This window comes from Pseudomonas sp. NPDC087626 (assembly GCF_044743405.1).
In the GTDB taxonomy this organism is placed as follows: Bacteria; Pseudomonadota; Gammaproteobacteria; order Pseudomonadales; family Pseudomonadaceae; genus Aquipseudomonas.
On the sequence record NZ_JBIUWJ010000007.1, the window covers coordinates 1 to 55252 of the forward strand.

Consider the following 55252-nt stretch of genomic DNA (forward strand, 5'->3'; position numbering starts at 1 on the left):
TCCTATATGAATATTCATATAGGAATGACGTAATCATTTATGGAGGGGGGGAAATTAAGCTTTTGGCTTAATGAGGCCGCGCCGCAGAGAAGGCGACAGGATCGCGTACTTATTCGAAAAGGAGTGCGTCGGCGACGGCTAGCAGGGGGCAATGGAGAAACCAGTGCGGGGCCGAATGTACCACCTGAGTTTCGGAGCGTCTAGCCCTCAATAACGAAAAGCCCCGCAATTTGCGGGGCTTTTCGGGTACCACCTGCAACGACGCTTAGATGTTGGCGTCGAGGAAGGCAGCCAGTTGCGACTTCGACAGCGCACCGACCTTGGTGGCTTCGACGTTGCCGTTCTTGAACAGCATCAGCGTCGGAATACCACGCACGCCGTGCTTGGCCGGGGTTTCCTGGTTTTCGTCGATGTTCAGCTTGGCAACGGTCAGCTTGCCTTTGTAGGTCTCAGCGATTTCGTCCAGGACCGGAGCGATCATCTTGCATGGACCGCACCACTCAGCCCAGTAGTCGACCAGTACAGCACCTTCGGCCTTGAGTACGTCAGCTTCGAAGCTAGCGTCGCTAACGTGTTTGATAAGATCGCTGCTCATGGAAGTCTCCAGGTTGTAAGCAAAAAAACGTGGCCCATCATAGCCGCCCTTCCCTCGTTCAGGAAGCCGCAGTTGATTGAGTCTCGCTATGGTGTTGCGTGAGTTTGGGTATAGCTCAACTCCGGCGGCGGCGGGAGCCAGGGACGCAATTTGGCGACGCCCAGCAGGATTTGGCGGTTCGCCGACCGCCCGTCGCGTGCATTGCCTGAGTCCATGTGAAAGCGAGCCTGCTCGCGATTGCCCCCACAGCGCTCACCCACACAACTGAGTTGGATCAATGCTTTAAACACTGCGCGTTGGCGGCAGCGATTGATCGTGGCACGATGGTCGGGTTATCGACCGAGACCTCTAGACCATGCCCCAATCCCAAGCCAAGAATCTGTCCCTGATCGCCGCTATCGACCTGGGCTCGAACAGCTTCCATATGGTCGTGGCCAAGGCTCACCACAATGAGATCCGCATTCTCGAGCGGCTCGGCGAAAAGGTGCAACTGGCGGCCGGGATCGACGAGGCGCGCCAACTCAACGAAGAATCCATGCAGCGCGGGCTCGATTGCCTCAAGCGTTTTGCCCAACTGATCAACGGCATGCCCCTGGGTGCGGTGCGGATCGTCGGCACCAACGCCCTGCGTGAAGCGCGCAACCGTGGCGAATTCATCCGCCGCGCCGAAGAAATCCTCGGCCACCCGGTCGAAGTCATCTCCGGGCGAGAAGAAGCGCGCCTGATTTACCTGGGCGTTTCCCACACCCTCGCCGACACTCCGGGCAAGCGCCTGGTCGCCGACATCGGTGGCGGCAGTACCGAATTCATTATTGGCCAGCGCTTTGAGCCGCTGCTGCGCGAAAGCCTGCAAATGGGCTGCGTGAGCTTCACCCAGCGCTACTTCAAGGACGGCAAGATCACCCCGGCACGCTACGCCCAGGCGTACACCGCAGCGCGCCTGGAGATCATGAGCATCGAACACGCCCTGCACCGCCTGACCTGGGATGAGGCCATCGGCTCCTCGGGCACCATTCGCGCCATCGGCCTGGCCCTCAAGGCCGGCGGCCACGGCGCGGGCGAGGTCAATGCCGAAGGCCTGGCCTGGCTCAAGCGCAAGCTGTTCAAGCTGGGCGACGCCGAGAAGATCGACTTCGAAGGCATCAAGCCTGACCGTCGGGCGATCTTCCCGGCCGGCCTGGCGATTCTCGAAGCCATCTTCGACGCCCTTGAACTGCAGCGCATGGACCATTGCGACGGCGCCCTGCGCGAAGGCGTGCTGTACGACCTGCTGGGCCGCCATCACCACGAAGACGTCCGTGAGCGCACCCTGAGCTCGCTGATGGACCGTTACCACGTCGACCTGGAGCAAGCCGCTCGGGTTGAACGCAAGGCCCTGCACGCGTTCGACCAGGTGGCGGTGGACTGGGAGCTGGATGACGGTGTGTGGCGCGAGCTACTGGGCTGGGCCGCCAAGGTCCATGAAGTCGGCCTGGATATCGCTCACTACCATTACCACAAGCACGGCGCCTACCTGATCGAGCACTCCGACCTCGCCGGCTTCTCCCGCGAAGACCAACTGATGCTGGCGCTGCTGGTACGTGGTCACCGACGCAACATTCCCAAGGACAAGTTTGCCGAGTTCGGCGACGAAGGCATCAAGCTGATCCGCCTGTGCGTGCTGCTGCGCTTCGCGATCCTGTTCCATCACATCCGCGGCACCCAGACGATGCCCCAGGTCACCCTGCACGCCAACCGCGACAGCCTGGAAGTGCAGTTCCCGGAACAGTGGCTGGACGACAATCAGCTGACCCAGGCCGACTTCGCCCTGGAGGCCGAGTGGCTGGCGCGGATCGGGTTCACCCTCAACGTGCGCTGAGGCATGGCCTGACCGGTGCAGAAACAAAAATGGCGATCCCCAGGGATCGCCATTTTTTTGCCTGCTACCTGTCGATCAACTGCTGACCGGCAAGATCGGGCTGCCCAGACGCTCGAGCAACGTCGCCTGCGCACTGCGCGGGTTCTGGTTGCCGGTCGGGGTGTTGCGGATGTACCGACCGTCCGACTGCAGGCTCCAGCTGTGGGTGTTGTCGCTGAGGTACAGCTCCAGCTCTTTCTTGACCCGGGTCAGCAGTTTCTTGCCTTCTACCGGGAAGCAGGTCTCAACCCGTTTATCCAGGTTGCGCTCCATCCAGTCGGCACTGGACAGGAACATCTGCTCCTCGCCGCCATTGAGGAAGTAGAACACCCGCGTGTGCTCGAGGAAGCGACCGATGATCGAGCGCACGTGAATGTTGTGCGAGACCCCGGCGATGCCTGGCCGCAGGCAGCACATGCCACGCACCACCAGGTCGATGCGCACCCCTGATTGGCTGGCCTTGTACAGCGCGCGGATGATCTTCGGATCGGTCAGCGAGTTGAACTTGGCAATGATGTGTGCCGGCTTGCCGTCGAGTGCAAACTGGGTTTCGCGGGCAATCATGTCGAGCATGCCCTTCTTCAGGGTAAACGGCGCGTGCAGCAGCTTCTTCATGCGCAGCGTCTTGCCCATGCCGATCAACTGGCTGAACAGTTTGCCGACGTCTTCACACAAGGCATCGTCGGACGTCAGCAAGCTGTAGTCGGTATACAGGCGGGCGTTGGCGGCGTGGTAGTTACCGGTACCCAGGTGCGCGTAGCGGACGATTTCGCCAGCCTCGCGACGCAGGATCAGCATCATCTTGGCGTGAGTCTTGAAGCCGACCACACCGTAGATCACCACCGCACCGGCAGCCTGCAAGCGGCTGGCCAGTTGCAGGTTGGACTCTTCATCAAAGCGCGCACGCAGCTCGATCACCGCCGTGACTTCCTTGCCGTTACGCGCGGCGTCGACCAGGGCATCGACGATTTCCGAGTTGGCGCCGGAACGGTACAGGGTCTGGCGGACCGCCAGCACATGCGGGTCCTTGGCAGCCTGGCGCAGCAGGTCGACCACCGGGGTGAACGACTCGAACGGGTGCAGCAGCAGAATGTCCTGCTTGCTGATCACGCTGAAAATGTTCTCGCTGTTCTGCAGCAGTTTCGGAATCTGCGGGGTGAACGGCGTGTATTGCAGCTCGGGGTGACTGTCCAGGCCGGTGATGCTGAACAGGCGCGTCAGGTTGACCGGGCCGTTGACCTGATACAACTCGGTCTCGTGCAGGTTGAACTGCTTGAGCAGGTAGTCGGACAGGTGTTTCGGGCAAGTGTCGGCCACCTCCAGGCGCACCGCATCGCCGTAGCGCCGCGAGAACAGCTCGCCGCGCAGGGCGCGGGCCAGGTCTTCGACATCTTCGGTGTCGACCGACAGGTCGGCGTTGCGGGTCAGGCGGAACTGGTAGCAGCCCTTGACCTTCATGCCCTGGAACAGGTCGTCGGCGTGCGCATGGATCATCGACGACAGGAACACATAGTTATCGCCGGTGCCGCCGACTTCTTCCGGCAGCTTGATGACCCGTGGCAGCAAACGTGGTGCCGGGATGATCGCCAGGCCGGAGTCACGACCGAAGGCGTCGATGCCCTCGAGCTCGACGATGAAGTTCAGGCTCTTGTTCACCAGCAACGGGAACGGGTGCGTCGGATCGAGGCCGATCGGGGTGATGATCGGTGCGATCTCATCGCGGAAATAGCGGCGTACCCAGGTCTTGATCTTGGTGTTCCAGTGACGCCGACGGATGAAGCGGACCTGATGTTTCTCCAGCTCCGGCAATAGGATGTCGTTGAGGATGGCGTACTGGCGATCGACATGGCCGTGCACCAGTTCGCTGATGCGGGCCAGCGCCTGATGCGGCTGCAGGCCGTCGGCACCGGCTTGTTCGCGGGCGAAGGTGATTTGTTTCTTCAGCCCGGCGACACGAATCTCGAAGAACTCGTCCAGGTTGCTGGAGAAGATCAGCAGGAACTTCAGCCGCTCCAGCAAGGGATAGGACTCATCCAGCGCCTGTTCCAGCACGCGGATGTTGAACTGCAGTTGCGACAGCTCGCGATGGATATACAGGCTGCTGTCATCCAGGCCCGGGATCGCGATGGCCGGCGCCGCCGGGGCGGCGTCGGCGACCACCACCGGCGGCGCTGCGACCGGTTCACGTTCCGGCAGCGCTTCGGGGGTGGATTCAACGACGGGCTCGACCACGGGCTGAGCTTCGTTTACAGCAACTTCAGTGAGTCCTTCGGTATTCATCGCGTGTTCCTGGGAGGGCTATTTTTGCTCTCGTAACAATTGAGCGGCACGTACGGCAAAGTAGGTGAGGATGCCATCAGCACCGGCGCGTTTGAAAGCGGTCAGGGATTCAAGAATCACCCCTTCGCTCAACCAGCCATTCTGGATTGCCGCCATGTGCATGGCGTATTCACCGCTGACCTGATAGACAAAGGTCGGCACTTTAAATTCTTCTTTGACTCGATAAAGAATATCCAGGTACGGCATGCCTGGCTTGACCATGACCATATCCGCACCTTCTGACAAGTCGCTAGCCACTTCATGCAAGGCTTCGTTGCCGTTGGCCGGATCCATCTGGTAGGACGCCTTGTTTGCCTTGCCCAGGTTCAGGGCCGAGCCGACTGCGTCGCGGAACGGACCGTAGTAGGCACTGGCGTACTTGGCCGAGTAAGCCATGATCCGCACGTTGACATGACCGGCCAGCTCCAGCGCTTCGCGGATCGCCTGGATCCGTCCATCCATCATGTCCGAGGGGGCCACCACCTGGGCACCTGCCGCAGCATGGGACAAAGCCTGGCGGACCAATGCATCGACGGTGATGTCGTTCTGCACGTAGCCTTCTTCATCAAGGATACCGTCCTGGCCGTGGGTGGTGAACGGGTCCAGTGCGACATCGGTGATCACCCCCAGCTCCGGGAACCGTGCACGCAGCGCGCGGGTAGCGCGCTGGGCAATGCCGTCCGGATTCCAGGCCTCGGCGGCGTCCAGGGACTTGAGCTCGCTCGGGGTCACCGGGAACAGCGCGATGGCCGGGATGCCAAGTTCTACCCACTGGGCCGCTTCCTCGAGCAACAAGTCGATAGTCAGGCGCTCTACGCCTGGCATCGAGGCCACCGCTTCGCGACGGTTCTCACCGTCCAGCACAAACACCGGCAGAATCAGGTCGTTGCTGGTCAGGACATTTTCCCGCACCAGACGGCGCGAAAAGTCATCACGACGGTTGCGACGCAGGCGGGTTGCAGGAAACAAACGGTTGGCGGGGGTAAAGCTCACGGCAGACTCCTGAGCCCGCGCTGGCGGGCGAGCGTGACAGTTATAAGCGCTCATTATGACCGTCGTATGACAGTTGTGTGCACCCCTGTGACCAGTAGCCGCATTCATTGTCCTTGTAGGAAATGTTCACGTCGAGACACATTTGGATACTTTCCTCCCTGAGCCCGAAGGGTTAGGCTGCGCGTTCATTTCGCCAGCACCCAGACAATGCTCCAACAATTCCTGCATGATTTTGGCTACTTTGCCCTCTTTCTAGGCACGTTCTTCGAAGGCGAAACCATCCTGGTTCTTGCGGGATTCCTCGCGTTCCGCGGATACATGGACATCAATGTGGTGGTGGTCGTGGCGTTCCTCGGCAGCTATGCCGGTGACCAGCTGTGGTACTTCCTGGGACGCAAGCACGGGCGCAAGCTGCTGGCGCGCAAACCACGCTGGCAAATGATGGGCGACCGGGCGCTGGAGCATATCCGCAAGCACCCGGACATCTGGGTCCTGAGCTTTCGTTTCGTCTACGGCCTGCGCACGGTGATGCCGGTGGCCATCGGCCTGTCGGGATACCCGCCGGGACGCTACCTGATCCTCAACGGCATCGGCGCGGCGATCTGGGCTACCGCGCTGGCGGCTGCCGCCTATCATTTTGGCGCAGTGCTCGAAGGCATGCTGGGCAGCGTCAAGAAGTACGAGCTATGGGTGCTTGGTGCCCTGCTGGTGCTGGGCGTCGTCCTGTGGCTGCGTCGCCGTTTCAAGAACGCTCGCCTGGCCCGTCAGGTCTATGCCGACGAGCAGGCCTTGATCGCCGAAAAGGCCAAGAACGAGCCTACGACGCCAGCCGAGTGAACGACTTTTGGCAAGCGTACAGCGCAATCCCACTCAGCACACTGTAAGCGCTCAGGCCGACCCAGATCAGATTGCTGGCCGGCCATAGCCCCGCCAGCGGTGCCAGCCATACCAGCGGTAGGTTCGATAGCAGCCGCAGCAGTTCCAGCCTGAGCGCCTGCGGGCGATTCTCCAGGGCCATGCCCAGCACAAACAGACCGAACGCCAGCGCGACCCAACCCAGCAGCAACGCGCTGCCGGGCAGGTGTTGCTCACGACCCAGCAGGTAACTGCCCAAGGCAACGTACAGGCAGAACTGCAGGGCTACGTACAGTTGCTGGCGCCCGGCTAATGGCACCTCGAACTTGCGGAACTGGCTCAACTGCGGCTTGTGCAACGGGTACTTGGCGGCAACGTCCGCTGGCCGCCAGCCGGTACGCATGAACCAGATCCGCAGCTTGTCCCATCGCCGCTCGGCGCGCCGCGCATCGGTCCACAACTGCGCGTAGAACTGCACGTTCGCCCACAACGGATTCCAGCTGGCCAGCGGTGTGGTCACGCCAAAAATCACCGGCTCGTTGTCGTCCTCTTCCTGGTAAGAGCCAAACAGCCGGTCCCAAATAATGAACACCCCGCCGTAGTTGCGATCCATGTAGAGAGCGTTCTGTGCATGGTGAGCACGATGATTGGATGGGGTCACGAAGAACCACTCGAACCAGCCCAGCTTGGGAATGTGCCGGGTGTGGACCCAGAACTGGTACAGCAGGTTCAGCGCCGCGACACTGACAAACACCAGCAGGGGCACGCCGAGCACTGCCAGCGGCAGATAGAAGATCCAGCCCAGCAGGAACCCGGTGCTGGTCTGGCGCAGCGCCGTGGACAGGTTGTAGTCCTCGCTTTGATGGTGCACCGAATGCGCCGCCCAGAGGATGTTGCGCTCATGGCCACAGCGGTGCAGCCAGTAGTAGCACAAGTCATAGAGGACAAAGGCCGACACCCAGGTCCACGGGTTGTCCGCCGACAGTTCGAACAGCGCCAGGTGCTCGAGGGCAAAGGCGTAGGTCAGCAGGCCCACGCCCTTGGTCAGCAGCCCGGTGGTGGTCGACAACACGCCCGTGCTGAGGCTGTTGATCGCGTCCGCCAGGCGGTAATGACTGACTCCCCGCCAACGGTCGGCCAGCAGCTCGATGGCAATCAGCACGAAGAAAAACGGCACCGCATACAAAATGAAATTCATGACGCGACCCGTGGGCAGTGGTTGTCCAGAGATTAGGCCCAGACACGCAGCAACCCTATGGCAACGAGCGACAAATTAGTGGACATTTAGCGCCATGAACCTGGAGAAGAACCCATGAGCAAAAAAGTTGCAGTGATACTTTCCGGCTGTGGCGTCTATGACGGCGCCGAGATCCACGAAAGCGTGATTACCCTGCTGCGCCTCGACCAGCGTGGCGCACAGGTGCAGTGCTTTGCCCCGAACATCACCCAGTTGCATGTGATCAACCACCTGAGCGGCGAAGAAATGCCCGAGTCGCGCAATGTGCTGGTGGAGTCGGCCCGCATCGCCCGTGGCCAGGTCAAGGACCTGCGTGACGCCAACGCCGAGGACTTCGATGCGCTGATCGTTCCCGGAGGGTTTGGCGCCGCCAAAAACCTTTCCAACTTTGCCATCGAAGGCGCGGGCTGCAGCCTGCAACCGGAAGTCCTGGCCCTGGCCGAGGCCTTTGCCGAAGCCGGCAAGCCGGTGGGCCTGATCTGTATTTCCCCGGCCCTGGCGGCGAAGATCTACGGTCCCGGCGTCACTTGCACCATCGGCAACGACGCCGATACCGCTGCGGCGCTGACCAAGATGGGCGCCACCCACACCGACTGCGCCGTCACCGACATCGTCGAAGACAAGGCGCGCAAACTGGTGAGCACCCCGGCCTACATGCTGGCGCAGTCGATCAGCGAAGTGGCTTCAGGCATCAACAAGCTGGTGGACCGGGTGCTCGAACTGACCCACGAAAACGACGCCTGACCTACCCCGCAGCAGGCGCTGGCGTGCCAGCGCAAAGGGCCTGGGTGGCAACGTTCAGGCCTGGCGGCTGAGCCGGGTCAGGATCCGGTCCAGCGCATTGGCGAACGCCTGTTTTTCCCGTTCGCCGAACGGCGCCGGACCGCCACTCATCTGCCCCTGTTCACGCAGGTCGGTGAACAGATTGCGCACCGCCAGGCGGTCGCCCATGTTCTGTGCATCGAACTCCTTGCCGCGCGGGTCCAGCGCGGCAACGCCCTTCTTCACCAGGCGGTCGGCCAGCGGCACATCGCTGCAGATCACCAACTCGCCGGGTACGGCATGCTCCACCAGGTAGTCGTCCGCCGCATCCGGGCCGCTGGGCACCACGATCAACTTGACCAGCGCCAGACCCGGCTTGGTCTGCGGCTGCCCCGCCACCAGCAGCACCTCGAACTGACGCTTGAGGGCAAACTTCACTACCAGATCCTTCGCCGCCCTGGGGCAGGCATCGGCATCGATCCAGACTCGCATTGTGTTTTCCTCTGTTGAAAGCATCGCGGGCAAGTCGAATGCTGGTTACGAAACCGGCATGCGCCGCTTCTCGGCCATACGACTGCGGCTGTACAACACGACAATCGCCAGGATCGCCACTGCCTGCGCACCAAGCGAATAGGCATCAGCGTGAATCCCCAGCCAGTCGAAGTCAAAGAATGGCACCGGACGCGTGCCAAAGACCCCGGCTTCCTGCAAGGCTTTCACACCATGCCCGGCAAACACCACCGACAAGGCGCAGAGCAGCCCGGCATTGATGCCGAAGAACAGGGCCAGGGGCAATTTCGCCGAGCCGCGCAAAATCACCCAGGCCAGGCCGATCAGCAGCACCAGCGCGGTTGCACCACCCGCCAGCACCGCGTTATGCCCGGCCGGGCCGGCTTGCAGCCACAGGGTTTCGTAGAACAGGATCACTTCGAACAGCTCGCGGTACACCGAGAAAAACGCCAGGATCGCAAAACCGAAACGCCCACCTCCGCCCACCAGGCTGCTCTTGATGTAATCCTGCCAGGCCGCCGCATGGCGACGGTCGTGCATCCAGACACCCAGCCATAGCACCATGACGCTGGCGAACAGGGCGGTCGCCCCTTCGAGCAGTTCGCGCTGGGCGCCACTGACATCGATCACATAGGCGGCCAACGCCCAGGTGGCAAGACCGGCCAGCAAGGCCAGGCCCCAGCCGACATTGACACTGCGCACCGCCGATTGCTGGCCAGTGTTACGCAGGAACGCGAGGATCGCCGCCAGTACGAGGATCGCCTCCAGGCCTTCGCGCAACAGGATCAACAGGCCAGAGATGTAGCTCAGCGACCAGCTCAAGCCATCGCTGCCCAGAAGGCTGGCGGACTCCTTGAGCTTGGCTTTGGCGGTATCCAGGCGCTGCTGGGCCTGCTCCACCGGCAAACCGTCCTGCAGCGACTGACGGTAGGCCATCAGCGACTTTTCGGTGTCTTTGCGCACTGTGGCGTCGACGTTATCCAGCGAGCTCTCGACCAGCTCGAACCCCTCCAGATACGCCGCCACCGACAGGTCGTAGGCCTGGTCGTGGTCGCCGGCACGATAGGCGGCGATGCTCTTGTCCAGGGTCGCGGCGGTGTAGTCGAGCAACTGCCCCGGGCCACGCTTGACTTGCGGAGGCTGGGCCCGTTGCGCACGGAAGGTGGCCGCCGCTTCAGGTCCGTCGGCCGCCAGCACTTCGGCCGGCGTCTGGCGCGCCAGATCGGCCAGGTTGTAGGTCTGCTGGTTTTTCACCGCCGCCGGGTCGACGCTGAAACTAGCGATGTAAGTGGCCAGGTCCCAGCGCTGACGCTCGTCCAGCTGATCGGCGAACGCCGGCATGTCGGTGCCTTCGATGCCCTGCCCAAGGGTGCTGTAGATCGCGTAGAGACTCAGGCGGTCCTGGCGCGAGCTATCCCGCAGGTTCGCCGGCGCAGGCTCCAGGCCGACCCCGGCGGGGCCATCGCCAGCACCGCTGGCGCCATGGCACACCGAGCAATGCTGGGCATACAACGGTGCACCGCGCACGGGGTCGGGGGTAATGATCGGCGCTTGGCTGACCTCGTAGGCCACCGCCAGCTTCGCACCCAACTGCCGCGCCTGGCGGGCGACACTCACACCGTCCTGGCGCTCGGCGACCGCCTTGCTCAGTGCGAGCACGCCCTGCTCCAACTCAGGCTTCTGCGGCCTGGCCGGCAATCCCGCGATAAAACCCTGCAGCGCCCGCAGAAACTCGACCTGCTCCTGATACTCGGCGGCATCGATCACCTTGCCTGCCTCGACCGCCGCCGGGTAATCGGCGCCAATGTAATCGAGTACATGCAGGGCCTGGGGAGCGCCTTCCACGGTGTCGGCCAGCAGATTGAAACTGCACAGCGATAACCACGGGAGCACCAGCCAGGCCAGAAAACGGGACGGGGCAGTCATGAATGAATCTCAATTGGAAATACGAAGTTACATATTGTTCACTTCGAATGAGTTTCACTCAAGCTTTGTCGCGCTTTGGGCGTTTTATCCCGCGCAGAAATGAAAAAGGCGACCCCTCAGGGTCGCCTTGCCGGGTGCCGGTCGGCTTATACCACCGCTTTACGCAGAGTCGCCATAAACGCCGCAGCACCAATGAACAAACCAGCAAAGGTACGGTTCATGCGTTTCTGTTGCTTAGGAGTACGCAGCAGGCGCAGCACCTTGGACGCAAGGCCCGTGTAGCCGGCCATCACCACCAGGTCGACGCAGATCATCGTCGCCCCCAGGATCAGGTACTGCGCCACCAGCGGTGCGTGCGGGTCAATGAACTGTGGCAGTACCGCCAGCATGAACACCAATGCCTTGGGATTGCTAACGTTCACCAGGAAACCGCGGAACATCAGGGCCAAGGGCTTGCCGATCGGGCGAACCGCCGCATCATCGTTCAGGTCGCTGGGCAGCGCTTGCCATTGCTTGACGGCGAGAAACACCAGGTAGGCAACACCAAACCACTTGATCACATAAAACGCAGTGGCCGACGTCGCGAGAATCGCCCCGACCCCGGCCGCGACGATTGCAATCTGCAAGGCCAGGCCCAGTTGCAGGCCCAGGGCGTTCCAGTAACCGCGCCAGAACCCGTAGCGCAAACCGCTGGACATCGACGCGATGGCGCCGGCGCCCGGAGAAAGGCTGATCACCCAGCAGGCGGCAAAAAACGCCAGCCATGTTTCAAGCACCATCGCACACCTCGACTCAAGCTTCTTGTCAGGCGTCTAAGCTAATGCGCCAGCCGGCGAATGACTATCGATTTTTTGCAGGAAGTGGGCGCTGCCGACCAGCGTGTCGGCTATTTTTCAAAGCCGCTGGAAGGCAGTACGTCGCTACCGCGCCAGCGGCGCACCGAGCGCTGGAAGAACAGGCTGTTGGGCACTTGCACCATGGCGCTACCGGTGCCCAGTTCCTCGGCCTCGATCAACGTGGTGTACAGCAGGTTGATCGCCACCACTCGACCCTTGACGCCGGGCTTGTCGGTGGTGTCCACCAACTCGACCACATCCCCCAGGCGAAACGGCCCGACGGTGAAGATCAGGATCGCGCACAGCAGGTTCGACAGCACACTCCACATGGCGAAGAAAGCCACCGCGGCGACCGCGACAAAGCCGGATAGCGCGGTCCACAGCACCGTGGCGGAAACCCCCAGGCGCTCGAGGACAAAGATCAGCGCACTGCCCATGATCAGCCAGCGCAGGCCGCCGCGCAGCGGCATCAGCAACTGCGGCGGAAACGGGTAACGCTCACCCAGACGAGTCAGGCCCTTCGCCACGAAGCGCTGCGTCAGGTAACCCGCCAACAGGATCAGCAGGATCTGCACGCCGAGCCAGATCGGCTCGACCCACACGGCCGGCAATGGCAGCTTGAAGGCTTCCATCACGACAACGCCTCCAGCTCCGCCTGCATGCCTTCCAGCAGTTCCAGGGCTTGCATCCAGGCTTCTTCAAGCTCGGCTTCACGGACTTTCAATTTGGCCTGCTCGGCCAGCAGGTCACGCAATTCGTTCTTGCGCGCCGGCTCGTAGATATCGCTGTCGCCCAGACTAGTGTCGACCTTGGCCAGTTTCTCGTGCAGCTTGCCCAACTCGGCTTCCAGCTTGTCGGCTTCGCGCTTGTGCGGTGCCAGTTGCTGGCGCAACGCCGCGGCTGCCTGGCGCTGGGCCTTCTTGTCGGTCTTGTCCGGGTTGACCGGTGTGCTACTCACCGGCGCGTTGCGCTGGCGATACTCGACCAGCCAGCGGGCGTAGTCTTCCAGGTCGCCGTCGAACTCCTCGACCTTGCCATCGGCCACCAGGAAAAAGTTGTCGGTGGTGCTTTTGAGCAAGTGACGGTCGTGGGAGACCACCAGTACCGCACCACTGAATTCCTGCAGGGCCATGGTCAGCGCCAGGCGCATTTCCAGGTCCAGGTGGTTGGTCGGTTCGTCGAGCAGCAGCAGGTTCGGCCGCTCCCAGGCGATCAGGGCCAGCGCCAGGCGAGCTTTTTCGCCGCCGGAGAAGTTCAGCACCGGCTCGTCGATCCGTGCACCACGGAAGTCGAAGCCGCCGAGGAAATCGCGCAGGGTCTGCTCACGCTCGGTTGGCGCCAGGCGCTGCAAGTGCAGCAACGGGCTGGCCTTGGCATCCAGCGAGTCCAGTTGGTGCTGGGCAAAGTAACCCACCACCGTGTTCTCGCCACGGGTCAGGCGGCCTGCCAGCGGCTCGAGCTCACCGGCTAGGTTCTTGATCAGGGTCGACTTGCCCGCACCGTTGGGGCCGAGCAGGCCGATCCGGGCGCCGGGGGTCAGTTGCAGCTTGACCTTCTCCAGGATGGTCTTGTCGCCATACCCCAGGCGGGCGTCGGACAGGTCGATCAGTGGGCTGGAGATCTTTGTCGACTCGCGGAACACGAAGTCGAACGGCGAATCGACGTGGGCAGCGGACAACTCCTCCATCCGCTCCAGCGCCTTGATCCGGCTCTGGGCCTGGCGGGCCTTGGTGGCCTGGGCCTTGAAACGGGCGATGTAGCTTTCCATGTGCGCCCGCTGAGCCTGCTGCTTCTCGTAGGCCTGTTGTTGCTGCGCCAGACGTTCGGCACGGGCCCGTTCGAACGCCGTGTAGCCACCGCGGTACAGGGTGATCTTGCGCTGATCGACGTGGGCCACGTGATCGACCACCGCATCGAGGAAGTCACGGTCGTGGGAAATCAGCAGCAGGGTGCCGGGGTAGCTCTTTAGCCACTCTTCGAGCCAGATGATGGCGTCGAGGTCCAAGTGGTTGGTCGGCTCATCGAGCAGCAACAGGTCCGATGGACACATCAATGCCTGCGCCAGGTTCAGACGCATCCGCCAGCCACCGGAGAAATCTCCGACCTGACGGTCCATCTGCTCGTTGGTGAACCCCAACCCGGCGAGCAATTTGCGCGCACGGGCGTCGGCGGTATAGCCGTCGGCGCTATCGAGTTCCGAATGCAGGCGCGCCAGGGCGGCACCATCATGGGCCGCTTCGGCTGTCGCCAGGTCGCGCTGGACCTCGCGCAGGCGCAGGTCGCCATCGAGCACGTAGTCGACCGCCAGGCGTTCGAGCGTCTCGATTTCCTGGCGCATATGGGCGATACGCCAATCGGCCGGCAGGAAGCAGTCACCCGAATCCGGGTGCAGCTCGCCCCGGATCAAGGCGAACAGGCTCGATTTGCCGGCGCCGTTGGCACCGATGAGGCCGGCTTTGTGGCCGGCGTGCAGGGTCAGCTCGGCGTCTTCTAGCAGACGTTGCGGGCCACGCTGTAAAGTCAGGTTCTGAAGTCGAATCATAATGGCGGCGGAGTCTACCAGCTTCGCTCGCAACTAGCGCGAGTAGCACTATGTCCTCTGACCTGTGGAGCTTTTCCCTCGACACCTATGCACGACCTGGCGTGGAGGACGCGTGCCTGCGATTGCAAGGCGCCGGGGCCAATGTCTGCCTGCTGCTCTGCGCGGCCTGGCTCGGTGCACGGGGTGTCGCCTGCAACCGCCAACGCCTTCTAGACCTTCAGCAAGTCGCCTTGCCCTGGTCCCGCGACGTGGTGGAGCCCCTCCGGCAATTGCGCACGTCATGGAAACTCGCCGCGGCAGCGGACCCACAGCTCGCGACTCTGCGCGCGCAGGTCAAGGCACTGGAGCTTGCAGCCGAGCGGCAACTGTTGGGGCGTCTGGAAAGTTCGGCACAGGACTGGCCGGCAGCTCAAGCGAACGACTTGGCCGCGTGGCTGGAAGGATTGGCGACGGACGCCGCCAACCTTGATCGCGACGCGCTGCAGCAGCTGCGCGTCGCGTTGACCTCGGCTTAGGAAGCGCTGGTCGGGGTGTTGGTGGTGCTGTTGGTGGCGGCTGGCGCGGTGCTGGTCACTGCGACCGGCGCTGACGCTGGCGCAGCGGCTGGCGTGGGGGTCGCCGGTTTGGCAGCCACGGCAGCGGTGGCAGGCTTGGCAGCAGCCGGTTTCGCGGCCACCGGCTTTTTCACCGCAGGCTTGGCGGCGGGCTTGGCCGCTGCTGGCTTGGCTGCAGGTTTCGCAGCGCTGGCTGCCGCAGGTTTTGCTGCTGGCTTGGCAGGTGCCTTGGCAGCAGGCTTGGCGGCTGGTTTAGCAGCCGGCTTGACCACAGGTTTAGCGGCAACCGGTTTGGCTGCTGGCTTGACGGCCGGTTTCGCGGCAGCGGTTTTCGCTACAGGCTTGGCGGCCGGTTTTGCGGCGGCGGTTTTCGCGGCAGGCTTGGCGGCGGCTGGTTTTGCCACTGGCTTGGCTGCTGGTTTGGCCGCAGCGGTTTTTGCCACTGGCTTGGCCGCTGGTTTGGCTGCAGCGGTTTTTGCCACTGGCTTGGCCGCTGGTTTGGCCGCTGCAGTTTTAGCCGGGGTCTTGGCTGCAGGCTTGGCCACAGTTTTAGCTGGAGCCTTGGTCGCTGCCGGTTTGGCCGCAGGTTTTTTTGCCGCCGGTGCTGGCTTGGCCGAACGCTGGGTCAAGACCTTGCCAACGGCCTCTTTCACCCGGCCTACACCCTGGGCCAGTTTCAGGCTTTCCTGGGCATCGCGTTTGAGATTGAGGATGTAGTTGCGCGTCTCGGATTGACGGTCCTTGAGCGCGTCGAGCAGGTCTTCAAGTTCCTTGACCGCACCCTTGGCCTTGGCCTGTGCCTTGGACTTGCCGGCCGCCGCAGCGTCCTGCAATTTGGTGCGCGATTTGTGCAGTTTTTCCTGAGCTTTTCCGCGTTGCTTTTCCAGCTTGGCGAGCAGTTTTTCAGCATCAGCCAAGGCTTGTGAACAAGCATTTTCCAAATGTTCGAGCAGGCTGCCCGAAAGCTGTTGGAGTAAGTGCAACGGAGTATTTACAGGCTTCTTATTGGCCGACATGGGTTACCTCCTGGCTGACGTGAGTGCGGCTCATACTAGACCTCTGCTGCTACCGCCGCTAGGGCATGTTGACAGTATCGATTGCCGTGGGTTGCACGGAACTGAAAATGTTCCGCCTGCACCTCAAAGCAGTTCACCGACCGAGGCATTCTCACTGGCATAATCCTGCGCATTCCACGCTGGAGAATGCTCATGTCGCGTCTGCTTTTTTTACCCCTGTGCCTGATTTTTTCAATGGCGCAGGCTGCTGAAAAAAAACCTGGGGATGAGGCTCATGATCTCGCCTACAGCCTCGGTGCGAGCCTGGGTGAACGCCTGCGCCAGGAGGCTCCCAACCTGCAGATCCAAGCACTGATCGAAGGCTTGCAACAGGCCTATCAAGGCAAGCCGCTGGCGCTCGACGACCAGCAGATCGAGCGGATCCTGACCGAGCACGAAGCACGAATGAGCGAGCGGCCAGGCGTACCGCAAAGTGAAGTTGCCCTGCAAACGGAGCAGCGTTTTCTGGCTAGCGAAAAGTCCCGCCCGGGCGTGCGCGAACTGGCGGACGGCATTCTGCTGACCGAGCAAGTTGCCGGCAGCGGCGCCAAGGCCGGCCCCCATGACAAGGTCCAGGTTCGCTACATTGGCAGGCTACCCGACGGCACGGTGTTCGATCAGAACGAGCAGCCGCAATGGTTCAGTCTCGACAGCGTGATTCGTGGTTGGCGCACCGCCCTGCAGCAGATGCCGGTGGGGGCAAAATGGCGCCTGGTGATTCCTTCGGCACAGGCCTATGGTGCCGACGGCGCCGCAGACCTGATCGCCCCGTTTACACCCTTGGTATTTGAAGTGGAGCTGCTCGGCGTCTCCGGCTGATCAATCCGCGAAAACGCAAAACGGCGCGCCATGCGCACCGTTTTGGAGGTTACCAACCGCTCAAGGTTCAGGCTTGTGCCGGAGCCTCTTCCTTGTGGGCGGTGTGTAGCACTTCGATCAGGCAGTCTTCCAGTTCGAAGCGCTCGTGGAGCAAGCCACCCAGCTCCTTGAACTTCTCGGCAACACACTTGCCGGCATCGCACAGATCATTGAACGCCAGCAGCTTTTCAGTGATGACGTCGATGCGTGGGTAGAGGGTTTCAGCCAACTCCAGACCGCGCTTGTCGCCAAACGCCTTGGCCTCGCCGGTGAGCTGTTCGTAGATCTCGAAATGGCCGGCAGAGACGTAGTCGACCAGGACCCCGCAGAACTCCTGTAAAGGCTGTCGATTGTCGCCCAGCGCCTCGGGCTTGGCACCGAGAGCATCATAGGCCCGAACCAGCTCGTGACGCTCCTGCAACCAGCGATCGATCAGCAGGTGCACTCCACCCCAGCGTTCCTGAGCATTCTGACAACTTTCGAGCATGGTGATCTCTCTTCCCTTTTGGGTAATGCCACCCGCGCTGGCCGCAAGACTTGAGGATCAAGGTTCGGCCAGGCAAGGCACCATCGAGCAACATGAATCCAATGACACGTGCGGGCCAGATTATGCTCGCACGCCAACTGCTTCAAGGTACGCAGGAGATAAAGTTCATACAAGTGTTTAATCCGTTGTCCAGCCCGGGTGCGACGACTCGCCGCTGGACGGTCGCTGACAGGCATACCAGACCAGTCGCAGAGTTTGGTAAGTGGCGAGAATCAGCACCGCGACAAAAAACATCAGGCTCCACTCAGCGATGCTCAGGTCGAACAGCGACCAGGAAATATGCGCACAATCGACAGTGCCATTGAACATTCGCTTGAGCAGGCACAACAACGGAGTGTCGGGTGAATAGCCCAGGGTTTCTGGCGCACAGGCCACCAATTGCTTGACCGGGTCACTTTGCAACAGCACCTGGCGCCACGCGATGGCCGTGCCCGCACCGGCACAGGTCAGGCCCGCCAGCCAGTACACGACGCTGCCCAGGCGCTGGGGGCCATGCAAGGCAGCACTCATGCAGACCAGCGTGAACAGCAGCAGACAGACCCGCTGCAGCATGCACAGGCCACAAGGCTCGAGGCCGATGGCGTACTCCAGATAATACGAAGCGCCCAAGGCCATGGCACCAGCAAGGAACGCCATGAAGAACAAGGAGCGTGAGCAGGCCAAAGACATGGCTTATCCGTAGAAGAAGGGACAGGCCATTACGGTAGAGGAAAGCGCTGAGGCCTTTCAAGGCGGGGGGGCGTGGAGACTTCGACAAGAACGTAGGGAAATGCCAACAGGCGCAGCAGGACTCCATGTAGCCCACTGTAAGACTGCGCCTACAGCGCGAAGATCGAGGTGTAATCCGGCCTTCGTGACACGGCAGGTCCGCCCCTTTTGGACGGCCCTGCCTGACTCCATCCTACGCGCGAACGGGAACCGGTAACGGTGAAGCCAACAGGCGCTCATCCAGCAGCCCCAGCCCTTCCTGGAAGAGTTGATTGCTGCGGTCGGTATCACCCAGTTGAGCCAACAGCCGCGCCAGCTCGGCACAGGCTTCCGGATTGCGCTGCAGACGCAGGCTGCTCTCCAGATAGTCTCGCGCCTTGCCCCACAGGCTGGTCTGCAGACACAGGCGACCGAGAGTCAGCAACAGGCTCGGATCGTCGGGGTGCTGCTTCAGCCAACCCTCGGCAGTCTGCAACTGGCGCGCCGGATCACTACCGCGCAACAACCCATACAGGCGCGCCAGGTGGCTGTCGTATTGACGTTTGAGGGCTGCCCGCAGGACCTCTTCGGCTTCGACCTCGGCGCCCAGCTGACGCAACTGCTCGGCATAGGCCAGCACCAGTTGTGGTTCCTGGCGTTGGGCCGAAGTCAGTTGCTGCCAGGCGCGATTGAGCGATTGCAAGCCCACGGCCCCACCCTCTTCCTGGCGCGCCGCCAGGGTCAGGTTTTCACCCCAGGCCCGCCGCTCCAGCTCAGCCAGTTCACTGGCCGGCAAGACCTTGTCCTTGCGCAGCTCGGGCAACAGGCGGATCACCGAGGACCAATCGCCACGTTGCTGATGCAGGCGCTGCAATTGGCGCAGCACTTGAACACTGTGGGGATGACGTTCGTGCATGGCCAGCAGCGTGGCCATGGCGCCGTCGGTATCGCCACGGTCGGTCTGCAATTGCGCGTGGCTCAGGGCAATCGCCAACTCGGCCTGGGGCTGGCGCTCCAGGGCGCGCTCCAGCAGGTTGTCGCTTTCTTCATAGCGCCCCAGCTCATTGGCTGCCCGGGCAGCACCCAGGTAGTAGAGCAGCGGCTGGCGCTCGGCTTCGGCGGCCCGCTGCAGGTGGCGTTGGGCGCTCGCCCAGCGGCCTTCGGCGAGATCCAGCTGACCGTGTTCGATCGCCACCTGAACCCGCCGACTGCGGTTGCGGTTCGACCAGGGGTTGACTACACCGCTGGAGACCGCCACCAACTCGACCAGGGCCTTGATCCCCCACAGCACCAGCCAGATCAGCGCGACCAGCAGCAAGGTCGCCCACAGGCTCGACTCATAACGGAAGGTCTTGTAGGCGATCAGTACGTACCCAGAGTGCTGGGCAATCGCCAGCCCCAAAGCGCCAGCGGCGGCGATCACCAGGAACACAATCACATAGAGACGTTTCATGGACTGGTCTCCGGCGTAGCGCCCGCAGCGGCCTTGGCCGCAGGTTTGACCGACTCCTCGGCATTCACGTTACGCCGCTCCAGATAACCCTGGACCGCGCTCAAGGTGGTCGCCAGATCAGGGGTCAGCACCGTGACCGGCTGCTGGCTCAGCTCATTGAGCTGTTCAAGCATCACCTGGCTTTGCGGGTTGTCCTGATTGAAGCTGCCTTTGAGCACATCCCGTGCCTCGGTCAGCGCCTGGCTGTAGACCGGCGCCTGACCGTTGAGCGCGGCCCATTGCGCCTGCTCGATCGCCAGGCTCAAGGCCAGGCGGACTTGGGTCAGGCTCTGGCCGGCAAGCAACGGACGGATGTTTTTGTCGGCATTAAAATCGATGCGGATGTAGCGCGAGACTTGATCCCACCACTGCGCCCAGCGACTGGCCCCATCGCCATCGGCGGTCAGGCCGAGCAGCGAGTCGCCGCGGTCGTGGTACTCGGGCGCCAGTTCGGTGAGCTCTGCCACCTGGTCACGCAAGGCGCCCAGCTTCAGGAACAACCCGGTGCGGTCCGGCTGCTCGGTGCTGCGCAACGCTGCCAGGCTCTTGGCGAGCTGCTCGCGGGCCGCAAAGGCACCGGGATCATTCTGCTCACGAAGGATTTCGTCAGCACCCTGGACCAATGCCCGGGCGCTGCTGATGTCTTGCAGGGCGGATAAACGCAGGCTGGCCAGGCGCAACAAATGTTCGGCCTCAGCCAAACGCCAGTCCTTGCGACTGGCCCCCAGCACGGTTTCCAATCGCTGGTTCAAGCGCTGCTGGTCGCCTTGCAACTGGGTGACCAGGCGCTGCCGGGCGTCCAGTTCGTCGGCGCCCGGCAATTGCTCCAGGCGTGTCGTCAGGCGTTGCTCATTGAGCTTGAGGCCTTGCGCCTGGTCGCTCAGCGCCTGCAATTGCGCCACTTGTTGCTGGGTGTTGGCCTGCAGGCTGCGCATCTGCCAGACGCCCCAGCCGCCAACGGCCACGCCCGCGGCGCCCACCAACAACGCCAGAATCGCCAGCCCGTTACCCCGGCGTGGCTCTGGGCTGTTCACAGTTTCAACCGGCGCCTCGAGCGCGGGCTGGACGTCATCTTTAGGCAAGGCTGTTTCGCTCACGTATCCATCCTTTGCATTAGAGAACGGGTCGGGTTGCTCCCAACGCCGTTAGCAAGGCCGTGGCACTGGCACCACGACAATCCACAACTGTTCGGGCGCCTGCCGCCCGTGCCATCTCGGCGACACGCGGGCTCGGCACAAACAAGGGCAACTGCGCCAACGCCGGCCAGGCATCACCGGCCATTTGGTGCAGGTGCGCAAAACCCTGTCCACTGCTGACCACCAGGCCGTTCAAGCGTTCCGCTTGAATCCGCGCAGGCAAGGCCGCCTCGGCGTACTGCGGCAAGTCGCGACGGTACACCTCCAGGTAATCGACACTAGCACCTTGCTCGCGCAAACGCTCAGCCAGCAGCTCGCGCCCACCCTCGCCGCGCAGGATCAACACGCGCGCGGCGGGCTGCGCGATCGCCTCACGCAACTGCCTGACCTGCAGCAACGCTTCGCTGTCATCGCCCTCCAGCGGAAAGCTGACGTCCAGGCCGTGTGCCTGCAGAACCTGGGCCGTCGCCGCGCCGACGCTGAACCACGATAAGCGTGGTAACGGCGACCAGCGTTGCTCGAGCAGGGCCAGGCCCATTTTGGCCGCCGGTTTGCTGACCACTATCACCGCGCAGTAACGGTCGAAACCGTCGATCACCGCACGCATTGTGTCAGTCAATGCCAGGGGTGCCATTTCCAAAAGCGGCAAGCTGCTGCTGAAAATCCCCTGTTCGGCCAGCAGGCTCGCCAGTGCCGCCGAATCCTCTGCCGGACGCGTCAGCAGCAGGCGCCAGCCGGTCACTCGTGACCTGCCTCACCGTAGACCGCTTTCAGAATGTCATCGGCACCCTGGCGCAGAAGGTCTTCGGCCACTTGCACACCCAAGGCCTCGGCAGCGGCGCGCGGCGCACGGGCCTCGGCACTGAGCAACAGGCCACCGTTCGGATCGCCGACCAGGCCACGCAACCAGAGCTGTTCGCCTTCAAGCACGGCGTAACAGGCGATCGGCACTTGGCAACCACCATTGAGGTGCTTGTTCAGGGCGCGCTCGGCAGTGACCCGGGTAGCAGTGTCCTGGTGATGCAGAGGCGCCAGCAGCGCGTGAATCTCGCTGTCCGCGCTGCGGCATTCAATACCCACGGCGCCCTGGCCACCGGCCGGCAGGCTGTCGTCGACGCTGATCGAGTCGCTGATGCGGTCTTCGAAGCCCAGGCGAATCAGCCCCGCTGCGGCGAGGATGATCGCGTCGTACTCGCCGGCATCCAGCTTGGCCAGGCGCGTGTTGACGTTGCCCCGCAGGAAGCGGATCTGCAGGTCCGGACGACGGGTCAGCAGTTGTGCCTGGCGACGCAGGCTCGAAGTGCCGACCACACTGCCCTGGGGCAACGCGTCGAGGCTGGCGTAGGTGTTGGAGACAAAGGCATCGCGCGGGTCTTCGCGCTCACAGATGCAGAACAGGCCCAGGCCTTCGGGGAAGTCCATGGGCACGTCTTTCATCGAGTGCACGGCAATGTCGGCTTCGTTTTCGAGCAGCGCGGTTTCCAGTTCCTTGACGAACAAGCCCTTGCCACCGATCTTCGACAGGGGCGAATCAAGCAGCTTGTCGCCGCGACTGACCATGGGCACGAGCGTCACGATCAGGCCGGGATGAGCCTGCTCCAGACGAGCTTTGACGTATTCGGCCTGCCACAAGGCCAGGGCACTTTTGCGGGTAGCGATGCGGATTTCGCGAGGGGACATGGATCAATCCGTACTGAATAGATACGGCGGATAATAACAGCTCAGCCAAATTCGCTTTGACTTGTATCAGAAACAGCGCGGCCTCCCTGGCCTCGCTTGCCCGCGAAAAGGCCGCGTAATCGTTGCCCGACACGCTCTACAGCTGTTGCATCATCTTGCGTACACCGGCGACATGGCGCCGGCTGACAATCAGCGCATCGCCGTTGAGGCCTTTGAGAAACAGCTGGAAATGCCCCAGTGGCGTACGTTGCAGACGCTCGATACGCTCGCGGGCCACCAGCGCATTGCGGTGGATGCGCACGAAACGGTCGCCAAATTCGTCTTCGAGGGCCTTGAGGGGTTCATCCAGCAGCACTTCGCCGCCTTCGTGGCGCAAGGTCACGTATTTGTGGTCGGCAATGAAATAGACCACTTGCCCCAGCGGAATCAGCTCGATGCCTTTGCGGGTACGGGCGCTGATATGGCTGCGTGGCCCGCTGCCGCTTTCGGCCGCCGGGCGGGTCAGAGCCGCGAGCTGTACCCGGTTGGGCCGCTCGGCCTTTTTCAGGGCTTCGAGCAGTTGCTCCGAACGCACCGGCTTGACCAGGTAACCCACTGCGCTGGCTTGCAGGGCCTCAATGGCAAATTCATCCTGGGCTGCGCAGAACACCACCGCTGGTGGCGTTTCACGCTCGCACAAGCGGGCAGCGACTTGCAGCCCGTCCAGGCCGGGCATACGGATATCGAGCAGCACGATGTCAGGTTTCAGGCTGTCGATCAGGGTCAACGCCTCATCGCCATTGGTGGCGCTGGGCTCCAGGACACTGTATCCCTCGAGTTCGCCGACCATACGGCTCAGGCGCTCGCGGGCTAGGGGTTCGTCATCAACGATCAGGACATTCATATTGCGCTGGATTCCTGCGTGAGTCTCGCACAAGGATAGCGTAGACAGGTGAAGTGACATCCGTCACCGCGATCCACGCTAAGACTAGCGCGAGCGCCAAAAAGTGCCGCACGTCGGACAGCAATATTTATCGGTGCCGGTGCAGACGCGTTCAAAATCAGTCCTGGCCAGGCATCACCGCAGGGAATGTTGGTAGCCAATATGAACACCCCGCTCGTTGGTTTTCGGCCTGGCGTCTGAGCCCTGCGCGTATCGTTCGCGCGGCTCCTAACGTGCAACTGTAGACGCTCGCCGTGCCAAAAGTGGGCAATTGACAAATATCGTTGCGCATTCGTGGCGGCGACCTCTTGAGTATGGCCCTCCATCAGGAAAAAACGTATCGACCAGCGTCAACGACACGATTGGCAACCCTGTTATTATCCGCCGCAGGTTTTTACGCCATTCTCCTTCAGCCGATCACGAGCGAATTCATGAGCACTGACAAGACCAATCAGTCCTGGGGCGGCCGCTTCAGTGAACCCGTCGACGCCTTCGTCGCCCGCTTCACCGCCTCCGTCACTTTCGACCAGCGCCTGTATCGCCACGACATCATGGGCTCCGTCGCCCACGCCACCATGCTGGCCAAGGTCGGCGTGCTGACCGACGCCGAGCGCGACAGCATCATCGACGGCCTGCGCACCATCCAGGGTGAAATCGAGGCCGGTACCTTCGACTGGCGCATCGACCTCGAAGACGTGCACATGAACATCGAAGCGCGCCTGACCGACCGCATCGGCGTCACCGGCAAGAAGCTGCACACCGGCCGCAGCCGTAACGACCAGGTAGCGACCGATATCCGCCTGTGGCTACGCGACGAGATCGACCTGATCCTGGCTGAAATCACTCGCCTGCAAAAAGGCCTGCTGGAGCAGGCCGAGCGCGAAGCCGAGACCATCATGCCGGGCTTCACGCACCTGCAGACCGCGCAGCCAGTGACCTTCGGACATCACCTGCTGGCCTGGTTCGAAATGCTCAGCCGTGACTACGAGCGCCTGGTCGACTGCCGCAAGCGCACCAACCGCATGCCGTTGGGCAGCGCCGCGCTGGCTGGCACTACCTACCCGATCGACCGCGAGCTGACCGCACAACTGCTGGGCTTCGACGCCGTGGGCGGCAACTCGCTGGACAACGTCTCGGATCGCGACTTCGCCATCGAATTCTGCGCCGCCGCGAGCATCGCCATGATGCACCTGTCGCGCTTCTCCGAAGAACTGGTGCTGTGGACCAGTGCGCAGTTCCAGTTCATCGATCTGCCTGATCGCTTCTGCACCGGCAGCTCGATCATGCCGCAAAAGAAAAACCCCGACGTTCCGGAACTGGTGCGCGGCAAGAGCGGCCGGGTGTTCGGCGCGCTGATGGGCTTGCTGACCCTGATGAAAGGCCAGCCCCTGGCCTACAACAAGGACAACCAGGAAGACAAGGAACCGCTGTTCGACGCTGCCGACACCCTGCGCGACTCGCTGCGGGCCTTCGCCGACATGATCCCGGCGATCAAGCCAAAACACGCCATCATGCGTGAAGCGGCCCTGCGTGGTTTCTCCACCGCAACCGACCTCGCCGACTACCTGGTACGCCGCGGCCTGCCGTTCCGTGACTGCCACGAAATCGTCGGTCACGCCGTGAAGTACGGCGTGGAAAGTGGCAAGGACCTGGCGGAAATGAGCTTGGAGGAGCTGCGCAAGTTCAGCGACCAGATTGAGCAGGACGTATTCGCCGTGTTGACACTGGAAGGTTCGGTCAATGCCCGTAACCACATTGGCGGCACTGCACCGGCTCAGGTGAAGGCGGCGGTGATTCGCGGCCAGGCGCTGTTGGCCAGTCGCTAAATCGCTGGAAGCTTCGCTGGCGACGCCCGCTTGCGGCTCGCCAGCGAAAGCTTCACTTCTTTGAAGCGATCATCGCCAAAAATGCAGGCATCCCCGCCTCTTTGTCGGCATTGATGCGCTGCGCAATCGGCGTTTCCTGCAAGCGCTCCAGCAATGCCCTGGCCGCCGGCAGCTCTGCCAACAGGTCCAGCTCGAACAGTTTTTTCCCCACCGCACAGGCCAGGCTGACGCTGTACAGGAAGTACAGGTCGGCGATGCTCAGGCTGTCACCCGCCACGTAGGGAGCAAACTTGCCGTGCCGCCCCAGGGACGCAATACCCAGCAGCAGCTCGCCCTTGGCTTTTTCCTTGATCGCGTCAGGTACCGGCATGCCAAAAAACGCCTCGGCGAAACACGCGCGGGCCGGCAGTTCGATGTACAACTCGATTTCCTTGGCCAGTGCCAGCACCTGGGCCCGCTCGAACGGCGCCTTGGATAACAGCACAGTACCTCCCTGGGTGTCTTCGAGGTACTGCAGGATCACGCTGGTTTCGTTGATAAATCCCTGTTCGACCCCCAGCACCGGCACTTTGCCGCGCGGGCTGATCGCCAACGCCTCCGGGCTTTGACCGGCATAAAAGGCGACCTCCTCGAATGCCAGGCCCTTCTCCAGCAAGGCGTGTTTGACCATGTTGTAGTAATTGCTGACGGAAAAACCATAAAGCTTGAGCATCACAAAGCCTCCAGGCCGTGCAGGGGGTTGGCAGCGACTGTTATAGATCCTCAGGGGCACTCTCGCCAGCAGCATCACGGCGCTGAATGCAGGTAAACTGCTGGCCTTACCTTGAGGAGCCTGCCATGAGCGAGCTGACCCCCGGCACCAATACGAACGACGACATCGACGACGAAGAGTTCGCCGAGAACACCCTGGTCGAAGCCATCGAAAACCAGATCGCAAGCGACAACCCGCCCGCGGCCAAAGCCACCTTCAACAAACTGACCCTGGTGGGTTACGAGCGCGAGGAAATCCTCAGCCTGATGGCCCACGTGCTGGCGGTGGAAATCGACGCGATCCTCGAAGAAGACCGCGCGTTCGACACCCAGTGGTACGAAGCTGCCCTGCGCGCCCTACCCGAGCTGCCGCCGGAAAAGAAATAAGAATCACCCGGGCGGGCGAAAAGCCCGCAGCCAACACTGGACAGCTCGCCCGAGTGCGTTCACCTTAGGGGCGCTACAGTCATATTCCTAGAAAGTCTGGAGTCCTTATGTCGCTTACCCCTGAGCTGGTTGCCGAACTGGAAATCCTTGCACTCTTCAACCTGGACAGTTCCCAGGAAGGTTTGAAAATTCATCAGACCGCTGCCCCGAAAGCTATTGCTGCCGCACAACGCCTGTTCGAAAAAGAATTGATCGATCAACCCGATGGCGGGTATCTGACCAGCCTGGGGCGTGACGCCGCGCAGAATGTGCAGACTGTACTGACCATCCTGTCCGTCGAAGAAACCGCATAACGACACCGGTATCGCCCACGGGAACCCCTGCATCGGGATTTCCGCGGGCAGACTGTCGCCAACCGATAGATGTTTGGCGCCAGAAATCAACAATCAGCTTAAAAGTCCTGTGCGCGAGGCTGTAGACTGCCCCAGCACCTGAAACTTTCCCACGTTCGTTGACTGCGAGCCGGTTTGAGCTGACATGACCCGCACCCATGAAATCCGCCCCGACCTGGACGAGGGAATCGATCGCAAGGTTCTCAGCCAGTTGCGCGCACGCTTCCTCACGCTCAATAACGGCCGCATGGCCCGGGCCATGGAAGGGTTAACACCGCGCCAGCAAATGGTCCTCAAGCTGCTGCCGCTGTTTTTCCATGTCAATCATCCCCTGTTGCCGGGCTACGTCTCGAGCAGCACCCCCGCCGGCGTGGCGAATTTCGAACCTGATGCCAGCACCCTCGCGGAAGCGCAGCGCCTGACCCGATCCTTTTCCTACAAGGCCCGTCGCGGCAACCCGCCACAGCCGATTCACGGCCTGTTCCTGATGGGCAGCCTCGGCACCCTGGCCCAGGCCGATCAGAGCGATATGGACCTGTGGATCTGCCACGCCCCGGACCTTCGCGCGGACGAACTCGCTGAACTGGGAAAAAAGGCTCAGTTGCTCGAAGCCTGGGCCGCCAGCCAGGGCGCCGAGGCCCATTGCTTCCTGATCGAGCCACAGCGGTTTGTCCGCGGCGAGCGCGATAGCCAGCTCAGCTCCGAAGACTGCGGCACCAGCCAGCACTATCTGCTGCTGGACGAGTTCTATCGCACTGCGATCTGGCTTGCCGGGCGCACGCCAATCTGGTGGCTGGTACCGGTGTATGAAGAGCCCGGCTACGAGCTGTACACCCACACCCTGTTGTCCAAGCGTTTTGTGCGCGCCGAGGAGACCCTCGACCTCGGTCACCTGGCGCACATTCCGCCCGGGGAATTCATCGGCGCCGGGCTCTGGCAACTGTTCAAAGGCATCGAGTCGCCCTACAAGTCGGTGCTCAAGTTGCTGCTGATCGAGGTCTACGCCAGTGAGCATCCGCAGGTCGAATGCCTGAGCCTGCGCTTCAAGCAAGCGGTGTTCGCCAACCGCCTGGAGCTGGACGAACTCGACCCCTACATCATGGTGTACCGCCGTATCGAGCAATACCTCAACGCCCGGGGCGAAACGGAACGCCTGGAGCTGGTGCGACGCGCCTTGTACCTCAAGGTCAACCGCAAGCTCACCGGCACCAGCGCTCAACGCAACAGCCGCTGGCAGAGCCAGCTCCTGCAACGGCTGGCCGAGGAGTGGCGCTGGGACCATCGACAACTGGCATTGCTCGACAGCCGCAGCCAGTGGAAGGTCCGCCAGGTCAGTGCCGAGCGTCGGGCCCTGGTCAACGAGCTCAACTACAGCTATCGCTTCCTCAGCCAGTTTGCCCGCACTGAACGCAGCGTCAGCCTGATCAACAAACGCGACCTCAATGTACTCGGCCGCCGGCTCTATGCGGCCTTCGAACGCAAGGCCGACAAGGTCGAGTTCATCAACCCGGGCATTGCCCCGGACCTGGCCGAAGACACCCTGACGCTGGTGCAGTCGGCCAACAAAAAAGCCCCCGGGCAGACCCATTGGGGGCTGTACAACGGCAGCCTGGGTAACCTGGAGTGGGAACACTTCGCGCCGCTCAAACGCAGCAGCCACCTCCTCGAGTTGCTGACCTGGTGCCACCGAAACGGCGTGATCGACAGCAGTACCCGCCTGGCGCTGCACCCAGGCAACAGCGACCTGAGTGAGTTCGAGCTGTTCAACCTGCTGGGCAGCCTGCAGCAGACCATCGCCCCGCCCCTGGCCAGCGTCGACGAGGAGCAACTGCTGCGTGCCATCGAGCCAGCCGAGGTGCTGATTCTGGTGAACGTGGGCATCGACCCACTCAAGCATCACCGCGACCTGAACATCCTGATGACCACCGAGCGCACCGACTCGCTGAGTTATGCCGGGGTCCGTGAAAACCTGGTACTGACCCTCGACCAGGTCACGCTCAACAGCTGGAATGAAGTGCTGGTCAATCGTCATGACGGGCCCCACGCCCTGCTCGACTGCCTGCGCGATTACCTCAACCACTTGCCCCAAGGCCCCCGGCAGCCGCGCCTGCGGGTCCAGTGCTTCTGCCACAACCGCGCACAGTTCATTGCCCGGCGGGTCGAGGAGATCTTCGACACCGCGCAGCACCTGTTGCTGAGCGACCTCAACCAGCGCTACCTGATCCAGGTCCAGCAGCACTACCACGCGCTGGAGCTGGTACCCGGCCAGGTCCGGCATATGGCCCTGGGCACCCTGCCCGCCCTGCTCGATTACCTGGGCCAGGAACAGACCGCCTACAGCCCGCTGCACCTGGACCCAATGGCCCTGGAAGAACACGACCTGGCGCTGATCCTGCCCATGGGCCAGCCGGGCTGCATTCAAGTGTTCTACCGCGTCGGCGACAGCGGGGCCGAGCTGTATGTGCTGGATGAGTTCAACGCCATGTGGTACCAGCGCCAGCCCTATCACGATGACAACAGCCTGCTGGTGCCCCTGCAGCGGTTCGTGCAGTCGATCCTGTTTCGCCGCGACGCCATGCTGCCCATGGACGCCACGCAGCCACTGCCGCAGCTGGACATCCACTACTACCAGTTACTGCCCGCGGGCACGGGGCGGGCCCGCCGGGTAGAGCCGCAGCCAGCACCGCAGATCCCCGCCGACAGGCCGTTCTATGACGTGCAGGCGATTGTCGGCAAAGCTGCGCCGGGGAAGGTGCAGGTCACCCTGTATTGCAATCAACGGGAGTACAGCGAACTGGAGTACGGCGATCAGTTGTTTGCCGTGGTGGCGCGGGAGATAGTCGGGCGTCGCCGGGAGATGCAGCCCTATCGCTGCTATATCACCGACCTGGATCTGTCAGGGCTGTTGGCTGACAGCCCCGGCTCGAGCAATCTGTACCTGCGCTACAAGGCAGACCTGGAGCGCGCTTTGAACAAGGCGCTCGAACAGGTTTGAAGCCTTCTCAGAGGGAGAAATCGCCGCCATTGGCTGGCTGGTTCTCGACTTCGAGCAGGGTCAGCTTCAGGGTCTTGCCACCCGGTGCTGGCCAGTCGATGTGCTGGCCAACCTTCAGGCCCAGCAGTGCACTGCCGACCGGCGCAAGAATGGAAATCTTGCCTTCATCGGCATTCGCGTCCTTGGGGTAGACCAGGGTCAGATGATAGTCCTTGCCGCCGCTTTCTTCACGGCAATGAACACGCGAGTTCATGGTTACGACATCGGCAGGCACCTCATCGTGACCGACCAGAGTATCGGCGCGATCCAGTTCGGTTTGCAGCGCGATCACGCCCGGCAGCGTGTCATCCAGGCTGTCGATCAGGCGCTCCAGACGTTGTACGTCCAGACGGGTAAGAGTGATGGAAGGTACGGTCATGATTCAGGCAGACTCCTTTCTTCTGCACGAAAAAAGCAAAACCCCGCCATAAAACAGGCGGGGTTTTCACGCGCCTCGATGGGTTGAGGCGTAACCGGACACTATCACAGCTCAAAAAATATACAAGCCGGTCGCGGCAGGTGGCGCCTACCGAGCGACGTGGGCGCGGCGATTGTGCGCCTGGGCGCAAATCACCCGGCGTCGTTCATCGTCCGCCGAACGCCATTCACGAATATCTTCGACATGGCGGAAACAGCCCTTGCAGACTTTTTCCTCATCCAGCCGGCAGACATTGGTGCAGGGCGATGGCACGGCCGGGCTGACATTGCTGTACAGCGGCTTGGGCGCACGAACGGGGGCAGGTTCGGTCACGCTGTCAGAGACCTTCGAAGTCGAGCTCGGCATCGGCTTGCTGCTTGACGATGCGCTCGAGCATTTCGCCCAGTTGCTCTTCGCTCTTGTCACACATCCAGCGCTCGCTTTCTTCGTCGTAGTCGAAGTGGAACCCGCCGGACACCGCTGCCAGCCACAACTGGCGCAGTGGCTCCTGGCGGCTGAAGATCAACTGGCTGCCGCTTTCGAACTTGACGGTCAGGACCCCAGCCGAACTTTCCAGATCAACATCCAGGCCGCTGTCGTCGAAAATATCTTCCAGTGTCTGCTGGGTGGCATCGACCAGGTCGTGGAAACGGGCTTCAGTCAAACTCATTGCGGCAACCTCAAAAAGTGTCTACTTACGCTCAAGCGCCGCAAGATACGGACGCGCCCCGGCGATTGCAAAGGATACCGACCAAGCACCGGGCAAGGTGGACCAATAACCGCCTGCCATTGTCTGCTCGATCGCAAGCCACGGGCAAAGGCCCGCCGGACGGGTGGCCCGTCGCATAGGCAAGCTGCCGGGTGGCCGGTATACTCCGGCGCAATTAACGCATTCTCAAGGATTTCGCCATGAAGCGCCTGATCTCTTCCCTTGCTGCGCTCGCTTCGCTCGTCGCTTTTACCTGCCTGTTATCGGCCTGCGGTCAAAAAGGCCCGCTGTACCTGCCCGATGACAGCAAGCCTGCAGATGAACAGGCCAAATCGTCGCAGTCCAAAGCGCACGAACACAGCAACAGCAACAGCACCTACTAAGGGAACATCATGGACGCTTTTAACTACCGTGACGGTGAGCTGTTCGCGGAAGGTGTTGCCTTGTCCGCCATCGCCGAGCGCTTTGGCACCCCCACCTATGTCTACTCCCGTGCGCACATCGAAGCCCAGTACCTGGCGTATGCCGATGCCCTGGCTGGCACCCCGCACCTGGTCTGCTTCGCGGTCAAGGCCAACTCCAACCTGGGCGTACTGAATGTCCTGGCGCGCCTGGGCGCCGGTTTTGACATCGTCTCCCGTGGCGAGCTGGAACGGGTCCTGGCTGCAGGCGGTGCGGCCGACAAGATCGTATTCTCCGGCGTGGGCAAGACCCGCGACGACATGCGCCGCGCCCTGGAAGTCGGCGTGCACTGCTTCAACGTCGAGTCCACCGACGAGCTGGAGCGCCTGCAAGTGGTGGCCGCCGAGTTGGGTGTGCGTGCACCGATCTCGCTGCGCGTGAACCCGGACGTCGATGCCGGCACCCACCCGTACATCTCCACCGGCCTCAAAGAAAACAAGTTCGGCATCGCCATCGCCGACGCCGAAGACGTCTATGTGCGCGCCGCCCAACTGCCGAACCTGGAAGTGGTCGGCGTCGATTGCCACATCGGTTCGCAACTGACCACCCTGCCCCCCTTCATTGATGCCCTCGACCGCCTGCTGGCGCTGATCGACCGCCTCAGCGATTGCGGAATCTACCTGCGCCACATCGACTTGGGTGGCGGCCTGGGTGTGCGTTATCGCGATGAGGAGCCACCGCTGGCTGCCGACTACATCAAGGCCGTGCGCGAACGTATCGACGGTCGCGACCTGGCGCTGGTGTTCGAGCCGGGCCGCTTCATCGTCGCCAACGCCGGCGTGCTGCTGACCCAGGTCGAGTACCTCAAGCACACCGAACACAAGGATTTCGCCATCGTCGACGCGGCCATGAACGACCTGATCCGCCCGGCGCTGTATCAGGCCTGGATGGACGTCACGGCCGTGCGCCCACGCGACACTGCGGCACGCGCCTACGACATCGTCGGCCCGATCTGCGAAACCGGTGACTTCCTGGCCAAGGATCGTCAACTGGCGCTGGAAGAAGGCGACTTGCTGGCCGTGCATTCGGCCGGTGCCTACGGGTTTGTCATGAGCTCCAACTACAACACCCGCGGCCGTTGCGCCGAAGTGCTGGTGGACGGTGATCAGGCATTCGAAGTGCGTCGCCGCGAGACGGTAGCCGAGTTGTTTGCTGGCGAAAGCCTGCTGCCGGAGTAAACCCATGCTGCTGCGTTTTACCAAGATGCACGGCCTGGGCAACGACTTCATGGTCCTCGACCTGGTCAGCCAGCACGCGCACATTCTGCCCAAGCACGCCAAGCAATGGGGTGACCGCCACACCGGTGTCGGCTTCGACCAATTGTTGATTGTCGAAGCACCGAGCAACCCGGAGGTGGATTTCCGTTACCGGATCTTCAACTCCGACGGTTCCGAAGTGGAGCAATGCGGCAATGGCGCGCGCTGCTTCGCCCGCTTTGTGCTGGACAAGCGCCTGACGGCCAAGCGCCAGATCCGCGTCGAGACCAAGAGCGGCATAATCGAACTCGATATTCGCAATGACGGTCAGATCAGCGTCAACATGGGGGCACCACGCCTGGTACCAGCGGACATTCCGTTCCAGGCCGACGCGCAAGCCAACAGCTACCCGGTCGAGGTCGACGGCCAGACCGTCGAGTTGGCCGCGGTGTCCATGGGCAACCCGCACGCTGTGCTGCGCGTGAACGACATCAACAACGCGCCGGTGCATGCACTGGGGCCGAAGATCGAACATCACCCGCGCTTTCCGGCACGGGTCAACGTCGGTTTCCTCCAGGTCATCGACCGCAATCGTGCGCAGTTGCGCGTTTGGGAGCGGGGCGCCGGGGAAACCCAGGCCTGCGGTACCGGCGCCTGTGCCGCTGCAGTGGCCGCGATCAGCCAGGGGTGGATGGATTCGCCGCTATTGATCGACCTGCCCGGCGGGCGCTTGTCCATTGAATGGGCAGGTCCTGGCCAACCGGTGATGATGACCGGTCCGGCAGTACGCGTATACGAAGGACAAGTGCGTCTTTGAGTGAGCTAAATCCATGACTGATCAGCCCAAGGTTCCAGCCCCGCAGCCCGACGAATGCCCTTCCGAGAGCCTGGAGGCGGCGGCGATTGCCGCGTACCTTGAGGCTCATCCGGATTTCTTCGTCGAGCACGAAGAACTGCTCCCGGCCCTGCGCATACCGCACCAGCGTGGCGATACCATCTCGCTGGTCGAGCGGCAGATGAAAATCCTGCGCGAACGCAACATCGAGATGCGCCACCGTCTTTCGCAGTTGATGGATGTCGCCCGCGACAACGATCGGCTGTTCGACAAGACCCGCCGCCTGATCCTCGCCCTGATGGACGCCAACAGCCTGGATGACCTGGTCATCAGTGTTGAAGACAGCCTGCGCCAGGACTTCCAGGTGCCCTTTGTCAGTCTGATCCTGTTCAGCGACGAGCCCTTGCCGGTCGGCCGCTGGGTCAGCGACGCCGAAGCGCACAAGGCCATTGGCGGGTTGCTGTCCGAAGGCAAAAGCGTCAGCGGCACCCTGCGCGAGCATGAACTGGACTTCCTGTTTGGCGAAGAACAACGCCTGCAGATCGGCTCCACGGCCGTGGTTGCCATCAGTCACCAGGGCCTGCATGGCGTGCTGGCCATCGCCAGCCGCGATCCGCAGCACTACAAGAGCTCGGTAGGCACCCTGTTCCTCAGCTACATCGCCGAAGTCATGGGCCGCGTATTGCCACGGGTCAACAGCACCCTGCGCTCGGTGCGCTGACCATGGAACGGCAACTGGACGCCTACTGCGAGCACCTGCGCAGTGAGCGTCAGGTGTCGCCGCACACGCTTGAAGCCTACCGCCGTGACCTGAACAAGGTCCTGGCACACTGCGAGAAACTGCACATCGGCAGTTGGAGCGCGCTGGACATCCAGCGCCTGCGCGGCCTGGTCGCGCGCCTGCATGCCCAGGGCCAGTCCTCGCGCAGCCTGGCGCGCTTGCTGTCGGCCGTGCGCGGGCTCTATCACTACCTGAACCGCGAAGGCCTGTGCGACCACGACCCGGCCAACGGCCTGGCCCCGCCCAAAGGCGAGCGACGCCTGCCCAAGACCCTCGACACCGACCGCGCGCTGCAACTGCTCGAAGGGGCCGTCGAGGACGACTTCCTGGCCCGTCGCGACCAGGCGATTCTCGAGCTGTTCTACTCCAGTGGCCTGCGCCTGTCGGAGCTCACCGGCCTGAACCTCGACCAGCTCGACCTCGCGGATGGCCTGGTGCAAGTGCTCGGCAAGGGCAGCAAGACCCGGGTGCTGCCCATCGGCAGGAAAGCCCGCGAGGCCCTCGAGTGCTGGCTGCCCTTGCGCGCCCTGGCCAATCCGCAGGACGATGCGCTATTCGTCAGCCAAAAAGGCCGACGCCTCGGTTCACGCGCCGTGCAACTTCGGGTCAAGGCCGCAGGCGAGCGGGAGCTGGGGCAGAACCTGCACCCGCACATGCTCAGGCACTCCTTCGCCAGCCACGTGCTGGAGTCTTCCCAAGACTTGCGCGCCGTGCAGGAGTTGCTTGGCCACTCGGACATCAAGACCACCCAGATCTACACCCACCTGGACTTCCAGCACCTGGCCACGGTCTACGACAGCGCCCACCCTCGGGCCAAACGCATCAAGGGCGATGAGCAATGACAATCCAACTGATCACCTTCGACCTCGACGACACCCTGTGGGACACCGCCCCAGTAATCGTCAGCGCGGAAGCCGTACTGCGCCAGTGGCTGGCCGAGCACACGCCGGTCCTGGGCGCCTTGCCGGTCGAGCATTTGTGGGCCATCCGTGAACGGGTACTGGGCCTCGAACCGCAGCTCAAACACCGCATCAGCGCCTTGCGCCGCCGGGTGTTGCTGCACGCCCTGGAAGAAGCCGGCTACGCCCCCCCACAGGCAAGCGAACTGGCCGAACAGGCCTTCGAAGTCTTCCTGCACGCACGGCACCAGCTCGAGATATTCCCCGAGGTGCAACCGACACTGGAGATCCTGCGCAACCGCTACGCCCTGGGCGTGGTCACCAACGGCAACGCCGACGTACGCCGCCTGGGGCTGGCCGATTACTTCAAGTTTGCCCTGTGCGCCGAAGACATCGGCATCGCCAAGCCCGATGCCCGCCTGTTCCACGAAGCCCTGCAGCGCGGTGCAACCACTGCCGCCAATGCGGTGCATGTCGGCGATCATCCCGGTGATGACATCGCCGGGGCCCAGCAAGCGGGGTTGCGCGCAATCTGGTTCAACCCGGCGGGCAAGGCATGGGAAGCAGACCAGGCACCGGATGCCGAGATTCGTTGCCTGACAGAACTGCCGGAGTTGCTGGCACGCTGGTCGGAGCTGCGTTAAGCCCGAGCTTGTGGCAGCATTGAAGCCGGCGAGGACTGCGTCCTCGAACGCAGCCTCGCGGGCTAGGCAGCTGCTACGGGGGATTGGGGGGGCAGTTCACGTAAGGGCGAAACCCTAAGCAGCCGTTACCGCAGCAACGGATCCACCCACCACCACCCATAAAAAAGCCCGCAGCGACGGCGGGCTTTTTCAACAAACACAGTGCAGACCCTTAGATAGGCCGGCTGCCGTACTTGTTATCAGGCTTCTTTGGTGGATCGGCCACCACGTTGGCCTCGACTTCCTGAACCTTGCCGCCTTTGGCCAGGAACTCTTCCATCGCGCGGGCCAGAGCATCACGCTCCTTGTTCTTGGCTTCAACGCTCGGCAGCTCGTCTACCGACACCGCAGCCTTGGCCTTGCCTTTGGCGGTCGGGGCCGGCGTATCGTCGCCACCATCGTCGTCAGCAACGTCTTCCGCCGCAGCTTCAAGGCCTTCTTCGGCCTCGTCTTCGTCGCCTACTTCGAGGTCGTCGTTTTCCAGATCATCGTCGCTCATGTTCTACCTCATGACTTGCGAAAAGCAGATTAGTTATAGCCCAGCTTCGTCGTCTGTCGACGACTGCCAGAAAAAATTCAAAATCCACTGGTAACCAGCGGTTTATGCCCCTTCACCGTGCACGGTGGCGAGGACTTTACGAGCACCGCCATGATCACGGTGCTCGCCCAGATAAACACCTTGCCAGCTACCTAACGCCAATCGGCCCGCCGTGATCGGCAAACTCAATTGACAGCCTAGCAAACTGGCCTTGAAGTGCGCCGGGAGGTCGTCCAGGCCTTCGTCGTTATGCTCATAACCGGTTGCGCCTTGTGGGATCAACCGGTTGAAAAACCGTTCGAAGTCGCGACGTACCGCCGGATCGGCGTTCTCGTTGATGGTCAACGACGCCGAGGTATGCTGCAGCCACAAGTGCAACAGACCGACCCGGCATGCCTTGAGTTCAGGCAGGCCGGCGAGTAACTCGTCCGTTACCAGATGAAAGCCCCGGGGCTTGGCCCGCAGGGTAATCAGAGTCTGTTGCCACATACAGTTCTCCGCACGTTCGGGGCGCATTCTAGCGCGCTCTGGGAAAAAACAAAGACCCTAATATTCGCGCCATGCTGTAAGCCATCGCCCCTGGAAAAACCGCTGCGGAAAACCCCGGCAAAGCTGTCAGAAAAATCCTTTCAGCCTAGGCCTGAGTGACAAATCCAGAACAAAAAAATGCCCGGCAAGCCGGGCAAGTTTTTTTCCGCGCCTGCTTACAGGTTGTAGCCGCGCTCGTTGTGTTGTGCCAGGTCCAGGCCGACTGCCTCTTCCTCTTCGGTCACGCGCAGACCCATGACGGCGTCCAATACCTTGAGGATGACGTAGGTGACGATCGCGGTGTAGATCACCGTGAAACCCACGCCTTTGCACTGAATCCAGACTTGTGCAGCGATGTCGGTCACGGTGCCGAAGCCACCCAGCGACGGTGCAGCAAATACGCCGGTGAGGATCGCACCGAGAATACCGCCAATACCGTGCACGCCGAAGGCGTCGAGGGAATCGTCGTAGCCCATTTTGCGTTTCAGGGTCGTAGCGCAGAAGAAGCACACCACGCCGGCCGACAAGCCGATCACCAGGGCGCCCATCGGGCCCACGGTGCCAGCGGCTGGAGTAATGGCCACCAGGCCGGCAACCACACCCGAGGCGATGCCCAGGGCGCTAGGTTTGCCGTGGGTCAGCCACTCGGCCAGCATCCAGCCCAGGGCAGCGGCAGCGGTTGCGATCTGGGTTACCAGCATCGCCATGCCGGCAGTACCGTTGGCCGCCGCGGCGGAACCGGCGTTGAAGCCGAACCAGCCAATCCACAGCATGGCCGCGCCCATCAAGGTGTAACCGAGGTTGTGCGGAGCCATTGGGGTGGTCGGGAAACCCTTGCGCTTGCCCAGCACCAGGCAGGCCACCAGACCGGCGATACCGGCGTTGATGTGCACCACGGTGCCGCCTGCGAAGTCCAGGACGCCCCAGTCCCACATCAGGCCACCGGGGCCGGACCAGACCATGTGCGCGATCGGTGCGTACACCAGGGTGAACCACACACCCATGAAGATCAGCATTGCGGAGAACTTCATCCGCTCGGCGAAGGCACCGACGATCAGCGCCGGGGTGATGATGGCGAAAGTCATCTGGAAGGTGATGAACACCGCTTCAGGGAACAGTGCCGCCGGCCCTGTCAGGCTCGCCGGGGTGACACCGGCGAGGAACGCCTTGCCCATGCCGCCGAAGAAAGAGTTGAAGTTGACGACGCCCTGCTCCATGCCCGCGGTGTCGAACGCAATGCTGTAGCCATAAATGACCCACAGGATGCTGATCAGACCGGTAATGGCGAAGCACTGCATCATCACGGAAAGAATGTTTTTGGAGCGCACCATGCCGCCGTAGAACAGCGCAAGGCCGGGAATGGTCATGAACAGCACCAAGGCTGTCGCGGTCAGCATCCAGGCGGTATCGCCGGAGTTGAGGACTGGAGCCGCCACTTCGTCTGCCGCCATGGCCAGGCTGGGCATTACGAGGGACAACAGGGCTCCTAGCCCTGCGAATTTACGCAGAGTCATATTGTTTTCTCCTGGGGCGTTGGGGTTGTGGCGGCTTAGATCGCGTCGGTATCGGTTTCGCCGGTACGGATGCGAATAGCCTGTTCCAGATTGACCACGAAAATCTTGCCGTCACCAATCTTGCCGGTGTTGGCCGCCTTGGTTATCGCCTCGATAACCCGGTCCAGATCCTTGTCGTCAATGGCGACATCGATCTTCACCTTGGGCAGGAAATCGACCACGTACTCCGCGCCGCGATACAGCTCGGTGTGACCCTTCTGCCGACCGAAGCCTTTGACCTCAGTGACGGTAATGCCCTGCACGCCGATCTCGGACAGTGCCTCGCGGACGTCATCCAGTTTGAACGGCTTGATGATGGCAGTGACTAGCTTCATGAAAACTCTCTCCCGAATTGGTGGACTTGCCCCAGGAAAACAAACCCGACTCAAGTCTAAGCGCAGTGCCTGGCTTTGTAACGCATCGTCGGCCGTACCTGCCCGACTGACGCCAGTTAACCGCTGCCGACGAAACTCCCCGTTTCGCCTGCCGCACTGCATTCGTCACAGCGACTGCATCAGTGCATGGGTTACTCAAGCCTTAGCAGAAAGCTTGCCATCTCCAGAAAAACCACTGATTTCAATCTCTTGCCTTTAAACCCAGGCCAGTGCAGAAATGCGCGCCCAGAGATACGCACAATAACGGTGCGCCGACAGACGGACCGATGCGCGAAAAGCGTGCGCCGCACCGGGATAAATGAGCCTGAACACTGCGTGATACACTGCCCGCCATCAGTTTAAGGACTCCCTACATGCTCGCGCCCAAAGACCTCCTCGACGCCCTGAGCGGCCACGCCTCCCGCCTGTTCAGCGGCGACACCCCGCTGCCCAAAAGCGAAATCGAAAGCCAGTTCAAGGCCCTGCTGCAAAGCGGCTTCAGCAAGCTGGACCTGGTCAGCCGGGAAGAATTCGACAGCCAGATGGTCGTCCTGGCCCGCACCCGGGCACGCCTGGAAAGCCTTGAAGCAAAAGTCGCGGAGCTGGAAGCCAGGCTCAATCCGCCTGCCGAGTAATCCCCTGCCCCTTGTGGGTGCGAGCCTGCTCGCCCCCACACATAAGCCAGGCCACCGGCAACATCCTGCGAACCTTTGGCGCGTCTCGCGCGGTGCTAAAACACCCCCTCGCAACTACCCTTGAACAACCGCAGGAAGCGGCTCTTTTTCGTTCAAGGAATGCTCATGTCCCTGTCCATCGTCCACAGCCGCGCCCAGATTGGCGTGGAGGCACCGGCTGTCACTGTCGAAGTCCACCTGGCCAATGGCTTGCCATCACTGACGATGGTCGGCTTGCCCGAAGCGGCAGTGAAAGAGAGCAAGGACCGGGTGCGCAGCGCGATCATCAATTCGGGCCTGCAGTTTCCAGCGCGGCGCATCACCTTGAATCTCGCTCCCGCCGACTTGCCCAAGGACGGTGGGCGCTTTGACCTGGCGATTGCCCTGGGGATTCTTTCGGCCAGCGTGCAGGTGCCAACCCTGACCCTGGATGACGTGGAGTGCCTGGGGGAACTGGCGCTTTCCGGTGAGGTGCGGGCGGTTCGCGGCGTGTTACCGGCCGCCTTGGCGGCGCGCCAGGCCGGGCGGGCGCTGGTGGTGCCCTGGGCGAATGCCGAGGAAGCTTGCCTGGCCTCCGGGCTCAAGGTGCTCGCGGTGCATCATTTGCTGGAAGCGGTCGCTCACTTCAACGGCCATACCCCCATCGAGCCTTACCGCTCCAACGGTTTGCTCCATGCCAGCAAGCCCTACCCCGACTTGAGCGAAGTACAAGGCCAGGCCGCCGCCAAGCGGGCCCTGCTGATTGCCGCGGCGGGTGCCCATAACCTACTGTTCAGCGGGCCACCCGGGACCGGGAAAACCCTGCTGGCCAGTCGCTTGCCCGGGTTGCTGCCGCCGCTGACGGAAAGTGAGGCCCTGGAGGTGGCGGCGATCCAGTCGGTCGCCAGCGGTGTGCCGTTGAGTCATTGGCCGCAACGTCCTTTCCGCCAGCCCCATCACTCGGCGTCCGGCCCGGCGCTGGTAGGCGGCAGTTCAAAACCCCAGCCCGGGGAAATCACCCTCGCCCACCACGGCGTGCTGTTTCTCGACGAGCTACCGGAGTTCGATCGCAAGGTGCTGGAGGTATTACGAGAGCCGCTGGAATCTGGCTATATCGTGATTTCCCGCGCCCGGGACCGAGTGCGTTTCCCGGCGCGTTTCCAACTGGTGGCGGCCATGAATCCCTGCCCCTGTGGCTACCTGGGCGAGCCCAGCGGCCGCTGCTCCTGCACCACGGAGATGGTCCAGCGTTACCGGCACAAGCTCTCCGGCCCGCTGCTCGACCGCATCGACCTGCACCTGACCGTCGCCCGCGAAACCACCGCACTCAATCCCGCCACCCAGCCGGGCGACAACTCCGCCCGTGCTGCCGAGCGCGTTGCCATGGCTCGCGAGGTTCAGCAGCAGCGCCAGGGCTGCGCCAACGCCTTCCTCGACCTGCCGGGGCTGCGCCGGCATTGCCAGTTGTCCACAGTGGACGAACGCTGGCTGGAAAGCGCCTGCGAACGCCTGACCCTGTCGCTCAGGGCGGCCCATCGACTACTCAAGGTCTCCCGGACCCTGGCCGATCTCGAACAGGCGCAGGACATCAGCCGCGAACACTTGGCTGAAGCACTGCACTATCGGCCGGCCAATCAATAAACCCGCCTCCGACTCAGTCCAGACGCTCGACGTCCGGCAGCTCCATGGCCTGCGCCTCGCCTTGCAGGAAGTCGCTGAGCCGCCGCAAACGCTCACCACCCGGACGGGTTTTCGGCCAGACCAGGTAGTAATTCAGGCCACTGGCAACGGCGGTCGGCCAGGGCAGGCTCAGGCGTCCCTGCGCCACATCCTCGGCCACCATCAATAGGTCGCCCATGGACACACCATAGCCACGCGCTGCGGCGATCATCCCCAGTTCCAGGGTATCGAACACTTGCCCGCCCTTGAGCGACACCTGCTCGGAGAGCCCCATGCGCTCCAGCCAACTGCGCCAGTCGCGACGATCAGGGGTGGGGTGCAGCAGTTCGGTACTGGCCAGCCGCTCGACATCCCAGGGCTGATCGTTGAGCAGGTTCGGCGCACCGACCGGTATCAACAGCTCCGGGAACAGGTAACTGGCTTCCCAGTCCGGTGGAAAATGCCCGTTGCTCAGCAGTACCGCACAGTCGAAGGGTTCATGATTGAAATCCACCGAGTCGACGTCCATCCAGGCGCTGGTCAGTTGCACTTCATTGCCCGGCTGCAGATGCCGAAAGCGACTAAGCCGCGCCAGCAACCAGCGCATGGTCAGGGTCGAAGGAGCTTTCATGCGCAAGATGTCATCTTCGCTGCGCAAGGTGTTGCAGGCGCGCTCCAGTGCACCAAAACCTTCACGCACTCCGGGCAGCAACAGGCGAGCGGCCTCGGTCAATTGCAGGTTGCGACCACTGCGTTGAAACAGTCGGCAGGCAAAGTGATCTTCCAGCGTACGAATATGCCGGCTGACGGCGCTCTGGGTAATCGACAGCTCTTGCGCGGCACGGGTGAACGAACTGTGCCGCGCCGCAGCCTCGAAAGCACGCAGGGCATACAGCGGAGGAAGACGACGGGACATCAGGAAAGCTCCTATAGCGCAATGGGCAAACCCTAGCAGAAACTCGACAGCATGAGTTTTAATCATGCCAGTGATCGTTTTTATCCCTTTGTGCATTCGTCTGAGAGCGCCGAGAATCAGCGGCTACCCCTTATTTCCAGGAAACACGCGTGATGACCATGCAGCATCCAGCACGTACCGAATTGCGGGCCATCCTACGGCTGGCGGGGCCGTTGATCGCCTCGCAGTTGGCGCACATGCTGATGGTGCTCACCGACACCTTGATGATGGCCAAAATCAGCCCCGAGGCGCTGGCGGGTGGTGGCCTGGGAGCGGCGACCTATTCGTTCGTGTCGATTTTCTGCATCGGCGTGATCGCCGCGGTCGGCACGCTGGTGTCGATCCGCCAGGGCGCGGGCGACATTCCCGGTGCGGCACGCCTGACCCAGGCCGGGCTATGGCTGGCCTGGCTGATGGCATTGGTCGCGGGCCTGCTGTTGTGGAACCTCAAACCGGTGTTGCTGTTGTTCGGCCAGACGGCCAGTAACGTCGAGATGGCCGGCCAGTTCCTGCTGATCCTGCCGTTTGCCCTGCCTGGTTACCTGAGCTTCATGGCGTTGCGCGGCTTCACCAGCGCCATCGGCCGGGCCACTCCGGTGATGGTCATCAGCGTCATCGGCACCCTGGCCAACTTCCTGCTCAACTACGCGCTGATCACCGGCATGTTCGGCCTGCCGAAAATGGGCCTGGTGGGGATCGGCCTGGTGACCGCGATCGTGGCCAACTGCATGGCCCTGGGCCTGGCCTGGCACATTCGCCGGCACCCGGCGTACGAGGCGTACCCATTGCGCGCAGGCCTGTCCCGGCCCAATCGCCAGTACCTGCGGGAGTTGTGGCGCCTGGGCCTGCCGATTGGCGGAACTTATGCGGTCGAGGTCGGGCTGTTCGCCTTCGCGGCCCTGTGCATGGGCACCATGGGCAGCACGCAACTGGGTGCCCACCAAATTGCCCTGCAAATTGTCTCGGTGGCATTCATGGTGCCGGCAGGGCTGTCCTATGCCATCACCATGCGCATCGGCCAGCATTATGGCGCCGGGCAACTGCTCGACGCACGCCTGGCCGGACGGGTCGGGATTGGCTTTGGCGCGGTGGCGATGCTGGGTTTCGCCATGGTGTTCTGGCTGCTGCCCAATCAACTGGTCGGTTTGTTCCTGGACCACAACGACCCACAGTTTGCCGACGTCATCCAACTGGCCGTCAGCCTGCTGGCCGTGGCCGCATGGTTCGAGCTGTTCGACGGTGTGCAGACCATCGCCATGGGCTGCATACGTGGCCTCAAGGACGCCAAGACCACCTTTCTGGTGGGCCTGGGTTGCTACTGGCTGATCGGCGCACCGGCCGCCTGGTGGATGGCCTTCCACCTGCACTGGGGGCCAACCGGAGTCTGGTGGGGCCTGGCCCTGGGGCTGGCCTGCGCGGCTGTGAGCCTGACGCTGGGGTTCGAGTGGAAGATGAAGCGGATGATCCGGCAAGAGCCGGCGCCGCAAGCTGATTTCCAGATGTCTCAGCCGGACTGACCTGCCTGTGGGGCGAGCTCAGTTGACGATTTCCAGCACCGTCTGCTGGCTGGAGCCGAAGGTCAGGTACTCCACCAGTTCAGACAGCGGCAACGGCTTGCTGATCAGGTAGCCCTGCACCTGGTCGCAACCAAAGCCACGCAACAACTCAAGCTGCTCCGGGGTTTCGACGCCCTCGGCGACGACTTCCAGATGGAGGTTGTGCGCCAGGTTGATCATCGCGTGGACCAGCTTGCGATTCTCTTCACGCCCTTCCATACCGCCAACAAAGCTCTTGTCGATTTTCAACAAGGCGATCGGCAGGCTGTTGAGGTGCACGAACGAGGAGAACCCGGTGCCAAAGTCGTCCAGGGAAAACCGCACGCCGAGGCGACCCAGGGCATCCATAGTCTGCTGGACCAGATCACTGCGCCGCATCACCGCGGTTTCGGTGAGTTCGAACTCCAGCCACTGCGCATCGACTCCCCGCTCGGCGATCAAGCGGCTCAAGGTCGAGAGCAACTGGCTGTCCTGAAACTGGCGGAACGACAGATTGACCGCCATGTGCAACGGCGGCAGGCCGCGCTCGCGCAACGCCTGCATGTCCCGCAGGGCGCGGGAGATGACCCAGTAACCGAGCGGCACGATCAGCCCACTCTGCTCGGCCAGCGGCACGAACTCACTGGGCGGCAACAAGCCACGTTCAGCATGCCGCCAGCGCACCAGGGCTTCGAGGCCGACAATTTGCCCGTCATCCAGGTTCAGCCGTGGCTGGTAATGCAGCTCCAGCTCATCGCGGCGCAACGCTCGGCGCAACTCGCTTTCCAGGTCAGCCATGCTGCGGGCGTTGCGGTTGATCCGCTCGTTGAAGATATGGAAGGTGCAACCCTGGGTGCTCTTGGCCTGCTGCATGGCGATATGGGCATGCCACATCAGCGGGTCGGCACCGGCCTGGGCACGCGCGTGGGCAATCCCCAGGCTAGCGCCGATCAACAGGCTTTCACCGTCGATCCAGTAGGGTTCGGACAAGGCTTCGGTGATGCGCTCGGCCATCCACTCGGCGCGTTGCGGCGCGCGGCGGGTGTCGATGAGTAAGGCAAATTCGTCACTGCCCAGGCGCGCCAGTTGATCACCGGCCTCAAGCTGGCTTTTGAGCCGCGCGACCACCTGCAGGATCAACCGGTCGCCGGCCTGATGGCCCAGGGCGTCGTTGGCGTAGCGAAAGTTGTCGAGATCCAGGTGCCCCAACGCCAGGCCCCGGCCGTCGTTTTCCGCCAGGCGCGTGGCTAGCAAGGTCTGGAAGCCCTGGCGATTGGCGATGCCGGTCAAGGGGTCCTGTTCGGCAAGACGTTGCAAGGTGTTTTCCAGCACCCCACGTTCACGCACATGCCGCAGGCAACGCCGCAGGATGCCGGCATCCAGCGCATCGCGCACCAGCCAGTCGCTGACACCGTCCGGTGGGTTGAGGGGTTCATGTTCGAGCAGCAACACCGTCGGCAGGCTGCACCGCCCAGGTTCCGGTTGCAGAGCAGGAATAGTCAGCAGGACCGCAGAGCGGTTATCGGTAAATAGACTGCTCACCGACTCCCAGGTCGGTGCACTGATCAGCACAGCCGAGCTCCCCATCGGAGCCAGACACTCGCGCAACAACGCTGCCCATACTGGCTCTTCGGCCAGCAGCAGCAAACGCAAGGGTTCGACAGGCGTAGACAAGCTAGCTCCCTAGACTCTGCAAAGATGTTGGCGGTGACATTATGACGCACAGCTGAACAATGACAAATGCCATTGATTCTCAATCATAAATTTGTGCCACTTCAGAGATCGAACATTAGACGCAAATTCTCCCTGCATCCTGCGCGAAAGTAACAAAACCGGCAAATACAGATCGAGTGCTACGTCACAAGTCGGAGAGAGGCGGCAGAATCCGTGCATCCTGTTAAAATGCCCGCCCTTTTCGCAAACGACTCCTTTTTCCGCCATGTCCCGACTCAATCCCCGGCAGCAAGAAGCCGTGAGCTACGTCGGCGGCCCTCTTTTGGTGCTCGCCGGCGCTGGCTCCGGCAAGACCAGCGTGATCACCCGCAAGATTGCGCATCTGATCCAGAACTGCGGCATCCGCGCCCAGTACATCGTCGCCATGACCTTTACCAACAAGGCGGCGCGCGAGATGAAGGAGCGCGTCGGCACCCTGCTCAAGGGCGGTGAAGGCCGCGGCCTGACGGTGTGCACCTTCCACAACCTGGGGCTGAACATCATCCGCAAGGAGCATGTGCGCCTGGGCTACAAGCCCGGTTTCTCGATCTTCGACGAGACCGACGTCAAAGCCCTGATGACCGACATCATGCAGAAGGAATACTCGGGCGACGACGGCGTCGACGAGATCAAGAACATGATCGGCGCCTGGAAGAACGACCTGATCCTGCCGCCCGAGGCGCTGGAAAATGCGCGCAATCCGAAAGAACAGACCGCGGCCATCGTCTACACCCACTACCAGCGCACGCTCAAGGCGTTCAACGCGGTGGACTTCGACGACCTGATCCTGTTGCCGGTCAAGCTGTTCCAGGAACACGCCGACATCCTCGAAAAGTGGCAGAACAAAGTTCGCTACCTGCTGGTGGACGAGTACCAGGACACCAACGCCAGCCAGTACCTGCTGGTGAAGTTGCTGATCGGCAAGCGCAACCAGTTCACCGTGGTGGGCGACGACGACCAGTCGATCTACGCCTGGCGCGGCGCCCGTCCGGAAAACCTGATGCTGCTCAAGGACGACTACCCGTCTTTGAAAGTGGTGATGCTGGAGCAGAACTACCGCTCCACCAGCCGCATCCTGCGTTGCGCCAACGTGCTGATCTCCAACAACCCACACGAGTTTGAAAAGCAGCTGTGGAGCGAGATGGGCCACGGTGACGAGATCCGCGTGATCCGCTGCCGCAACGAAGACGCCGAAGCCGAGCGCGTGGCCGTGGAGATCCTCAGTCTGCACCTGCGTACCGACCGCCCCTACAGCGATTTTGCGATCCTGTACCGGGGTAACTACCAGGCCAAGCTGATCGAGCTGAAGTTGCAGCACCACCAGGTGCCGTATCGCCTGTCCGGCGGTAACAGCTTTTTCGGACGCCAGGAAGTGAAAGACCTGATGGCCTACTTCCGGCTGATTGTGAACCCGGATGACGACAACGCCTTCCTGCGCGTGATCAACGTCCCGCGCCGGGAAATCGGCTCGACCACCCTGGAAAAACTCGGCAACTACGCTACCGAACGCAAGATTTCGATGTACGCCGCCACCGACGAGATCGGCCTGGGCGAGCATCTGGATAGCCGCTTCACCGACCGCCTGGCGCGCTTCAAGCGCTTCATGGACAAGGTCCGCGAGCAGTGCGCCGGCGAAGATCCGATTTCGGCCCTGCGCAGCATGGTCATGGACATCGACTACGAAAACTGGCTGCGCACCAACAGCTCCAGCGACAAGGCCGCCGACTACCGCATGGGCAACGTCTGGTTCCTGATCGAGGCGTTGAAGAACACCCTCGAGAAGGACGAAGAAGGCGACATGACCGTGGAGGATGCCATCGGCAAGCTGGTCCTGCGTGACATGCTCGAACGTCAGCAGGAAGAGGAAGACGGCGCCGAAGGCGTGCAGATGATGACTTTGCACGCCTCCAAGGGCCTGGAATTTCCCTACGTATTCATCATGGGCATGGAGGAAGAAATCCTCCCGCACCGCTCCAGCATCGAAGCCGACACCATCGAGGAAGAACGGCGCCTGGCCTATGTCGGGATTACCCGCGCACGCCAGACCCTGGCCTTCACCTTCGCCGCCAAGCGCAAGCAGTACGGCGAGATCATCGACTGCTCCCCGAGCCGGTTCCTCGATGAGTTGCCGCCGGACGACCTGGCCTGGGAAGGCAATGACGACACCCCGACCGAAGTCAAAGCCGTGCGCGGTAATACCGCATTGGCAGATATACGCGCGATGTTAAAGCGCTAGAATCGACTACTTTTTAATCTACTTTCGGCGCCCGTCGCGCCACCAGAGGAAGCTGTTGTGGAAGCACTGCACAAGAAAATTCGCGAAGAAGGCATCGTGCTTTCCGACCAGGTCCTGAAAGTCGACGCCTTTCTGAACCATCAGATCGACCCGGCGTTGATGAAGCTGATCGGCGACGAATTCGCCGCGCTGTTCAAGGATTCGGGGATCACCAAGATCGTCACCATCGAAGCCTCGGGCATCGCCCCGGCTATCATGACCGGCCTGAACCTGGGCGTTCCGGTGATCTTCGCCCGCAAGCACCAGTCCCTGACCCTGACTGAAAACCTGCTGTCGGCGACCGTTTACTCGTTCACCAAGCAGACCGAAAGCACCGTGGCCATCTCCCCGCGCCACCTGACCAGCAGCGACCGCGTGTTGATCATCGACGACTTCCTGGCCAACGGTAAGGCGTCCCAGGCCCTGATTTCGATCATCAAGCAGGCAGGCGCCACCGTGGCCGGCCTGGGCATCGTGATCGAGAAGTCGTTCCAGGGCGGCCGTGCCGAGCTGGACTCCCAGGGCTACCGCGTGGAATCCCTGGCCCGGGTCAAATCCCTGGCAGGCGGCGTAGTGACCTTCATCGAGTAATGCCCCCCGCTCGCTCCCACCAGTGTTTGGTGGGGGCTGCTACTGCGCCGTGGCCTTCAAGCCTGCCAGCAGCAAGCGCTGATACAGATCCTCCTTCAAGCCCTCAGGTTTCGTCAGTTGCATGCGCGCCAGGTGCTGCGGGTACTCCGACGCCTGCGGCGCATCCAGCGCGGCCTTGCCCAACTGGAGGATCTCGGTCAGCTTGAATTTGCTCTTGAGCCAGTTCAACGCCCGCAACAAGTCCCGTTCCTCGCTGGAAAAATCACTGCCCAACGGATACTCCTGGAACAACTGTGGGTGCCGTGCGGCGATGGCCTGCAAGCGCTGCGGGGTGTTGTCGGTGAAGCGCTCTTGCAGGCGGAAATCCTTGGCCAGCTTGCCGGCTTTCTGCGCCTGCTCGATCAAGCCCGGCTGGAAACGTGAATCGCTGATGTTCAGCAGTAATTCGATGGCCTTGGCATCGGTTTGACCGCGCAGGTCGGCGATCCCGTACTCGGTGATCACGATGTCGCGCAGGTGGCGCGGGATCGTGCAGTGGCCGTATTGCCAGACGATGTTGGAGCTGATGTCGCCGCCCGACTCACGGCAACTGCGCAGAATCAGGATCGAGCGCGCACCCTCCAGGGCATGGCCCTGGACGACAAAGTTGTATTGCCCGCCGACCCCACTCAGCACTCGCCCATCCTCCAGTTGGTCCGCCACTCCAGCCCCCATCAGGGTCATGGTGAAGGCACTGTTGATGAAGCGTGCATCCTGGCGCTGCAGGCGCTTGAGCTGCTCCTGCCCGTACAGCTCGTTGATATAGCTGATGGCGGTCATGTTGAATTCGCCGAGCTGGTCCTGGGGCAGATCGCGCAGGCGTTGGTAGAAGCTGCGCGGGCCGAGGAAAAATCCACCGTGAATCGACACCCCGCCCTGCGCCACCGACTCATCCAGGGTGCCGGCATTGGCCTGCTGTTGCAGGGCAACGTCGGGGTAAACCTTGCGCCGCACGATGCCGGCATCAGACAACGCCAGCAGGCCGTTGACGAACATCTCGCTGCAACCGTACAACCCTTTGGCAAAAGGCTCGACGCCACCTTCGCGACTGATCAGGGATGCCCAGTAGTGCGCGTCGAGGTCGGTCAGCAGCGTGCGGTAATGCTCGTTGTCCGCTTGCCGCGCGAGCAACGCGGCGGTCAGCGCATCGCCCATGGAGCCAATGCCGATCTGCAGGGTGCCGCCGTCGCGCACCAGGGTGCTGGCGTGCAGGCCGATGAAATGATCCTGGAAACCCACTGGCATGTTGGGGGTCGAAAACAGGGTACTGCGCTCCTCCTCGTCGATCAGCCAGTCGAACGTCTCGCGGTCGACTTCTGAATCACCGGGCATGTACGGCAGGTCGCTGTGCACCTGGCCGAGCATCAGGATGGTTTCACCCGCCGCCCTGCGCTTGGCAATCATGGGCAGCAGGTCGAGGGTGATATCGGGATTGCAGCTCAGGCTCAGGCGGCCAGGGTGCTGCGGGTCGTGGGCCACCAGTTGCGCCACCAGGTTCAAGCCGGCGGCGTTGATATCCCGGGCGGCGTGGCTGTAATTGCTGCTGACGTAGTCCTGCTGTGCCGAAGCGCTGTGCAGCAAGCTGCCAGGCTGCATGAAAAACTGCTGGATGTGGATGTTTGCGGGCGTTTGGTCTTTACGCAGGTCAGCGAGGAAGTCCAGCTCCGGGTAGTCGCCAAACACGCGCTCGATGAAAGGCTCCAGGAACCGTCGCTGCAGGCCGTCACCCAGGGGCGGACGACCCAGGCTCAAAGCGGTGTAGACCGTCAGCTGGCGCTCGGGCAGTTGGGCGATGCGTTGATAGAGCGCGTTGACGAAGCGGTTGGGTTTGCCTAATCCCAACGGCATGCCGAGGTGGATGTGTGCGGGTAACCGCGCCAGTACTTCATCGACTGCCTGCTCGATTGAAACGGACTGCACCATCAGACCCCTCCCGACCTATCCATGAATGACGCTAACCCGAGCTTGCCGGGTCTTGCGTGCCATGACCAGTCTTGAGGTCAAATCCCAGGCACAAAAAAGCCGCTCGCAAGCGGCTTTTTTTGCTGAAGACGGCGGCTTATTTCAGGCCGGACATCTTCTGGATGGCGCCTTTGAGGTCATCATCGGAGCAGTCTGCGCAGGTGCCTTTAGGAGGCATTGCGTTGATCCCGGTAATGGCCTTGGCCAGGATACCGTCAAGGCCGCCCTGGTGATCGGCACGCTCTTTCCAGGCTGCAGTGTCACCGATTTTCGGTGCGCCCAGCAGGCCACTACCGTGGCAAGCGTTGCAATGTTTGGCAATAATCTCATCCGGGGTTTTCGCCCCGCCGCCGCCTGCCGAAGCAGCGACTTCCATCCCCTTGCACTCCTGACCTTGCACACAGACCTGGCCGACTGGTTCAAGGCGCTTGGCAATATCGTCGTTGGTCGCAGCTTGAGCGCTGACTGCCCAAAGGGCCAATACGGTTGCTGGTGCGGCCAGCATTTTCATAATTAGGTTCACGCGTACACCCTCAATGGTGGCTAGTCACGCCCACGGCCACGGTTTCGCAGGCGGGCGCAAGTATAACGGTTAGCCCGCCACACTGAAACAACCCTAAAGTCCTAGGGGTATTAAGTCATGGCGAAATACTGCTCGGGCGCCTCGAAAAACCTTGGCGGACGCCTCTTTTCTTAGAAATTGGCTGGTGTGGCTGCGCTGATTAGTCGCGCAGGCGCATCAAACGGATTGCGGAAACGATGTGGCTTGGTGCTTTCAAAATAGTAGCTGTCACCGGCTTCGAGCACGAAGGTCTCAAGCCCGACCACCAATTCCAGGCGCCCTTCGAGCAGAATCCCGGTTTCCTCCCCTTCGTGGGTAAGCATCTCTTCACCGGTATCGGCACCCGGTGGATAGATCTCGTTGAGGAAGGCGATTGCACGGCTCGGATGGGCCTTGCCCACCAGTTTCATGGTCACCGCGCCATCGGAGATATCGATCAGCTCGTTGGCTTTATAGACGATCTGCGTTGGTTTTTCCTGGAGGATCTCTTCGGAAAAGAACTCGACCATGGACATGGGGATGCCGCCAAGCACCTTCCTCAGCGAACTGATGGAAGGGCTGACACTGTTTTTCTCGATCATGGAAATGGTGCTGTTGGTCACACCCGCGCGTTTGGCGAGCTCACGCTGGGAAAGACCTTTTAGTTTGCGGATCGATTGCAGTCGTTCACCGACGTCCAATGCATTTGCCTCCCAGGATTCAGGTTATGTAAATATTGAGCGTTATCATGGCGACAGCGTTCAGTATTTACAACACTTGAGCCCAGGTCCGGTTCGCCAGCGTCCCAGCGGCTGTACCCCGCGGCCCGTCAGGCCTCGGAATAGAGCCGTGGCACTCGACGCAGGTTGCAGAAGATCTGGTAAGGAATGGTGCCCGCAGCCATCGCGATATCGCTGGCGAGGATGTTTTTGCCCCATAACTCGACCGTCGAACCCAGGCCAGCCTGGGGCACATCGGTCAAATCGATACACAGCATGTCCATCGACACACGCCCCAACAACTGACTGCGCTGCCCCGCCACCAGCACCGGCGTACCGGTCGGCGCCTGCCGCGGATAACCGTCGGCATAGCCCATGGCGACCACACCCAGGCGCATGGGTTTTGGCGTGATGTAACGGGCGCCATAACCCACGGGTTCGCCGGCCGGCAATTCGCGCACACTGATGACTTTCGACTCCAGGGTCATCACCGGCTGTAAACGCGCGGCCACAGAGTTGGCTTCCTCGAACGGGGTGGCGCCATACAGCATGATGCCGGGGCGCACCCAGTCGCTGGGCACCTGCGGCCAACCCAGCACGGCCGGCGAGTTACGCAGGCTGACCTGCGCCGACAAGCCCTGGCGCGCAGCTTCAAATACCGCGACCTGCTCGCTTGCGCTGCTGCTATCGAGCTCATCGGCGCGGGCGAAGTGGCTCATCAGCACGATCTTCGCGACCTTGCCGCTGGCCAGCAGCCGTTGATACGCCGCCTGATAATCCGCAGGATGCAGGCCGACGCGGTGCATGCCCGAGTCCAGCTTGAGCCAGACGGTGATCGGCTTGCGCAGCGTCGCCTGCTCGATCGCTTCGAGCTGCCACAACGAATGCACCACACACCACAAATCCTGCTCGACGATCAGCGACAGCTCATCGGCTTCGAAAAAGCCTTCGAGCAGCAACACCGGCGCACGGATGCCAGCAGCGCGCAGCTCCAGGGCTTCTTCGATGCAGGCTACGGCAAACCCATCGGCATCCGCTTCCAGCGCCTGGGCACAGCGCACTGCGCCATGGCCATAGGCATCGGCCTTGATCACCGCGAGGGCGCGCGCCTCCGAGACTTCACGGGCCAGTTGGTAGTTGTGACGCAGGGCTTGCAGATCAATCAGGGCACGAGCAGGACGCATGGCGGCAGGCTTCCAGGCGGTTGGCGGGGAGGGAAGAAAAAACCGGCGCTGAAGACAGTATGAACCGCCGACAGCACCGGCAGAGGGATCGTTTACGGCAGCGCGGCGACTATCGACACTTCTACCAGGATTTCTGGTTCGCACAGCTTGGCTTCCACCGTCGCCCGCGCTGGCGCGACGTTTTTCGGCAGCCAGCTGTCCCAGACACTGTTCATGCCCTGGAAGTCGGCATCGATGTCTTTCAGGTAGATCGTCGCCGACAGCAACCGGGTCTTGTCGGTACCGGCCAGATCGAGCAAACGCTCGATGTTGGCCAGGGTCTCGCGGGTCTGCTGTTCAACTCCGGCGTTCATGTCGTCACCGACCTGTCCTGCCAGGTACACCGTACCGCTGTGGACTACGATCTGGCTCAAACGCTCATTGGTGAGCTGGCGCTGGATTGACATGTTTTGCAGACTCCTGGTGGGTATTGCCATAGCGAGAAATATCGAGGCCTTCGGCGCTGATCTGCGGCGTTTTCTTGGCCATCAGATCGGCCAGCAGGCGGCCGGAGCCACAGGCCATGGTCCAGCCGAGCGTGCCGTGACCGGTGTTCAGGAACAGGTTCTTGAATGGGGTGGCACCAACAATCGGCGTGCCATCCGGCGTGGTCGGACGCAGGCCGGTCCAGAAACTGGCTTGCTGCAGGTCGCCGCCCTGAGGATAGAGATCGTTGACGATCATCTCCAGTGTTTCACGCCGACGCGGGTTCAGCGACAGGTCAAAACCGGCAATCTCCGCCATGCCACCGACGCGGATGCGGTTGTCGAAACGGGTGATCGCGACCTTGTAGGTCTCGTCGAGAATGGTCGAGGTCGGAGCCATGGCCGGATTGGTGATCGGCACGGTCAGCGAGTAACCCTTGAGCGGATACACCGGGGCCTTGATGCCCAACGGCTTGAGCAACTGCGGCGAGTAACTGCCCAGCGCCAGCACGTAGCGGTCGGCGGTTTCCAGCTTGCCGTCAATCCACACACCGTTGATCCGGTCACCGGCGAAGTCCAGGCGCTGGATGTCCTGGCCGAAGCGGAATTCAACGCCCAGCTTGATCGCCATTTCCGCCAGGCGGGTGGTGAAGATCTGGCAGTCGCCGGTCTGATCGTTCGGCAGGCGCAGGGCACCGGCCAGGATGTCGGTGACGCTGGCCAGGGCCGGCTCGACGCGGGCAATGCCAGCACGGTCGAGCAGCTCGAACGGCACACCGGACTCCTTGAGTACCGCGATGTCCTTGGCGGCGCCATCCAGTTGCGCCTGGGTACGGAACAGCTGGGTGGTCCCCAGGCTGCGGCCTTCGTAGGCGATACCGGTTTCGGCGCGCAATTCGTCGAGGCAGTCACGGCTGTACTCGGACAGGCGGACCATGCGCTCCTTGTTCACCGCATAACGGCTGGCGGTACAGTTGCGCAGCATCTGCGCCATCCACAGGTACTGGTCGATATCGGCGGTGGCCTTGATGGCCAGCGGGGCGTGGCGCTGCAACAGCCACTTGATGGCCTTGAGCGGCACACCCGGAGCAGCCCATGGCGACGCATAGCCCGGCGATACCTGGCCGGCGTTGGCGAAACTGGTTTCCATGGCAGCGGCCGGTTGACGATCCACGACCGTCACTTCAAAGCCGGCCCGAGCCAGATAGTAGGCACTGGCGGTACCGATTACGCCGCTACCCAAGACCAGAACGCGCATTTTTTTATCCCTCATCGCGGCAAACCGCTGACGTTGTTGTGTACAAGCAATGATGAGCGCAGTGTAAAAAACATTTGCCAGTGCTTTTCACTATATAAGTGCCTATATTTGGCGACAATTCTCGGCAATTTGGCTTTTCACGGAGGCGCATCCCCTATGCGGACCAACACTCAAACCAAACGTGAGCTGGACAAGATCGACCGCAACATCCTGCGCATCCTCCAGGCTGACGGGCGCATTTCGTTTACTGAGCTGGGGGAGAAGGTCGGCCTGTCGACCACGCCCTGTACCGAGCGGGTGCGGCGCCTGGAGCGCGAAGGGATCATCATGGGCTACAACGCCCGGCTCAATCCGCAACACCTCAAGGGCAGCTTGCTGGTGTTCGTCGAGATCAGCCTGGACTACAAGTCCGGTGACACCTTCGAAGAGTTCCGCCGCGCGGTGCTGAAACTGCCGCACGTACTGGAATGCCACTTGGTATCCGGGGACTTCGACTACCTGGTGAAGGCACGGATTTCCGAGATGGCCTCGTACCGCAAATTGCTCGGCGATATCCTGCTCAAACTGCCCCACGTGCGTGAGTCCAAGAGCTACATCGTGATGGAAGAGGTGAAGGAGAGCCTGAGCTTGCCGATTCCGGATTGAGGCCTGTGGTAAGTGTCCGTGCGCTGTGACCTACACCAAAACCTGTCGGTTAGCAGCCATGTACTCGAACACCTGCGCCTCGACCCGTGGGTGGATCAACTCCACCGGTCCGCGACCGTTGGGGCATGGCAGGGTCTTGGTGGTGCCGAACAAGCGACAGATCAGCGGCCGCTCGCCATACACGGTGCAGCCGTTGGGACCCAGGTGTACGCAGTTCAGTTCGTCTAGGGCGGCATCCTGCTCGGCGCGAGTCTTGCGCGGCAGGCGGGACATTTCTTCCGGCGAGGTGGT

General features: G+C 62.1%; 55 protein-coding genes (1 of these 55 cut by a window edge). 21 read left to right on the plus strand and 34 right to left on the minus strand.

Annotated features, from left to right (window positions below; translation table 11 throughout):
- Nucleotides 1–265 precede the first annotated feature (265 nt).
- The gene (gene trxA, locus ACIOVD_RS07785; protein WP_003206727.1) at nt 266–595 is read right to left on the minus strand and encodes a thioredoxin TrxA; all 330 of its coding nucleotides are present in this window, start codon (nt 593–595) and stop codon (nt 266–268) included.
- 355 nt (nt 596–950) lie between these two features.
- Here trxA and ppx point away from each other — a divergent pair, with 355 nt between their 5' ends.
- Nucleotides 951–2453: an exopolyphosphatase gene (gene ppx, locus ACIOVD_RS07790; protein ID WP_095164760.1), complete on the plus strand. Its 1503-nt coding sequence runs from the start codon at nt 951–953 to the stop codon at nt 2451–2453.
- A gap of 75 nt (nt 2454–2528) precedes the next feature.
- On the opposite strand, the gene ppk1 is transcribed toward ppx, so the two are convergent.
- Both ppk1 and hemB read right to left on the minus strand, forming a co-directional pair.
- On the minus strand, nt 2529–4772 hold the full coding sequence (gene ppk1 / locus ACIOVD_RS07795) for a polyphosphate kinase 1 (RefSeq protein WP_095164762.1): 2244 nt from the start codon (nt 4770–4772) through the stop codon (nt 2529–2531).
- Between the two features lie 18 nt (nt 4773–4790).
- Nucleotides 4791–5804 carry a porphobilinogen synthase gene (gene hemB, locus ACIOVD_RS07800; RefSeq protein WP_095164764.1) on the minus strand — a complete coding sequence of 338 codons (1014 nt, stop codon included), beginning with the start codon at nt 5802–5804 and terminating at the stop codon, nt 4791–4793.
- A gap of 207 nt (nt 5805–6011) precedes the next feature.
- Between hemB and ACIOVD_RS07805 the strand changes: the two genes are divergently transcribed.
- Nucleotides 6012–6641, plus strand: coding sequence for a DedA family protein (locus ACIOVD_RS07805; protein WP_095164766.1), 630 nt, complete (start codon nt 6012–6014; stop codon nt 6639–6641).
- On the opposite strand, the gene ACIOVD_RS07810 is transcribed toward ACIOVD_RS07805, so the two are convergent.
- Complete coding sequence (locus ACIOVD_RS07810; protein WP_401127014.1) at nt 6622–7857, minus strand: sterol desaturase family protein; 1236 nt, start codon at nt 7855–7857, stop codon at nt 6622–6624. The two genes, ACIOVD_RS07805 and ACIOVD_RS07810, sit on opposite strands and share 20 nt — an antisense overlap.
- A 114-nt stretch (nt 7858–7971) precedes the next feature.
- On the opposite strand from ACIOVD_RS07810, the gene elbB reads away from it, so the two are divergent.
- On the plus strand, nt 7972–8640 hold the full coding sequence (elbB, locus tag ACIOVD_RS07815; RefSeq protein ID WP_401127016.1) for an isoprenoid biosynthesis glyoxalase ElbB: 669 nt from the start codon (nt 7972–7974) through the stop codon (nt 8638–8640).
- A gap of 54 nt (nt 8641–8694) precedes the next feature.
- Here elbB and ACIOVD_RS07820 read toward each other — a convergent pair whose 3' ends face one another.
- From ACIOVD_RS07820 to ACIOVD_RS07840, 5 genes are all read right to left on the minus strand, one after another.
- Entirely contained in the window at nt 8695–9150 is a 456-nt protein-coding gene (locus tag ACIOVD_RS07820; RefSeq protein WP_095164772.1) for a YaiI/YqxD family protein, read from the minus strand.
- Nucleotides 9151–9195: 45 nt separating this feature from the next.
- Nucleotides 9196–11094 carry an FTR1 family protein gene (locus ACIOVD_RS07825; RefSeq protein WP_095164775.1) on the minus strand — a complete coding sequence of 633 codons (1899 nt, stop codon included), beginning with the start codon at nt 11092–11094 and terminating at the stop codon, nt 9196–9198.
- Between the two features lie 146 nt (nt 11095–11240).
- Nucleotides 11241–11873, minus strand: a complete 633-nt coding sequence (locus ACIOVD_RS07830) for a LysE family transporter (protein WP_095164777.1) — start codon at nt 11871–11873, stop codon at nt 11241–11243.
- A gap of 107 nt (nt 11874–11980) precedes the next feature.
- On the minus strand, nt 11981–12562 hold the full coding sequence (locus tag ACIOVD_RS07835; protein ID WP_095081887.1) for a mechanosensitive ion channel family protein: 582 nt from the start codon (nt 12560–12562) through the stop codon (nt 11981–11983).
- Nucleotides 12562–14472: an ATP-binding cassette domain-containing protein gene (locus ACIOVD_RS07840; RefSeq protein WP_095164779.1), complete on the minus strand. Its 1911-nt coding sequence runs from the start codon at nt 14470–14472 to the stop codon at nt 12562–12564. The genes ACIOVD_RS07835 and ACIOVD_RS07840 overlap by 1 nt, the downstream gene beginning before the upstream one ends.
- Before the next feature lie 50 nt (nt 14473–14522).
- Between ACIOVD_RS07840 and ACIOVD_RS07845 the strand changes: the two genes are divergently transcribed.
- A complete protein-coding gene (locus tag ACIOVD_RS07845; protein WP_401127020.1) occupies nt 14523–14987 on the plus strand; it encodes a TIGR02444 family protein in 465 nt (154 codons plus the stop codon).
- Here ACIOVD_RS07845 and ACIOVD_RS07850 read toward each other — a convergent pair.
- The gene (locus tag ACIOVD_RS07850) at nt 14984–16042 is read right to left on the minus strand and encodes an AlgP family protein (protein WP_401127022.1); all 1059 of its coding nucleotides are present in this window, start codon (nt 16040–16042) and stop codon (nt 14984–14986) included. The genes ACIOVD_RS07845 and ACIOVD_RS07850 overlap by 4 nt on opposite strands.
- Nucleotides 16043–16234: 192 nt before the next feature.
- On the opposite strand from ACIOVD_RS07850, the gene ACIOVD_RS07855 reads away from it, so the two are divergent.
- Complete coding sequence (locus ACIOVD_RS07855; RefSeq protein WP_401127024.1) at nt 16235–16900, plus strand: FKBP-type peptidyl-prolyl cis-trans isomerase; 666 nt, start codon at nt 16235–16237, stop codon at nt 16898–16900.
- A 67-nt stretch (nt 16901–16967) separates the two neighbouring features.
- Here ACIOVD_RS07855 and rsd read toward each other — a convergent pair whose 3' ends face one another.
- From rsd to ACIOVD_RS07890, 7 genes are all read right to left on the minus strand, one after another.
- Nucleotides 16968–17426: a sigma D regulator gene (rsd, locus tag ACIOVD_RS07860; protein ID WP_095164787.1), complete on the minus strand. Its 459-nt coding sequence runs from the start codon at nt 17424–17426 to the stop codon at nt 16968–16970.
- Between the two features lie 177 nt (nt 17427–17603).
- Nucleotides 17604–18155: a disulfide bond formation protein B gene (locus ACIOVD_RS07865; protein ID WP_095164789.1), complete on the minus strand. Its 552-nt coding sequence runs from the start codon at nt 18153–18155 to the stop codon at nt 17604–17606.
- A gap of 232 nt (nt 18156–18387) precedes the next feature.
- Nucleotides 18388–19626, minus strand: coding sequence for a heme biosynthesis protein HemY (locus tag ACIOVD_RS07870; protein WP_095164791.1), 1239 nt, complete (start codon nt 19624–19626; stop codon nt 18388–18390).
- Complete coding sequence (locus ACIOVD_RS07875; protein ID WP_401127026.1) at nt 19623–20762, minus strand: uroporphyrinogen-III C-methyltransferase; 1140 nt, start codon at nt 20760–20762, stop codon at nt 19623–19625. Before ACIOVD_RS07875 ends, ACIOVD_RS07870 begins: the two co-directional genes overlap by 4 nt.
- A 16-nt stretch (nt 20763–20778) precedes the next feature.
- Entirely contained in the window at nt 20779–21543 is a 765-nt protein-coding gene (locus ACIOVD_RS07880) for a uroporphyrinogen-III synthase (protein WP_095164795.1), read from the minus strand.
- Nucleotides 21540–22481 (minus strand): hydroxymethylbilane synthase, encoded by a 942-nt coding sequence (gene hemC / locus ACIOVD_RS07885; protein ID WP_159998546.1) that lies wholly within the window; start codon nt 22479–22481, stop codon nt 21540–21542. The genes ACIOVD_RS07880 and hemC overlap by 4 nt, the downstream gene beginning before the upstream one ends.
- Nucleotides 22482–22617: 136 nt before the next feature.
- Nucleotides 22618–23364 carry a LytTR family DNA-binding domain-containing protein gene (locus tag ACIOVD_RS07890; RefSeq protein WP_095164799.1) on the minus strand — a complete coding sequence of 249 codons (747 nt, stop codon included), beginning with the start codon at nt 23362–23364 and terminating at the stop codon, nt 22618–22620.
- Nucleotides 23365–23834: 470 nt separating this feature from the next.
- Here ACIOVD_RS07890 and argH point away from each other — a divergent pair, with 470 nt between their 5' ends.
- A complete protein-coding gene (gene argH / locus ACIOVD_RS07895; protein ID WP_095164800.1) occupies nt 23835–25229 on the plus strand; it encodes an argininosuccinate lyase in 1395 nt (464 codons plus the stop codon).
- A gap of 52 nt (nt 25230–25281) precedes the next feature.
- Here argH and ACIOVD_RS07900 read toward each other — a convergent pair whose 3' ends face one another.
- Nucleotides 25282–25941 (minus strand): glutathione S-transferase, encoded by a 660-nt coding sequence (locus ACIOVD_RS07900; RefSeq protein WP_401127029.1) that lies wholly within the window; start codon nt 25939–25941, stop codon nt 25282–25284.
- Nucleotides 25942–26066: 125 nt separating this feature from the next.
- On the opposite strand from ACIOVD_RS07900, the gene ACIOVD_RS07905 reads away from it, so the two are divergent.
- The 3 genes from ACIOVD_RS07905 to ACIOVD_RS07915 all read left to right on the plus strand — a co-directional run bounded on the left by ACIOVD_RS07905 (nt 26067) and on the right by ACIOVD_RS07915 (nt 29753).
- Nucleotides 26067–26366, plus strand: a complete 300-nt coding sequence (locus ACIOVD_RS07905; RefSeq protein ID WP_095164803.1) for a hypothetical protein — start codon at nt 26067–26069, stop codon at nt 26364–26366.
- A 107-nt stretch (nt 26367–26473) separates the two neighbouring features.
- On the plus strand, nt 26474–26719 hold the full coding sequence (locus ACIOVD_RS07910; RefSeq protein ID WP_095164804.1) for a TIGR02647 family protein: 246 nt from the start codon (nt 26474–26476) through the stop codon (nt 26717–26719).
- A 184-nt stretch (nt 26720–26903) separates the two neighbouring features.
- Complete coding sequence (locus tag ACIOVD_RS07915; protein ID WP_401127032.1) at nt 26904–29753, plus strand: class I adenylate cyclase; 2850 nt, start codon at nt 26904–26906, stop codon at nt 29751–29753.
- 7 nt (nt 29754–29760) lie between these two features.
- On the opposite strand, the gene rnk is transcribed toward ACIOVD_RS07915, so the two are convergent.
- The 3 genes from rnk to cyaY all read right to left on the minus strand — a co-directional run bounded on the left by rnk (nt 29761) and on the right by cyaY (nt 30880).
- Complete coding sequence (gene rnk / locus ACIOVD_RS07920) at nt 29761–30171, minus strand: nucleoside diphosphate kinase regulator (RefSeq protein ID WP_095164808.1); 411 nt, start codon at nt 30169–30171, stop codon at nt 29761–29763.
- A gap of 147 nt (nt 30172–30318) precedes the next feature.
- Nucleotides 30319–30543 carry a DUF1289 domain-containing protein gene (locus ACIOVD_RS07925; RefSeq protein ID WP_095164809.1) on the minus strand — a complete coding sequence of 75 codons (225 nt, stop codon included), beginning with the start codon at nt 30541–30543 and terminating at the stop codon, nt 30319–30321.
- A gap of 4 nt (nt 30544–30547) precedes the next feature.
- The gene (gene cyaY / locus ACIOVD_RS07930; RefSeq protein ID WP_095164811.1) at nt 30548–30880 is read right to left on the minus strand and encodes an iron donor protein CyaY; all 333 of its coding nucleotides are present in this window, start codon (nt 30878–30880) and stop codon (nt 30548–30550) included.
- Nucleotides 30881–31119: 239 nt separating this feature from the next.
- Between cyaY and ACIOVD_RS07935 the strand changes: the two genes are divergently transcribed.
- Genes ACIOVD_RS07935 through ACIOVD_RS07960 form a run of 6 tightly spaced genes read left to right on the plus strand, consistent with a single transcriptional unit; the run spans nt 31120 to nt 35736 of the window.
- Nucleotides 31120–31302: a lipoprotein gene (locus tag ACIOVD_RS07935; RefSeq protein WP_095164813.1), complete on the plus strand. Its 183-nt coding sequence runs from the start codon at nt 31120–31122 to the stop codon at nt 31300–31302.
- Between the two features lie 9 nt (nt 31303–31311).
- Nucleotides 31312–32559 carry a diaminopimelate decarboxylase gene (gene lysA, locus ACIOVD_RS07940; RefSeq protein ID WP_095164815.1) on the plus strand — a complete coding sequence of 416 codons (1248 nt, stop codon included), beginning with the start codon at nt 31312–31314 and terminating at the stop codon, nt 32557–32559.
- 4 nt (nt 32560–32563) lie between these two features.
- Nucleotides 32564–33394, plus strand: a complete 831-nt coding sequence (dapF, locus tag ACIOVD_RS07945; RefSeq protein WP_095164817.1) for a diaminopimelate epimerase — start codon at nt 32564–32566, stop codon at nt 33392–33394.
- 13 nt (nt 33395–33407) lie between these two features.
- Nucleotides 33408–34133 (plus strand): DUF484 family protein, encoded by a 726-nt coding sequence (locus tag ACIOVD_RS07950; protein ID WP_095164819.1) that lies wholly within the window; start codon nt 33408–33410, stop codon nt 34131–34133.
- Nucleotides 34134–34135: 2 nt separating this feature from the next.
- A complete protein-coding gene (gene xerC / locus ACIOVD_RS07955) occupies nt 34136–35035 on the plus strand; it encodes a tyrosine recombinase XerC (protein WP_401127035.1) in 900 nt (299 codons plus the stop codon).
- The gene (locus ACIOVD_RS07960) at nt 35032–35736 is read left to right on the plus strand and encodes an HAD family hydrolase (RefSeq protein WP_401127037.1); all 705 of its coding nucleotides are present in this window, start codon (nt 35032–35034) and stop codon (nt 35734–35736) included. The genes xerC and ACIOVD_RS07960 overlap by 4 nt, the downstream gene beginning before the upstream one ends.
- Before the next feature lie 211 nt (nt 35737–35947).
- Here the strand turns inward: ACIOVD_RS07960 and sutA are convergent, their stop codons facing one another.
- The 4 genes from sutA to glnK form a co-directional block, all read right to left on the minus strand.
- Nucleotides 35948–36274, minus strand: a complete 327-nt coding sequence (gene sutA, locus ACIOVD_RS07965; protein ID WP_095164825.1) for a transcriptional regulator SutA — start codon at nt 36272–36274, stop codon at nt 35948–35950.
- Between the two features lie 102 nt (nt 36275–36376).
- Entirely contained in the window at nt 36377–36802 is a 426-nt protein-coding gene (locus ACIOVD_RS07970) for a secondary thiamine-phosphate synthase enzyme YjbQ (RefSeq protein WP_095164827.1), read from the minus strand.
- Between the two features lie 215 nt (nt 36803–37017).
- Complete coding sequence (locus ACIOVD_RS07975; protein WP_095164829.1) at nt 37018–38355, minus strand: ammonium transporter; 1338 nt, start codon at nt 38353–38355, stop codon at nt 37018–37020.
- 35 nt (nt 38356–38390) lie between these two features.
- Nucleotides 38391–38729 carry a P-II family nitrogen regulator gene (gene glnK / locus ACIOVD_RS07980; protein ID WP_095164831.1) on the minus strand — a complete coding sequence of 113 codons (339 nt, stop codon included), beginning with the start codon at nt 38727–38729 and terminating at the stop codon, nt 38391–38393.
- Nucleotides 38730–39142: 413 nt separating this feature from the next.
- Between glnK and ACIOVD_RS07985 the strand changes: the two genes are divergently transcribed.
- Both ACIOVD_RS07985 and ACIOVD_RS07990 read left to right on the plus strand, forming a co-directional pair.
- Nucleotides 39143–39403, plus strand: a complete 261-nt coding sequence (locus tag ACIOVD_RS07985) for an accessory factor UbiK family protein (protein WP_095164833.1) — start codon at nt 39143–39145, stop codon at nt 39401–39403.
- A 165-nt stretch (nt 39404–39568) separates the two neighbouring features.
- The gene (locus ACIOVD_RS07990; protein WP_401127041.1) at nt 39569–41062 is read left to right on the plus strand and encodes a YifB family Mg chelatase-like AAA ATPase; all 1494 of its coding nucleotides are present in this window, start codon (nt 39569–39571) and stop codon (nt 41060–41062) included.
- A gap of 13 nt (nt 41063–41075) precedes the next feature.
- Here ACIOVD_RS07990 and ACIOVD_RS07995 read toward each other — a convergent pair whose 3' ends face one another.
- Complete coding sequence (locus ACIOVD_RS07995) at nt 41076–41996, minus strand: LysR substrate-binding domain-containing protein (protein WP_320333259.1); 921 nt, start codon at nt 41994–41996, stop codon at nt 41076–41078.
- 158 nt (nt 41997–42154) lie between these two features.
- Between ACIOVD_RS07995 and ACIOVD_RS08000 the strand changes: the two genes are divergently transcribed.
- Entirely contained in the window at nt 42155–43552 is a 1398-nt protein-coding gene (locus ACIOVD_RS08000; protein WP_095165196.1) for a NorM family multidrug efflux MATE transporter, read from the plus strand.
- Nucleotides 43553–43570: 18 nt separating this feature from the next.
- On the opposite strand, the gene ACIOVD_RS08005 is transcribed toward ACIOVD_RS08000, so the two are convergent.
- Nucleotides 43571–45244 carry a putative bifunctional diguanylate cyclase/phosphodiesterase gene (locus ACIOVD_RS08005; RefSeq protein WP_401127043.1) on the minus strand — a complete coding sequence of 558 codons (1674 nt, stop codon included), beginning with the start codon at nt 45242–45244 and terminating at the stop codon, nt 43571–43573.
- A 265-nt stretch (nt 45245–45509) separates the two neighbouring features.
- Here ACIOVD_RS08005 and rep point away from each other — a divergent pair, with 265 nt between their 5' ends.
- The gene (gene rep, locus ACIOVD_RS08010) at nt 45510–47519 is read left to right on the plus strand and encodes a DNA helicase Rep (RefSeq protein ID WP_095164841.1); all 2010 of its coding nucleotides are present in this window, start codon (nt 45510–45512) and stop codon (nt 47517–47519) included.
- A 57-nt stretch (nt 47520–47576) separates the two neighbouring features.
- The gene (locus tag ACIOVD_RS08015; RefSeq protein ID WP_095081958.1) at nt 47577–48149 is read left to right on the plus strand and encodes a xanthine phosphoribosyltransferase; all 573 of its coding nucleotides are present in this window, start codon (nt 47577–47579) and stop codon (nt 48147–48149) included.
- A gap of 39 nt (nt 48150–48188) precedes the next feature.
- Here ACIOVD_RS08015 and ACIOVD_RS08020 read toward each other — a convergent pair whose 3' ends face one another.
- The 6 genes from ACIOVD_RS08020 to dadA form a co-directional block, all read right to left on the minus strand.
- Nucleotides 48189–50111 carry an acetyl-CoA hydrolase/transferase C-terminal domain-containing protein gene (locus tag ACIOVD_RS08020; protein WP_401127046.1) on the minus strand — a complete coding sequence of 641 codons (1923 nt, stop codon included), beginning with the start codon at nt 50109–50111 and terminating at the stop codon, nt 48189–48191.
- A gap of 136 nt (nt 50112–50247) precedes the next feature.
- Entirely contained in the window at nt 50248–50661 is a 414-nt protein-coding gene (locus ACIOVD_RS08025; RefSeq protein WP_095164845.1) for a cytochrome c5 family protein, read from the minus strand.
- A 182-nt stretch (nt 50662–50843) separates the two neighbouring features.
- A complete protein-coding gene (locus tag ACIOVD_RS08030; protein ID WP_019694258.1) occupies nt 50844–51392 on the minus strand; it encodes a cupin domain-containing protein in 549 nt (182 codons plus the stop codon).
- Nucleotides 51393–51520: 128 nt separating this feature from the next.
- A complete protein-coding gene (alr, locus tag ACIOVD_RS08035; RefSeq protein WP_401127048.1) occupies nt 51521–52594 on the minus strand; it encodes an alanine racemase in 1074 nt (357 codons plus the stop codon).
- Nucleotides 52595–52686: 92 nt separating this feature from the next.
- Nucleotides 52687–53040, minus strand: coding sequence for a RidA family protein (locus ACIOVD_RS08040; RefSeq protein WP_095164849.1), 354 nt, complete (start codon nt 53038–53040; stop codon nt 52687–52689).
- The gene (gene dadA, locus ACIOVD_RS08045; protein ID WP_095164851.1) at nt 53012–54316 is read right to left on the minus strand and encodes a D-amino acid dehydrogenase; all 1305 of its coding nucleotides are present in this window, start codon (nt 54314–54316) and stop codon (nt 53012–53014) included. The genes ACIOVD_RS08040 and dadA overlap by 29 nt, the downstream gene beginning before the upstream one ends.
- Nucleotides 54317–54472: 156 nt before the next feature.
- Here dadA and ACIOVD_RS08050 point away from each other — a divergent pair, with 156 nt between their 5' ends.
- On the plus strand, nt 54473–54961 hold the full coding sequence (locus tag ACIOVD_RS08050; protein WP_003177284.1) for an Lrp/AsnC ligand binding domain-containing protein: 489 nt from the start codon (nt 54473–54475) through the stop codon (nt 54959–54961).
- Between the two features lie 30 nt (nt 54962–54991).
- On the opposite strand, the gene ACIOVD_RS08055 is transcribed toward ACIOVD_RS08050, so the two are convergent.
- Nucleotides 54992–55252: the 3' portion of a YkgJ family cysteine cluster protein gene (locus ACIOVD_RS08055; protein WP_095164853.1), read on the minus strand. 93 nt of this gene lie beyond the right edge of the window; the window shows 261 of its 354 coding nt (coding positions 94–354); the start codon falls outside the window, past its right edge — the gene reads right to left on this strand; the stop codon is at nt 54992–54994.

Excerpts from the sequence above, each read along its gene's own strand:
- trxA (WP_003206727.1), bottom strand. The coding sequence starts at position 595 with ATGAGCAGCGATCTTATCAAACACGTTAGCGACGCTAGCTTCGAAGCT.
- ppx (WP_095164760.1), top strand. The coding sequence starts at position 951 with ATGCCCCAATCCCAAGCCAAGAATCTGTCCCTGATCGCCGCTATCGAC.
- ppk1 (WP_095164762.1), bottom strand. The coding sequence starts at position 4,772 with ATGAATACCGAAGGACTCACTGAAGTTGCTGTAAACGAAGCTCAGCCC.
- ACIOVD_RS07805 (WP_095164766.1), top strand. The coding sequence starts at position 6,012 with ATGCTCCAACAATTCCTGCATGATTTTGGCTACTTTGCCCTCTTTCTA.
- ACIOVD_RS07810 (WP_401127014.1), bottom strand. The coding sequence starts at position 7,857 with ATGAATTTCATTTTGTATGCGGTGCCGTTTTTCTTCGTGCTGATTGCC.
- elbB (WP_401127016.1), top strand. The coding sequence starts at position 7,972 with ATGAGCAAAAAAGTTGCAGTGATACTTTCCGGCTGTGGCGTCTATGAC.
- ACIOVD_RS07820 (WP_095164772.1), bottom strand. The coding sequence starts at position 9,150 with ATGCGAGTCTGGATCGATGCCGATGCCTGCCCCAGGGCGGCGAAGGAT.
- ACIOVD_RS07825 (WP_095164775.1), bottom strand. The coding sequence starts at position 11,094 with ATGACTGCCCCGTCCCGTTTTCTGGCCTGGCTGGTGCTCCCGTGGTTA.
- ACIOVD_RS07830 (WP_095164777.1), bottom strand. The coding sequence starts at position 11,873 with ATGGTGCTTGAAACATGGCTGGCGTTTTTTGCCGCCTGCTGGGTGATC.
- ACIOVD_RS07835 (WP_095081887.1), bottom strand. The coding sequence starts at position 12,562 with ATGGAAGCCTTCAAGCTGCCATTGCCGGCCGTGTGGGTCGAGCCGATC.
- ACIOVD_RS07840 (WP_095164779.1), bottom strand. The coding sequence starts at position 14,472 with ATGATTCGACTTCAGAACCTGACTTTACAGCGTGGCCCGCAACGTCTG.
- ACIOVD_RS07845 (WP_401127020.1), top strand. The coding sequence starts at position 14,523 with ATGTCCTCTGACCTGTGGAGCTTTTCCCTCGACACCTATGCACGACCT.
- ACIOVD_RS07850 (WP_401127022.1), bottom strand. The coding sequence starts at position 16,042 with ATGTCGGCCAATAAGAAGCCTGTAAATACTCCGTTGCACTTACTCCAA.
- ACIOVD_RS07855 (WP_401127024.1), top strand. The coding sequence starts at position 16,235 with ATGTCGCGTCTGCTTTTTTTACCCCTGTGCCTGATTTTTTCAATGGCG.
- rsd (WP_095164787.1), bottom strand. The coding sequence starts at position 17,426 with ATGCTCGAAAGTTGTCAGAATGCTCAGGAACGCTGGGGTGGAGTGCAC.
- ACIOVD_RS07865 (WP_095164789.1), bottom strand. The coding sequence starts at position 18,155 with ATGTCTTTGGCCTGCTCACGCTCCTTGTTCTTCATGGCGTTCCTTGCT.
- ACIOVD_RS07870 (WP_095164791.1), bottom strand. The coding sequence starts at position 19,626 with ATGAAACGTCTCTATGTGATTGTGTTCCTGGTGATCGCCGCCGCTGGC.
- hemC (WP_159998546.1), bottom strand. The coding sequence starts at position 22,481 with ATGTCCCCTCGCGAAATCCGCATCGCTACCCGCAAAAGTGCCCTGGCC.
- ACIOVD_RS07890 (WP_095164799.1), bottom strand. The coding sequence starts at position 23,364 with ATGAATGTCCTGATCGTTGATGACGAACCCCTAGCCCGCGAGCGCCTG.
- argH (WP_095164800.1), top strand. The coding sequence starts at position 23,835 with ATGAGCACTGACAAGACCAATCAGTCCTGGGGCGGCCGCTTCAGTGAA.
- ACIOVD_RS07900 (WP_401127029.1), bottom strand. The coding sequence starts at position 25,941 with ATGCTCAAGCTTTATGGTTTTTCCGTCAGCAATTACTACAACATGGTC.
- ACIOVD_RS07905 (WP_095164803.1), top strand. The coding sequence starts at position 26,067 with ATGAGCGAGCTGACCCCCGGCACCAATACGAACGACGACATCGACGAC.
- ACIOVD_RS07910 (WP_095164804.1), top strand. The coding sequence starts at position 26,474 with ATGTCGCTTACCCCTGAGCTGGTTGCCGAACTGGAAATCCTTGCACTC.
- ACIOVD_RS07915 (WP_401127032.1), top strand. The coding sequence starts at position 26,904 with ATGACCCGCACCCATGAAATCCGCCCCGACCTGGACGAGGGAATCGAT.
- rnk (WP_095164808.1), bottom strand. The coding sequence starts at position 30,171 with ATGACCGTACCTTCCATCACTCTTACCCGTCTGGACGTACAACGTCTG.
- cyaY (WP_095164811.1), bottom strand. The coding sequence starts at position 30,880 with ATGAGTTTGACTGAAGCCCGTTTCCACGACCTGGTCGATGCCACCCAG.
- ACIOVD_RS07935 (WP_095164813.1), top strand. The coding sequence starts at position 31,120 with ATGAAGCGCCTGATCTCTTCCCTTGCTGCGCTCGCTTCGCTCGTCGCT.
- lysA (WP_095164815.1), top strand. The coding sequence starts at position 31,312 with ATGGACGCTTTTAACTACCGTGACGGTGAGCTGTTCGCGGAAGGTGTT.
- dapF (WP_095164817.1), top strand. The coding sequence starts at position 32,564 with ATGCTGCTGCGTTTTACCAAGATGCACGGCCTGGGCAACGACTTCATG.
- ACIOVD_RS07950 (WP_095164819.1), top strand. The coding sequence starts at position 33,408 with ATGACTGATCAGCCCAAGGTTCCAGCCCCGCAGCCCGACGAATGCCCT.
- xerC (WP_401127035.1), top strand. The coding sequence starts at position 34,136 with ATGGAACGGCAACTGGACGCCTACTGCGAGCACCTGCGCAGTGAGCGT.
- ACIOVD_RS07960 (WP_401127037.1), top strand. The coding sequence starts at position 35,032 with ATGACAATCCAACTGATCACCTTCGACCTCGACGACACCCTGTGGGAC.
- sutA (WP_095164825.1), bottom strand. The coding sequence starts at position 36,274 with ATGAGCGACGATGATCTGGAAAACGACGACCTCGAAGTAGGCGACGAA.
- ACIOVD_RS07970 (WP_095164827.1), bottom strand. The coding sequence starts at position 36,802 with ATGTGGCAACAGACTCTGATTACCCTGCGGGCCAAGCCCCGGGGCTTT.
- ACIOVD_RS07975 (WP_095164829.1), bottom strand. The coding sequence starts at position 38,355 with ATGACTCTGCGTAAATTCGCAGGGCTAGGAGCCCTGTTGTCCCTCGTA.
- glnK (WP_095164831.1), bottom strand. The coding sequence starts at position 38,729 with ATGAAGCTAGTCACTGCCATCATCAAGCCGTTCAAACTGGATGACGTC.
- ACIOVD_RS07985 (WP_095164833.1), top strand. The coding sequence starts at position 39,143 with ATGCTCGCGCCCAAAGACCTCCTCGACGCCCTGAGCGGCCACGCCTCC.
- ACIOVD_RS07990 (WP_401127041.1), top strand. The coding sequence starts at position 39,569 with ATGTCCCTGTCCATCGTCCACAGCCGCGCCCAGATTGGCGTGGAGGCA.
- ACIOVD_RS07995 (WP_320333259.1), bottom strand. The coding sequence starts at position 41,996 with ATGTCCCGTCGTCTTCCTCCGCTGTATGCCCTGCGTGCTTTCGAGGCT.
- ACIOVD_RS08000 (WP_095165196.1), top strand. The coding sequence starts at position 42,155 with ATGCAGCATCCAGCACGTACCGAATTGCGGGCCATCCTACGGCTGGCG.
- rep (WP_095164841.1), top strand. The coding sequence starts at position 45,510 with ATGTCCCGACTCAATCCCCGGCAGCAAGAAGCCGTGAGCTACGTCGGC.
- ACIOVD_RS08020 (WP_401127046.1), bottom strand. The coding sequence starts at position 50,111 with ATGGTGCAGTCCGTTTCAATCGAGCAGGCAGTCGATGAAGTACTGGCG.
- ACIOVD_RS08025 (WP_095164845.1), bottom strand. The coding sequence starts at position 50,661 with ATGAAAATGCTGGCCGCACCAGCAACCGTATTGGCCCTTTGGGCAGTC.
- alr (WP_401127048.1), bottom strand. The coding sequence starts at position 52,594 with ATGCGTCCTGCTCGTGCCCTGATTGATCTGCAAGCCCTGCGTCACAAC.
- ACIOVD_RS08040 (WP_095164849.1), bottom strand. The coding sequence starts at position 53,040 with ATGTCAATCCAGCGCCAGCTCACCAATGAGCGTTTGAGCCAGATCGTA.
- dadA (WP_095164851.1), bottom strand. The coding sequence starts at position 54,316 with ATGCGCGTTCTGGTCTTGGGTAGCGGCGTAATCGGTACCGCCAGTGCC.
- ACIOVD_RS08050 (WP_003177284.1), top strand. The coding sequence starts at position 54,473 with ATGCGGACCAACACTCAAACCAAACGTGAGCTGGACAAGATCGACCGC.